Below are 57671 nucleotides of genomic sequence, written 5' to 3'. Positions count from 1 at the left end.
AGTGGTCAAGTTATTTTTGATGGTAAATCATTATTAAAAATGTCTCCTACACAAATTACTCAATATGGGATTGCAAGAACGTTTCAGAATATTCGTTTGTTTAAAGATATGAGTGTTTTAGATAATGTTAAAGTTGGATTACATCATTCTCAAAACTATTCTTTATTCAGTACGGTTTTACGATTGCCAAAATATTTTAAGGGTGAAGAGGCAATGGAAGAAATGGCACTCAGTTTATTACGTGTTTTTGATCTTGAACAATTTGCTCATGTTAAAGCTTCTAATTTGCCTTATGGGAAGCAGAGAAAACTGGAGATTGCAAGAGCTTTGGCAACTTCACCTAAACTCTTATTGCTAGATGAACCAGCTGCTGGTATGAATCCTACTGAAACTGCTGAACTTATGGAAACAATCAAAATTGTGAGGGAAAAGTTTTCTATAGCAATCTTATTAATTGAGCATGATATGAAATTGGTTATGGGTATCTGTGAAAAAATCGCTGTCTTGAACTTTGGGACAATATTGGCATTTGGAACACCAGAAGAGATTAAAAATAATCCAGATGTTGTTGCAGCATATTTGGGAAATGATGAATAGGAGGAAACAGTATGTTAAAAGTTGATCACTTAAATGTTTATTATGGAGTTATTCATGCAATTAAAAATGTTTCCTTTGAAGTGAATGAAGGTGAAATTGTTGCTTTAATTGGAGCAAATGGAGCAGGGAAAACATCTATTATGCATGCGATTAGTGGTTTGTTAAAAACGTCAGAGGGACAAATTTCTTTTTTGAGTGAAGATATTACAAAGATGCCTGCTCATAAGATTATTGCTCGTCAATTGGCACAAGTTCCTGAGGGGCGTCGTATCTTTTCACAATTAACAGTTCAGGACAATTTAGAGATGGGTGCATATTTAAGAACGGATAATAAAATTCAGGAGGATTTGGATAAAGTATATCAGAGGTTTCCGCGTTTAAAAGAACGTAAAGGACAATTGGCAGGCACTCTTTCTGGTGGAGAACAACAAATGCTGGCAATGGGAAGGGCTTTGATGTCTAAACCTAAACTTTTATTGTTGGATGAACCCTCAATGGGGTTGTCACCTATTCTTGTTAATGAAATTTTTAAGATTATTCAAGAGATTAATAAGGAGGATGGGGTTACAGTCCTTCTGGTGGAACAAAATGCGAATAAGGCTTTATCTATTGCAAATCGAGCATACGTGCTTGAGACAGGGAATATTACAATTTCAGGGGATGCCAAAGAGGTTGCTAATAATCCTAAGGTGAGAGAAGCATATTTGGGATAAACGAACTCAATTCTATAAGGATTGGGTTTTTTGTATAAAATAAAAAGAGATATCAAATTTGAATGAATTGATAGCTCTTTTGTTAAATAAACTTTTTAATGAATATCTAATCCATTATTGAGTTTGTGAAATTGCAAACGGTCAATGAGTGCTTTGAGAATAAAAGCCATATAAATTAAGGCTATTATGTTCATAGTATCATTAATAAAATGAAGTGAAATAAAGAATGGATGTATATAGAAAATAAAAAGATAGCTTAAACAACACCACATTATAAAATAAATCAGACAAACTCTTCCTTGGATATGAAAACGATGATGAGAATAATCCCAGCATTTTGTTTCAAAAACCTTTTCAATAAATAAACTTGCTAAATATTCAAGTATTGTCATCATGAAACCACCAACAAAAATAGTTAAGTAAATGGATGATTTCAAATAAGGAGCAAAATATATCAGTAGGCATGCACCAACGCCATACAGTGGAATAAAAGGACCTTTTAAAAGTCCAGATGAAATCCAATGTCTCTGAAATAATGAAACATATATTGATTCCATAAAATAACCTAATAAACAATAAAGTGAAAAATAGATGATCATAAAATTCTCCTTTTAGTTATCTATATGAAGTGTCCTAATAAATCATGTCTAAATAAGGCAAAAATTGTCTATAATATGTTTGAAAAAGAGCATTTTTAGATAAAAAAGTGTAAATTCCTAAAAAATTATAAAATAAATTAAGTTAAATTGTATTGATTTAATCGATATAATTTGAATTTCTTAAGAATTTCTTAAGAAAGTTGTGGACTTTTTGTGAACGTTGTTTTATAATTCTAAGTGGGTATATTATTGAAAGGAGGAAACGAATGGAAAGTAATATTAAGACGAATTTGTTAGAAAATTTGCAAGAACAAGTGCTTAAGCGTAAAGCCATGTTTATTCCTTTGTTGTGTGTTTCAACATTTGGATTGGTTGGTTATGCTGCTGTTGATAAAGAAGCTCCTGTTATTAATTCTAATAAAGTAGAGGTTCTTTATGGAACAAAACTTGATAAAAGTATGTTTGCTATTTCTGATAATCGTGAGACCCTAGATAATTTAGAAGTTAATATCGATGATAAGTCATATGATCCTTATCAATTGGGTATATATAATGTAGAAGTAACAGCTACTGACTTATTCTCTAATGCAACTACAAAGACTGTTCAAGTTGAGGTTGTTGATAAATCAGCTCCTGAATTGAAGCCAGTCGGTAAGAGTAATGGGTATGTTATTGATGTTGAAGTTAATGGAAGTAATGACATTACAAAATATGTCAATGCAACTGATAATGTTGATGGAGATGTCACACCATTTATTGAGGCAAGTCAAAAACTTGATGCTTCTAAATTAGGTTCACAAACTATCAAGCTTAGCGTGTCTGACAATGCTGGTAATACAACAAGTCAAACATATGAATTCTATGTTTCTGATACAACAGCACCTACTATTGAATACAAGAAAGGTGAATCAGTTACAGTAAATTACGGTTCTCAATTTGATTATACTGATTATATCAATATAACTGATAACTTTGATAAGAAGGTGACTTCTGTAAAAGTGGATGGAACTGTGAAGACAAAAGAAATCGGTTCTACGACATTAAATATCACAGCAATCGATTCAGCAGGAAATAAGTCTGAAGGAAAATTAAAAGTTGATGTTAAAGATATTAGTGCTCCAAATATTAGTTTATCTAAGTCTTCTGTAACAGTGACAAAAGGTAAGAGCTTCAATGCGAAGAAATATTTGAGAAGTGCTATTGATAACAAAGATGGAAATATGACTTCAAAGGTAAAAATTAGCGGATCTGTGAATACAGATAGAGCTGGTAAGTATTCAGTTAAATATACCGTCACTGATGCTGCTGGTAATACTGCAACTAAGACATTAAGTGTCAAAGTAGAAAATCCAATTCCAAGTAATGCTGGAGCTGCTGCAACTGCACTTAGCCGTGTGGGAAGTAGATATGTCACTGGTGGAAGTGGACCAAATGCATTTGACTGCTCTGGGTTAACTCAATGGGCTTATAAGAAGAATGGAATTTCACTTCCAAGAACTTCTGGTGCTCAATACAGTGCAACAAAGAGAGTGTCTAAATCTGATTTAAAAGCTGGAGATCTAGTGTTCTTCCGTGGAACAACTGGTGGTAGCGGAATTAGCCATGTCGGTATTTATATCGGTGGAGGACGTTTCGTTCATGCTGGAACATCTTCAACTGGTGTAAGAACAGATAGTTTAAATAGTTCTTATTGGTCTAGACATTGGGCTAGCGGTGGAAGAAAATAGTCAACTCATAAGGATAGAATTTATTTCTATCCTTTTTTCTGTTATAATGGAAATTAAGAAGGTGATATCTATGTATATTGGCAGTCAAAGTCTGATGAAAAAATATGATCAATGCTTGTTGGATAATGGGTATACAATTTTAGAATTGGTTGATAAAGCGAGTCAATGTTTGTTAAAACATATGAATGGGGAATATTTTAGTTTGTTGTGTGGTCCAGGAAATAATGGTGCTGATGGATTGTCTCTCGCTATTAAATTAAATAATCTAGGGAAAAAAGTGGATGTCTATATTTTTGAGGATCAAAATCACTTATCCCAAGCCAATCGATATTATTTGGATTTGTGTTATGAATATGGTATTCATGTTGTTTTGCTTAATGATGATATTTTAGATGAAGTCATGGACGAAATAAGTCATAGTGATATTATTGTTGATGCAATGTTTGGATTTGGACTTAATAGTTCTCCTAGAGGTTTATATCAAAGTGTTATAGAAGAAATTAATCAACTGTATGATCAAAACATTATAGCGATTGATATTCCAACTGGATTAGATTGTAATACGGGCACACCTTATCAAAGTGTCGTCTGTGCAACTCAAACAATTACTTTAAGTGCTATGAAGAATGGCTTTTTAAATCCTGATAGTATTTCTTTTACTGGAGAAGTCATTTTAGAAATATTGGATGTCAATGATGTTTTTGAAGAAGCAGGATTGTATCTATTGGCTGATGATAAGGTTGTTGCGCCAATGCTCAAGAGTCGTCGCTTTGATGGCCATAAAGGTGATTATGGACGAGTTATTTTGATTGCTGGTTGTCAGGATTATAAGGGAGCTTCTTTGTTAAGTGCAAAAAGTGCTGTCTATACAGGAAGTGGTGTGACTACGGTTATGACAACACAGGAAGTGATGGATTCTTTAACTGTTTATTGTCCAGAAGTCACAACACAATTAAGAGCACCTGTTTTAAGAAAAGAAGATTTTGAAAAATATAATGCTATTTTAATAGGCTGTGGGTTAGGACTTAGTATTGACAGTTATCGTTATGTTATTGATGTTTTTTCGCTTTCTCATCAGCCGCTGGTCATCGATGCAGATGCTTTGACGATTCTTTCATCGAATTTAGATTTATTAAAGAATCAGGAGCGAGATATTATTTTAACGCCACATATGGGTGAGTTTAAGCGTTTGTGTGATGTGGATAATAATGATGATATGTTGTTTGTTGCTAAAGAATTTGCTAGAAAACATCAAGTTGTTCTTGTCTTAAAAGGACCGTATACAATTGTTACTGATGGGCAAGAAGCTTATCGTGTTTTTGCTGGTAATAAGGCCATGGCAACAGGGGGTATGGGAGATGTCTTAGCGGGTATGATTACTAGTCTGTTAGGTCAAGGCTATGCAGCTTTGAATGCTGCTGTACTAGGTGTTTATATCCATGGTTATGCAGGTGATAGAATTGCTGAGAAACATTATACTGTTATTCCTTCGGTATTGATTGAACGGATTCCTCAATCAATGAATGAGATAAAAAAAAGTAATCTTGAAAAGATTACTTGCGTTGAATAAGTGTAATATTGCGGTGAGGACTTTTATCTCTACGATAGGAGAAGAAAAGGTCTTCATCTTTTATTGTACAATAAGGAGAAACTGTTATGTGTTCTTCTTTAACACCTAAATTCAATAATTGTTGTTTAATCAGTCCTTTGCTGTTGAGAAGATAGGCACCATCTTCTTTTTTTATATAGAATGATGATGTATCAAAAGACATCTGTTTAACCAAATCAATAATATCATCTTTGGCTTCAAAATTCTCTTGATTAATAGAAGGTCCAATATAAGCGTAAATATGTTTAGGTAAACATTTTTCTTCTTGAATGAGATGCTGGGTGACCTTTTTGACAATTTCCCCAACAGTTCCTTTCCAGCCTGAATGGATAGCAGCAACAATTCCCTGATCTCGACAATACAGCAAAACAGGACAACAATCAGCATGGAATGTCCATAGCCATAGATGTTTATCTCTGGTATACATAGCATCATAACCTATAAAAGCATCATCACGTGTATACATGCCTTTACCACCATCAAGATATGTCACTTCTTTAAAGTTCGTTGTATGTTGCTGAAATGTTGCAACCATATGATTTAAATCAGTATGTAATTGTTTTGCTAAGGTTTCTCTGTTTTTTAAAACTTTTTGATTGTTTTCGTTATGAAAACTCATATCCATGATGTTATGAAAGTCATCATAGGCACAAGTTGTATATGCTTCAATTTCATCAAAGCATTCCCATGGTATTAATTTCATAAAAACTCCTTTCATTTGCCCTTACACAATTTTAACTTCATCATACTATATGTTGAAGGAGGGAAAGAATATGTATAATCAATCTTGTGGTTGCCAAGGAATGAATACTCGTCCATGTGGATGTGGAAATACTGCTGGTCAAGGTTGTGGATGTCAAAACACATCTAAACCTAACTGTGGCTGCAATATGAACATGAATACTTGTGGTTGTGGTATGAACATGAATGCAATGAATGGATGTGGTATGGGTATGAACAACTGTGGATGTTCAATCAACGGTTGTCCAAGACCTCAACCATTAGTTGCTCCAAAAAGAGTCTGCGTTACAAATCAAGTCACTTGTGTTCCTCAACCAGTTATTTGTCCAATTGAATGCCGCCGCGTTAACCGCTGCCAGTATTACCCAGTATTTTATCCTCAATATGAACAAACATTTGTGAATGAATCATCTAATCAATCTTATTAATCTCATTAAGAAATGAATCGTCGGGATCAATATAAATGGTTGAATAATGATTTAATATCACTTGACCCGGTTTTGCTCCCTGCGGTTTCTTCAAGGTTTTAATCTGTGTATAATTGACTGGTACAGAAGAACTGTGTTTACCTTTCGAAAAGTAAGCAGCGATCTTGCTTGCCAGTCTTATTGTATATTCATTCAGTTCTTCACTATGCACAACAACATGGCTTCCAGGCATGTCTTTGACATGAAACCACATATCGTTTCTTGAAGCCATTTTAAAGGTAAGATAATCATTTTGAAGGTTATTCTTACCTACATATATTGTTATATTTTCTTTTGTTAAATAAGTTTCTATATGAAGCTTATTTTTCTTTCGATAAACTTGTTTTGTTTTCTTCTTTTTTAAATATCCAAGATTTTCTAATTCTTCTTTGATTTCTAATGCATCATAATAGGATGCATTTTCCATCAAGGTCATCAATGAATCAAAATAATCAATTTCTTCTTTTGTTAAATGAATTTGTTCATTTAAATGATGTAAAGAATTCTTTGCTTTTTGATATTTTGCATAATATCTATTGGCATTCGTTTTTCCATCATATCTCTCATCTAGAGTTATTGTCATTTTTGTATCATCATAGTAATTATCAACAGTAATTTCTTTTTGTCCTCTTTGGATAAGATGAAGATTCGCAAACAATAAATCACCCTTAATGCGATATTCATCACTGTTTTGAGAATCAAACAAGGTTTTTTCTAATTTATGAAGTTTAGATAGATTCTTTTGATATTCATTTTGAATATATTTTGCTAAATCTGAAGTTTGTTGTTTGATACGATCTTTTTGATCAATAAAATCATAATGTTTATCAAGACCATCAAATAATGGGTATTCATAATAAGGACATTGTAAATGTAATAAAGGAATCATATGAAAATATTCTTTATCCATTAATTTATGAATAAAAAGTGTGTTTGATTCTTTTAGCATCTTCATAATATCTTGAAACGATTCTCCTTGATCAATACGATAAAGCACTTCCCTTGAAAGTTCTGGAGAAAAGCCTTGATAAGTTCTTGTGAAATTATCAGTCTTTTCATAACTGCTTGTCAAAGGATTTTTTTTATCTAGCATAGGAGGAAACTGATAAGTTGCTCCAGGCTGAAGAATTCTTTGAGAATTCATTGAAGGAGAAACACGTTTTAAACAATCAATAATTTTATTGTTATCATGAGCAATAACAACATTAGAATGTTTACCCATAATTTCAATATAAATATGATATTTCACTGTATCTTTTAATTCATTTGTTCCAATAAAAGTCATATCAACGATACGATCAAGCTGAATTTGTTTCACAGACTCTAAATATGCACCTTCTAAATGCTTCCTTAATAACATTGTAAAAGCATTAGGAGATGGTGGAGTCGGAAAAGATAATGATGTCAGTTGTAATCTTGCATACATGGGATGTATGGACATCAATAGTTTCATATTTGAAGATTGAGAACGCATATGAAACAATAATTCATATTGAGATATCTGATATATTTTGTTGATTCTGCCTCTTTCTAGTTGTGATTGTAGATTTTCAACAACGCGAGACATCATAATTCCATCATAAGCCATATTTATCACCGTTATTTAGTATAACATATTTGAAAAAGAATTGACATGAAAGTTGTATTCATGTAACATTGTTTCATAAGGATGGTGGATGTAGTGAAAAAAGGGTTGTTAATTATACTGAGTGGACCTAGTGGGGTAGGAAAAGGGACAGTTCGTCAAGAGTTATTCAAAGATGAAAGTTTAAATTTGGCATATTCTATTTCTATGACAACAAGAAAACCGAGACCTGCTGAAACAGATGGTGTTGATTATTTCTTTGTGAGTGAGGAAGAATTTAAACAAAGAATTGAAAATAATGAACTGTTAGAGTATGCACAATTTGTTGGAAATTATTATGGAACACCAAAGTTCTATGTAGAAAAATTATTGGATGAGGGAAAAAATGTAGTTTTGGAAATTGAAGTACAAGGTGCATTGCAAGTTATGGCAAGATGTCCAGATGCTTTAACAATATTCTTGGTACCGCCATCATTTGAAGAATTGGAACGTCGTATTAGAGGTAGACGTACTGAGGCAGAAGATGTTGTGAGAGAACGTTTAGATAAAGCGAGTAAAGAAATCGCAACAAAAGATGAATATAAATACGTTGTTGAAAATGATGATGTTTTGGCTGCGAAAGAACATATTGCAAAAATTATCAAAGAAAATTCTTAAGAAAAGATACATAACACCTGAAAAGGTGTTTTATTATTTGTGTAAAAAATCGAATTATCATGAATTACAGTTGATTTTTTGTTAATAATACATTATAATTCATATAAGTTCCAATGAAGAAGATTAAATAGTGAAATCTTTTAGAGACATTGTGGTTGGTGAAAACAATGAGAGGAAACTATGGGACACTTTGGAGGAAGTTATGAAAATAACCGTCTGTCGCGTTAAGACAAGAGGGCATACAGGTTGTATGAACTAAGGTGGTACCGCGTGAATAAACGTCCTTAGATAAGGACGTTTTTATTTATTTTAAAGGAGGAAAAGAAAATGGCATACAGTGCACCAAGAGGAACGGTTGATATTTTATCTGATAACTCAGGTCAATGGCAACAATTAGAACAATTATTAAGAACAATTTGTGCGAATTATAATGTAAAGGAAATGAGAACACCAATCTTTGAACATACAGAATTGTTTACAAGAGCAGTTGGTGATACAACTGATGTTGTGACAAAAGAGATGTATACCTTTGAAGATAAAAAGGGGCGTTCAATGACCTTAAGGCCTGAAGGAACAGCTGGGATTGCAAGAAGTTATGTAGAAAATAAACTTTATGCATTACCTGAAAAATTACAAAAGTATTACTATATGGGACCAATGTTTAGGTATGAAAGACCACAAAGTGGAAGGCAAAGACAATTCCATCAATTCGGAGTTGAAATGATTGGGTTGGAATCACCATATGTAGATGTTGAAGCCATGGTGCTTGCAGTGACTGTTGTGGAGGCTTTAGGACTTCAAGATATTACTTTACATATCAATTCATTAGGTGATGAAGAGTCAAGAGATGCTTATCGTGAGGCCTTGAAAAAACATTTTGAACCTGTTATTAAAGATTTATGTTATGATTGCCAGCAAAGATATGAAAAGAACCCTTTACGTATCTTAGATTGTAAAGTCGATAGAGAGCATCCTTTTATGAATGATGCACCACATACAATAGATTATTTAAGTGAGAATGCGAAAGCTCATTTTGATAAAGTCTGTGAATTACTTGATGATTTAGAAATCGAATATGTTATTGATACAAATCTTGTTCGTGGTCTAGACTACTATTCACATACTGTATTCGAAGTTATTTCTGATGATCCAAAATTAGGAGCTGGAGCCACTGTCGGTGGTGGAGGAAGATATAATACTCTTATCAGTGAACTTGGCGGTCCTGACGTACCTGGTGTTGGTTTTGCATTTGGAATGGAAAGGTTGTTAATTGCTAATAGTGATGTAGATGCTGAAGAAGATGGCTTAGATGTTTATGTTATGCCACTTGGAAATGAAGCAAAAGATCTAGCAATGCAAATTGTTACAATGCTACGTGCCAATGGATTCACATGTGATATGGATCAATGTGATAGAGGGTTAAAAGGACAATTTAAGTCAGCAGATCGATTCCATGCACATTTTTCTATGATTATAGGTGAAGAAGAAGTGAAAAAAGAAGTTGTGAATATGAAATGCAATCATTCTAAGGAACAAAATGAAGTGCTTTTAGAAAATATTGTTGCGTTTATTGAAGCACATTATGAGGGAGGACATGATCATGAATAGAACACATAATAATGGTCAATTAAGAATGTCTCATGTTGGAGATAATGTTGAGTTAATTGGTTGGGTTGCTAAGAAAAGAAATTTAGGGGCTTTGGTTTTTATTGATTTAAGAGATCGTTATGGAGTGACTCAAATCATTTTTGATGAATCTTTTGAGGAAAGATTAAAAGAAGTTAAAAATGAATATATTTTACAAGTCAAGGGTAGTGTTATTGAAAGATCTTCAAAGAATCCAAAAATGGCAACAGGAGATATTGAAGTTCAAGCAAAAGACTTTCAGATTATCAATACTGCTAAGCTTACACCAATGATTGTAGCAGATGAAACTGATGCTTTAGAAGAAACAAGAATGCAATATCGTTATTTAGATTTAAGAAGACCAATGATGCAAGAAAATCTTATGACAAGACATAAGATTACACGCAGTATCAGAGAATATTTGGATAACTTGGATTTTATTGATATTGAAACACCATACTTAAATAGATCAACGCCTGAAGGGGCGAGAGATTTCTTGGTACCATCACGTGTTCATAAAGGTGAGTTTTATGCTTTGCCACAGTCACCGCAATTATTTAAGCAGTTATTAATGGTTTCGGGCTTTGAAAAGTATTATCAAATTGCTCGTTGTTTTAGAGATGAAGATTTACGTGCTGATCGTCAAATTGAATTTACGCAAGTAGATGTTGAAATGAGTTTTTTATCTACTGATCGTATTTTAGAAATTGGTGAAGGTATGATTGCAAAAGTCATGCATGATGTCAAAGGCATTGATATTGAATTACCACTGAGAAGATTAACTTGGCATGAAGCAATGGAAAAGTATGGCATTGATAAACCTGATACACGTTTTGGTTTAGAATTGGTAAACTTAAATCACATTGTAGCAGATGTTGACTTTGCAGTTTTTAAAAATGCATTAGAAGCACATGGCCATGTTAAAGGTATAAATGTCGTTGCACAGGCTCAAGAATTTTCACGTAAGAAGATTGATAACTTGACTGAAATTGCCAAAACATATAAGGCGAAAGGATTGGCTTGGTTAAAAGTAAGTGAAGCTGGTGTGCAAGGACCAATTGCTAAATTCTTTACAGAAGAACAAATGAATACATTATTAACGGCTATGAATGCAAAAGAAAATGATTTGTTATTATTTGTAGGAGACCCAAAATATGAAGTGGTTTGTGATTCATTGGCAGCTATTCGTAATTATTTAGGAAAAGAATTAAAATTATATGATCCTTCAACATTTGATTTCTTATGGGTTGTAGATTTTCCAATGTTTGAATATGATGATGAGACACAAAGATATTATGCCAAACATCATCCATTTACAAGACCGAAAGATGAAGATATTGATAAACTAGAAACTGATCCAGAAAACTGTTTGGCAGATGCTTATGATATTGTTCTCAATGGTTTTGAATTGGGTGGTGGTTCACAGAGAATTTATGAACAAAATCTTCAGGAAAGAGCTTTTAAAGCTTTAGGATTTACACAAGAACAAATTGATTCTCAATTTGGGTGGTTTGTTGAAGGATTACAATATGGGACACCTCCACATGGTGGATTTGCTTTAGGCTTAGATAGAGTCGCAATGTTGCTTTGTGGATGTGATTCACTTAGAGATGTAATAGCATTTCCTAAGAACACCAGTGCAACTTGTCCAATGTCAAAAGCACCTACACCAGTTGCTAAGGCTCAGTTAGATGAATTAGGAATAGGAGTCAATAAGAATGAATCAACAGAGAGTAAATAAAGTTTTAGAAGAAATGCAAACAAGAGGAATAGATCATTTGATTATAAGTGATCCTAGTTCAATTGATTATTTAATTGGATACAGTAATCATCCAGGTGAAAGAATGTTTGTTTTATTGTTGTCAATAGAAGGTAATCATGTCATTTTCTTAAATAATCTTTTCTATTTAGATCAAGAATTAGAAATGAATATTATCTGGTATGATGATACTCAAGATGGGCCAGCATTGGTTGCACAGTATTTGAAAGATGCAAATGTTGTAGGTGTTGATAAAAATTGGGAAGCAAGATTTTTAATGCGTGTTATGGAGTTGGCGAATGATGAATGCTGCTTTGAATTAGGATCTATTTGTGTTGATTATGTGAGAATGATTAAAGAGGAAGAGGAAAAAGCCTTGATGCGTGAATCAAGTCGTTTCAATGATTTGGCTATTGATCAAGTTATCCAACTTTGTGCTAAAGGGAATTTAACTGAAAAAGAAGTCTCTCAAGAAGTTGAAGGCATTTTTCAAAAGTTAGGATGCTCAGGAAATTCCTTTGCACCAATTGTTGCATATGGTGCCAATGGAGCTGATGGACACCATGAAGGTGATAATTCTTTGCTAAAACCTGGAGATAGTATTGTTATTGACATGGGTGGACAATATCATGGGTATTGTAGTGATATGACAAGAACTGTTTTCTATAAAGAAGTTTCTGATGAACAAAGGAAAGTTTATAATCTTGTACGCCAAGCTAATGAAGCTGCTGAAGCTATAATTAAACCAGGTGTCAGATTGTGTGATATTGACAAAGTTGCTAGAGATATTATTACAGAGGCTGGTTATGGTAAGAATTTTAATCATCGTTTAGGTCATTTTATTGGAAGAGATGTTCATGAATATGGTGATGTTTCAGCTGTTTTTGATATGCCTGTTGAAGCAGGTATGATTTTCTCAATCGAACCAGGTATCTATATTCAAGGAGATTTTGGAGTGCGAATTGAAGATCTTGTTTTGGTGACTGAAGATGGTTGTGAAGTTTTGAATTCATATTCTAAAGATTTGCTAATTATTGGTTAAATGTCTAAAAAACTGTTATGTATAAAAGAATGATATCTTTATTCATAACAGTTTTGTTATTTTTATGATTAAATGTCAGTTGGGAGAACTATAATAAGAATATAAACAAAAACACGGTTGCCCGTGTTTATGCTCTTGCATTTGAGTTATCTTCAAATTTGAAGTTGTCTTGCATTTCAAAACTATCATTTGCTTGTTGATTTTGGTTATACCCTTTGTTTTGATTTTGCTTTTGTTTGTTTTTTGCTTTCTTGTGACTCATATTCGTTTCTCCTTTATTTCTATTGACATTATTAGTATGTGAAATTTAAAAAAAATTATAAAAAATATAATGAGAAATGATACTTTTTACTTAAATTGTGCTAGAATAGTTGAGAGGTGATAAGGAATGTATTATTTTATTGGAATTAAAGGTTCAGGTATGGCTTCTTTAGCAACAATACTATACGATTTGGGTCATAAAGTTGCTGGAAGTGATATTGATAAATATATATTTATAGAGGATGAATTGAAAAAAAGAGATATTCCTATTTATTCTTTTAACAAAAATAATATTAAAGATGGGTATGATGTCATTATTGGAAATGCCTTTGATGAATCAAATGAAGAAGTCAAAGAAGCACTAGCAAATCCAAATGTAAAAACACATACCTATTATGATTTTTTAGCTCAATTATTAGATAAATATGTTTCAATTGGAATTGCTGGAACACATGGTAAAACAACAACGACTGGGATGGCTTACCATCTCTTTAAAGACTATAATAAGACTTCAGTTTTGATTGGTGATGGAACTGGTCATGCGGTGAAAGATAGTCATTATTTTATTGCAGAAACTTGCGAATATCAAGATCATTTTCTACATTATCAGCCAACATATGCAGTAATTAACAATATCGAAATGGATCATGTTGATTATTTTCAATCAATCGAGCAATATGTTCAGTCATTTGAGCAATTTGCTAATCAAGTGAAAGATACGGTTGTTGTCTGGGGTGATGACCCGCATTTGCCACACTTGAATTATACTAAAAGAGTTTTAAAATTTGGAATAAGTGATAAAAATGATGTGATTGCTAAAAATATTATTAATAATAATCATGGATTGTATTTTGATGTTTATATTCATGGCGATTTATTTGGTCATTTTGCACTTCCTTTCTATGGAATGCATATGTTGTATGATTCTTTAGCAGTCATTACATTAGGATATTTAGAAAATATGGATGCTGATTACATCCAAAAACGTTTATCTACATTTGATGGAGTGAAACGCCGTTATACAGTTCAGGAAGTTGGGAATAATGTATATGTGGATGATTATGCACATCATCCAACAGCAATCAAATATGTCATTGAGGCAACGCGTTCTCGATATCCTGGTAAAGAAATTGTTGCTATTTTCCAACCTGATCGTTTTTCTAGAGGGCTGCGATTTGCAAAAGAATTTGCTGAGTCAATGAATTTAGCGGATTATCCATTCCTCGTACATTTTCCAGAGAATGCTAAAAAAGAAGCTGGAATAGATATCGATATTCATGAGATTGGTCAATATCTTCCACGTGCAATTGTGATTCATGAAGATGAAGATGCTGTCAAATTATTGGCAGAACATGATGATGTGGTTTTCTTGTTTATGAGTAGCAAGGATATTTATAAGTTTGAAGATATGCTGATTGATTATAAATCAACACATTAGCAATGACTTCCTCATAATGGAAATTTATGGTATAATATACTAAAGTCAAAGAAAGGAGAATTTATGGAAAACGCACAATTAGTATCTATGTGTATTTTGATCTTGTCTGGGGCTTTTGCTTTAATAAGTTTAGGACTCTTGTTAATTAGGATGTCTGGTGCTGTGAAGGAAGCAACTGTTTTAATGACAATGGTAGAAACAACATTAACAAAAGTGAATCATATTTTAGATGATATCAATAATAAAATGGAGATGTTGAATGCGCCTGTTGAATTGTTTAGTGGCTTCTTTTCAAAAGGTGGTTTGAAGGCAACATTGCTTTCTGGATTAGGGTTATTAACTTCTATGTTTAGAAGAAAAAAATAATAAGAAAGGTGAAGAAAAGATGAAAATTGGTAAGTTTATTTTAGGTTTAGGAATTGGTGCTGCTGCTGGATTATTATTAGCACCAAAAAAAGGTAGTGAATTAAGAGAAGATATTAAGAGAGAATCTTTAAAGGCATATGATCAATTGAAAAATATGACTAAAGAAGATGTTGAAGCAATGCTTGGGCAAACAATTGAAACAGTTAAAAAATCTGTTGATGAATTTGATTTGGATGTATTTAAAGAAACAACAAAGGAAAAATTATCTGATTTGGAAACAAAATTAGAAGAATTTGCTAACAGAGTGAAAGAGACTGATCAATATATGCAGGTTAAAGAAAGTGTATATGATTTAAGTGATAAAGTGAATTCTAAAATTGATGAAGTGAAAACAAAGGTTTTAGATGCAACTTTAAGTGATGAAGATTTAGAAAAGTTAGAAAACGAAATCGATGATGTTGAAGATAAATTAGAAGAAATGATTGAAGAAATCAAAGATTAAACATGGGAAAGAATGTAACAATTTACGATGTTGCTAGAGAGGCTGGTGTCTCTCTGGCAACAGTTTCACGTGTAATTAATGGTTCTAATGTTGTGAAACCAGGTACACGTGATCGCGTTATGGACGCTATTCAACGTTTAGATTTCAAACCAAATCAAATTGCAAGAGGTCTTGCAACAAGTAAAACAACAACAATTGCGATTGTTTTTCCACAGTCATTATTTGCACATGTTAAAGATATGATTGGTGGTATAGGAGATACAAGCCGTCGCTTAGATTACAATGTAAGTATTTATACAACTGATGAAATTGGAGATGGTAATCCCATTGAAACAGTGATTGAAAAGGTTGTAAAATCACGAGCTGATGGAGTTATCCTATTTAATAATGAGGAAATTGAGCAGGAAATTGAATTGGTAAACAAATATAAAATTCCATCAGTTGTCATTGGAGCTTGTGTATCAAGTCAATATATGGGATCTATCTTTGTGGATTCTAAAAAAATTGCTTATGATATCGTCAATGAATATTTAAATAGAGGTCAAAGTGATATTGCTTTTGTTAGCCCAAAACAAAATCTGATTAAAACTGATGATATGATTTCTGGTATTGTTCAAGCTTACCAAGAACACAATCTAACTTTTGATACTGATAAACAAATTATTCATACATCTACGCATTATGAAAAAAGTTATCCGCAATTCTTAGAATATTTTAAAACTCATAAACATGATGTTGTCTTCACTGGATATGATAAAGAAGCTGTTGCAGTTGTCAATGCTGCCATTGATAATGGTATTCAAATTCCTGAAGATATGGAAGTCATTGGAATGATGAATACAAGTTATGCTTTAATTTGTCGACCAGCCTTAACTTCTATTCATGTGCCTGTCTATGATATGGGAGCTTTAGCAGTTCGTTTATTAACAAAAATTTTAAATGAAGAAGAAATTGATACAAAAGAGGTTCCAGTGCAACATTTAATGATGCCAAGAGGAACAACAAAATAAAAACTTCTATTGAATTAGAAGTTTTTTTGCGAGAGAAGGGGAAAAAGTGGAAAGAAGTAATTCTGAGACTCTGCATATGTTAAAAGAGAGGGGTCATCTGAGTCGTCGTTTGTTTTTTGAAGGGTTAATTGTTGGAGCATTAGCGGGCTTAATCGCAATTATTTATCGCTTATTATTAACCAATGCTGAAGATATCTATTTTACAATTGTTTCATTTGTTAAAGGAAATTTTATATTAACTATACTGTGGTTTATGGGATTGGTGATTTTAGGGCTTGTTATTGCGGCGTTTTTAAAGTATGAGCCATACATTTCAGGATCTGGTATTCCGCAAGTTGAAGCTGAAGTCCAGGGACAGATTGATCAATGCTGGTATAAGGTCTTATTTGCAAAAATAATTGCAGGGACATTGTGTATTGTTGGTGGTCTTTCATTAGGCCGTGAAGGCCCTAGTATTCAATTAGGTGCTATGATTGGGAAGGCAGTTTCAAAATTCTTTAAACGGATCAAAACAGAAGAACGTTTTTTGTTAACTTGTGGCGCTGCTGCAGGATTATCTGCAGCATTTAATGCACCACTTGCTGGAATTATGTTTGCTTTAGAAGAGGTTCATAAAAATTTTTCAACAAGTGCACTTGTTTCAGTTATGTGTGCTTCATTAACAGGTGATTTTCTAAGCCGTCAAATTTTTGGATTATCACCATCACTGCATTTTACTTTAGAAATATCCTTGCCTCTTAATCAATATGCATGGTTACTGGTTCTAGGAGTTGTCACTGGATTACTAGGAGTATTTTATAATAAAATGACAATAGCATCATTAAAGTTATATGATCGTATTCCTGTTTTAAAATCATATCAGAAAATAATTATTCCTTTATTCGTTTCTGGAGTATTGGGGTTATGGCTGCCACAAGTTATTGGTGGTGGACATGTTTTGGTTAACTATCTCAATAGTGAACAATTGGTTTTAAGTACTCTGGTTGTTTTGTTAATTGTTAAGTTTGTATTTTCTCTTTTGAGTTTTGGTTCTGGTGCTCCAGGAGGAATATTCTTTCCTTTATTAATACTGGGAAGTCTTATTGGGGCTATATTTGGTCAAATAGCTATGATATTTGGAATTGCAGATGTCTATTTTGTTAATTTTGTTATTTTTGCAATGGCAGGTTTTTTTGCTGGAATTGTAAGAGCACCAATTACTGGTATTGTTTTGATTGCTGAAATGTGTGGAACTTTAAAGCTCCTGCTACCAATTGCTATTGTATCATTTATTGCTTATATTGTAGCGAACAGTCTTGGAAACGAACCTATATATGAAAGTTTGTTACATCGTTTGACAAAAAATAAAAATTCTGTTCAATCTATTGAAAATAAGGAACTTGTTTCATTTGTAGTGAGTTTGGGAAGTATAGCTGTCAATCAAACAGTTGCTTCGTTGACATTACCTCCAAGATGTTTGTTGGTTTCTATAATGCGTGGGAAAAATGAAATCATTCCTCATGGTGATACACAGTTCTATGTTGGTGATCAGGTTGTTATGATTGTCGATCGATATAGAATAGATGAAGCTAAAGAAAAATTAGCAGAAATATTTACTTTTTCATGATGAAATGCTTTTCTTTATTGACTTCATTTGTAAAATCGCATATTATATGAATAAGCGTTGAAAGAGACAAGTAGTTATATTGATTTGGTATAGAGAACTTGTGGTTGGTGAAAACAAGACAATAAATATAATGAATACACTCTGGAGCATCTAAGTGCAAAGCTTAGACGGTGGCAACATCGTTATCAATTGAGAGAGTATGCTGATGCATAAATAAAGGTGGTACCGCGAGAATTCGTCCTTTGGGAGGAATTCTCTTTTTTATTTGAAGGAGGATATTATGAAAATTTATGATGAATTGGTATGGCGAGGACTTATTAAGGATGTGAGTTCTCCAGAAGTGGAGGAAAAGTTAAATAATGGTGGAATGACTTTTTATATTGGAACTGATCCTACTGGTGATAGTCTACACATTGGTCATTTTTCATCTTTTTTAATAAGTAAAAGATTGAAAGATGCAGGGCACAATCCTATTTTACTGGTTGGTGGTGCAACTGGTTTGATTGGAGATCCTAAACCTGATACAGAGAGGCCCATGATTACTAGAGAACAAGTTCAACATAATTTTGATTGTTTGAAAAAGCAGGCACAAGATTTGTTTGGTTTTGAAGTTGTTAATAATTATGATTGGTCTAAAGATTTAAACTTTATTGATTTTCTAAGAGATTATGGTAAATATTTTAATGTGAATTACATGTTAAATAAAGATATTGTCAAAAGAAGATTGGATTTAGGAATTACTTATACAGAATTTTCTTATATGATAATGCAGGCTATGGATTTTTATTGGTTATATGAAAATAAAGATTGCCATATGCAGGTCGCAGGACAGGATCAGTGGGGAAATATTACTGCTGGAATTGAATTGATCAGAAAAAAATCAGGAAAAGAAGCATATGGTTTTACAATGCCTTTATTAACAAAGTCTGATGGAACTAAGTTTGGGAAAACCAATGGTCATGCAATCTGGTTAGATAGAGAAAAGACATCTCCATATGAAATGTATCAGTTCTTTATTAACTCAGAAGATGAAAAAGTTATTGATTACTTAAAGTTTTTGACATTCTTATCAAAAGAAGAGATTGAGGAATTAGAGGAGAAAAATAAAACGCAACCTCATTTAAGAGAAGCTCATAAAGCGTTAGCTAAAGAAGTGATTACTTTTGTCCACGATGAGGCTGCATATGAAGAAGCCTTAGAAATTAGTCAGATGTTGTTCTCTGGAAAAATTCAAACATTAACACTTGCACAGGTTCAATCATGCTTTAATGGTGTTCCTAGCATTGAAATGGAAGAGGATACAAAAATTTTAAATGCTTTGGTTCAAGTTGGTGCTGCATCATCAAACCGCGAAGCACGTCAGTTTGTTACAGGTGGTTCTGTACTTATTAATGGTGAAAAGGTGACAGATGTAGAGTTTGTTATTAAGAAGGAGAATGCTTTTGGGAAAGAAGCAACTGTTATAAGACGTGGTAAGAAAAATTACTATGTTATTAATCATAAATAGGAGAAGTATATGAAGAAAATATTGACATTGGTTTTATGTTTGGGTTTTTTATTTGGATGTGGATCTGAGAATTCGTCAAAGAATAATACCAATTCACCAAAAGCAAAAAATGGTGATATTGTGAAGATTGATTATGTTGGTAAGTTGGATGGTACAGCATTTCAAGGTGGAACTGCAAATGGAGCTTTATTAGAATTAGGATCAGGAACTTTTATTGATGGTTTTGAAGAACAATTGGTTGATATGGCTGTAGACAGTTCTAAATCAATTAAAGTGACATTTCCAGCGAACTATGGTTCAAGTGAGTTGGCTGGAAAAGAAACGACATTTGATATTGATCTTCATGCTATTTATCAGCCTGCTGATGACGCTGCAAGTCAAAATAGTGATATTGTAAAAATTGATTATGTTGGTAAGTTAAACGGAACAGCATTTCAAGGTGGAACTGCAAATGGAGCCTTACTCGAATTAGGATCAGGAACTTATATTGAAGGTTTTGAAGAACAGTTAGTAGGTATGAAAACTGGTGAATCAAAAACGATAAAAGTGACGTTTCCAGCCAATTATGGTTCAAGTGAATTAGCTGGCAAAGAAGTGACATTTGATGTTGCTATCAATCATATTTTTAGAGTTGTGAAATAAATGGGTATTTTTACCCATTTGTTTTTATTTTATGGTATACTATGAATTGGTGATAGAATGAATGGAATATTATTAATACATAAACCTTCAGGCATGACAAGCCATGATGTTGTGAATAGAATAAGAAGGATTTTACATACAAAGAAAGTGGGGCATTGTGGGACATTAGATCCAGATGCAACAGGTGTGCTGGTTTTATGCATTGGCAAAGCAACAAAAGCTTTGCAGTTTTTAATGAGCGAAGAAAAGGAATACATAACAACACTTTCTTTAGGAACTGCAACGGATACATATGATGCAAGTGGCACTGTTATTGAAAGTCGGGAATATGATGGTGTTGAAAATGTTGTAGAAGTTTTACAATCTTTTGTTGGAAATCAAAAGCAAATACCTCCTATTTATTCGGCTATTAAAGTGAAGGGCAAAAAACTTTATGAATATGCACGTAATCACGAAGAGGTTAAAATTGAACCAAGAGATATTATCATACATGAAATCGAATTGCTTCAACAAGATGAAAATGAAATCACTTTGAGAGTACGTTGTTCTAAAGGAACATATATTCGTTCTTTGTGTGTGGATATAGCTAAAAAATTAGGTTATCCTGGTCATATGTCAAAATTAATAAGAAGTCAATCTGGACATTTTCGCTTAGAAGACTGCTCAACTTTAGAGGATATTGAAGCAGGGCATTTTCATATGCTATCTATAGAAGATGCATTTGAACATTTTGATAAATATGTTATTGAGGATGAGAATATTGTTATTCATGGGAAAATGATTAAAAGTGATATTGATCATCAAGTTGTTATTGTGAATAAGCAGGGCAAGGTATTGGCTGTATATGGACCTAATGGTCAGGGATATTTAAAAAGTATAAGAGGGTTGTTTTGATGGAAATAGTTTATTTGGATGGACAAAAAGTGAATATAGTGGAACCTATTTGTAGTGCTATTGGTTTTTTTGATGGTTTGCATATTGGACATATGGCTTTGGTGAATGAAGTCAAAAGAGTGAGTGAGCAAAAAGGATATAAAAAAGCTTTGATGACTTTTGATCATTACCCACTTTATGTATTAGGAAAAATCAAAGAAGAAAAATATTTAACATCAATGAATGATCGTATTTCACTTTTAGAGAAAGAGGGATTAGATTATTTATTTATCGTAAAATTTACTAAAGAAGTGGCGGCTTTAAGTCCTGAAGATTTTATCAATCAATATCTCATTGACCTTCATGTAAAGCATATTGTTTGTGGGTTTGATTTCCGTTTTGGAAAATACAATGCTGGAAATACTATGACTTTACAAGCTTGTCAGCAATTTAATGTCAGCGTGATACCAGAAGTTCTTTATAAAGGTGAGAAGATTTCTTCAACTCGTATTCGTCATGTTTTAGAACAAGGTAATATTGAAGAAATGAATGAATTATTAGGCAGAAAATATTGTGTATCAGGTGAAGTTATCAAAGGGCGCAGAATTGGACATGCAATAGGGTTCCCAACTGCAAATGTAGATTATCAATCATATTTTTTACCATGTCATGGTGTTTATATAGTCAAGGTGTATGTTCATGGACAAGGATATATGGGAATGTGTAACATTGGATATAACCCAACATTTACTGCTTTGGATAAACCATCTTTAGAAGTTAATATTTTGGATTTTGATGGTGATATTTATCATCAATATATGATTGTAGAATTTTATTGTTTAATTCGTAAAGAAAAGCCATTTGCCTCAAAGGAAGAATTAATTGCACAATTATATGAAGATAAGCAAAAAGTGAGAGAGTATTTTAAACCACAAGACAAATGTCCTATGGTTTGAAATACTTTTTATTATTCTGTTTTTTTAATAAAATATCCCTCTCTTAATCCAGTATAAGCTATTGTTAAGTCTTGGATTGATAAATTCTGGATCAATTCTTTTAAAATAATAAGTCCAGGAATAAGCGTATGTATACGATCTGGTTTTATCCTTAAGATAATTTGAGTTGTCTTTCTTGAGTTTTGAGTTAATTGATTTATGAGATAATCTATTTCCTCTTTTGTTAATGTATCTTGTATATTGTTTTTCTTTAATACAGTGCGAGCTACAAGTATACAAGCTCTCAAGGTTCCACCTATTCCAATAGCGTGTTTTGAATAATGCGAGACATCTATATCTTTTAACTCTTTTTTAACATGATCATGAATTTGATTTAATTCTTTTGTTGTAGGAACAATCCCCTTTACATGTTCTTTATAAAGGCTTAAAGAACCAAGTGGAAAAGATTGATTTTGGATAATACCATTTTGATTAAAGTGAACAACCTCACTGCTTCCTCCACCAATATCAATCAAAACACCAGCTTTAAAATCAATGGATTGTTTCATTCCATAATAATCAAAGAGACCTTCTTCTTGACATGAAAGAATATCTATTTGAATATTAAGTTCTTGTGATAGATGATTTATAATATCCTTTTGATTGAGAATACTTCTTAAGGCTTCTGTTGCAAAATAATATGATTTTTGAACCTTTAAATTTTCAAGCAATATCTTGAATTCGCATAAAGTTTCAGTAAGACATTTTAATCCGTCAGGCATAAGTTGATTATCTTCTATATAATGAACTAATCCTACCGTCTTTTTTTGTGTGATAATCTGTTTGTATTGATTGTTCATAAGTTGATAAATAACTAATCTTACAGTATTAGAACCAATATCTATAATTGCTTTTTTCATAATGTACCTCCAGTATTTGTAGTATATCAACTAGATATAAAGTTGAAGTCTATTTCTTGTAAAATTTGTGTTAAAAATACTCATAGATCATTTGAGAACAACTGATATATCATTGTTTTATTCATAATAAATACAATATCTATTTCTTCATATCATAGAAGTTTTTTATGAATGAAGTTAATGAAAGAAAATATCTCATAGTATTATAAATATTTTGTAAAGTAACTTTGCACTGGCATCACTTTTAATTTTGGCAGGAATATATAGTTTCTCTTCTTCTATTTTGATGTTATGTTTCATTTGGAAGGAAATAATGTCATTGCTTGAAGAACTATCTATTAATATAACTTTTTAAAGTTGTAAGAAAAGTTTATCAATGATATACTAAAAATCATGAGGAGGAATATTATGGAATTAGTGATAGAGCACCTTCAAAAACATTTTGAAGGGAAGTTGGTCTTAAGGGATATTCATTTTCGTTTTGAACAAGGGAAAATATATGGGCTTTTAGGAAGAAATGGTGCTGGGAAAACAACATTATTTAATTGTATAAATCAAGATATTGAAATTGATGGGGGAAGATTTTATATTGAAGATGAAGGAAGAAGACCAGTGACGATGAGTGATATTGGTTATGTTCTATCGACTCCAACTGTTCCTGAATTCTTGACCGCTCGAGAATTTTTGAAATTCTTTATTGAAATTAATCAAAAGGATATTCATCATTTGAAAAGTATTGATGAGTATTTTGATATTGTTAATATTATTGAAGAGGATAGGGATCGTTTATTGAAAGATTTTTCTCATGGGATGAAGAATAAAATGCAGATGTTAGTTCAATTGATTGCTGAACCAGATATTTTATTATTAGATGAACCATTAACATCTTTAGATGTTGTTGTGGCTGATGAAATGAAGAAGCTTTTAAAAGGGATTAAACAAAATCATATTCTTATTTTTTCAACACATATTATGGAATTGGCAGTTGATTTGTGTGATGAAATCGTTATTTTAAATAATGGCAAGCTATCTTTGATAACACAAGAGGATTTAGATGATGCTGCATTCCAGGAAAAGATTATTCGTGTTTTAAAGGATGGAGATCATGTTTAAGACATTTAGGATTTCTTATCGTTTAAAAGGTACATATCGAGTGAATACCATTATTTATGCTTTGAAACATATTCCGGTTGTGAAACATCTCCTTCCAAATTCCTTATATAAACATTATGGGTTAAAAGTGTTTGCTAATATTGTTAGTGTGCTTTGGGAAATGGTTTCTATCTTTTTAGGAAAAATACTTTATTTTACTCTTATGTTTATGCTGCCATTAGAATGGTTTGGGCATATGAATACATCATCATTTTTACAATTATTATTTTTCTTGAGCATCATTGGAGCCTTTTTAAATACAGGTATATTTGAACCAACCAAGGATAAATATTACGCTGTGATTCTCATGAAAATGGATGGTAGACAATTTGTTTTATCACAATATTTATATACACTCTTAAGACATTGTGCTGGATTACTTCCCTGTCTTTTTTATCTTTCTATAGAGTTACAATATCCCATCTGGTTTGTTGGTGTTTTGACAGTTGCTATTGTTGGTTTAAAACTTATTGTTGCTGTTTATCGGTTAAATGATTTCAAAAAGAATCATAGAGTTCGTACTGAAAATAATAATTCTCCATGTGTTATTGCTTTTTGTATTATATGTTTATTATTGGGGTATGGATTGATATTTTTAAATATTGTTATGCCTATAAGTATACTCATGGGGGTATTCATCGCAAGTGCATGTTTGAGTATATGGGGAATGATTTATATCTTTAAATATCCATGTTATCATACTTTTAGTTATCAATTATTAAAAGGAGTGAGCACACTCATCAATATGAATACCCAAGATCTTGTTAATGATTCTTATCGTAAGATGATGACGATGGATACACAGATAATGAGTCATAAAACAGGGTTTGAATACTTTAATGAACTCTTTATGAAAAGACATAAAAAAATATTATGGCGTGCTGCAAAACGTCAGGCTTATATTGTTTTGGCTGCAACTGTTTTATTGATTGTCGTTATGCTTCATGCAGATATATCTTTAAAAGTTAATATATATAAAGTTCTGACAACCTATTTACCATATTTTGTATTTTTTATGTATTTAATGAATACAACGAAGAGTGTGACACAAGCCATGTTTATTAATTGTGATCATTCTATGCTGACTTATACATTTTATCGTATTCCTAAAAATATATTGAAACTCTTTCAAATTCGCTTAAGAGAGATGATTAAGATTAATCTATTACCAACGGTTATATTAGGTGGTGGTTATGGGATTGCCTTAATCATAGGTGGTGGATTTCATCAATTGCCATATGCACTGATTGCGTTTGTATCGCTTATTTCTATGAGCGTTTTCTTTTCAACACATTATTTAATTTTATATTACCTTTTACAGCCCTATAATGCATATACAGAAATGAAAAATCCAGTTTATTCAATTATTGTTTCGTTAACATATGTTATTTGTTTTGCATTTACAAAATTATCATTACCGATTTTTTCATTTGGAATCATTTGTATTGTTTTTTGTGTTTGTTATTGTATTATTGCATGTATTCTTGTTTATAAAAAAGCAGGGGACACATTTAAAATTCATCATTAAAGATTTCTTGTCAAGAATAGGCTTGTTTTATATAAATGAAATTTTATATTTTGTAGATATAAAAATTGAGATGAAGAAAATAATCAATTCATATTTATTGACATAAATATTTAGGATTTTTCATCTTTAGATAAGTGATGATAGATTTCATCACTTATCTTTGTTATAATGAAAAAATGAGGAGTGATATGATATGAATTTAGATGAATTATTAAACCCTAGACAGAAAGAAGCAGCTACATATTTGGATTCACATTTGCGTATAATTGCAGGTGCTGGAAGTGGAAAGACAAGAGTGTTGACATATCGTATTGCTTATTTGATTGAAGAAGTTGGTATTGAACCACGTCATATTTTAGCAATTACATTTACGAATAAAGCAGCAAATGAAATGAAAGAGCGTGTTATTGGTTTATTAGGTGATTATGCTGGGGGAAGTCTGTTATGTACTATTCACTCATTATGTGTACGTATTTTAAGACAAAATATTAGAGCATTAAATTATCCAAATAACTTTATTATTATGGATGAAGAGGATCAAAAGTCTTTATTAAAGAAAATATTCAAAGAGCGTCAAATAGATTCTAAAACAATTAGCTTGAAAAGTTGCATTCATTATATTTCTGCATATAAGATTGCAGGTGTTTCACCTGAAAGAGCGATGTCTTTTGCGGGAGACTATATTGGTGAACAAAAAAAGGCGATTGCTTATGATGATTATGAAAAATATAAAGAAGAGCATTTCATGTTGGATTTTGATGATCTTTTACTGAAGACGGTAGAGCTTTTTGAAAACTTTCCTGAGATTTTAGAAAGATGGCAGAGACGTTTTCAATATATTCATGTTGATGAGTTCCAGGATGTCAGCGAAGTTGATTACAAACTCATCAAATATTTATCAGGACAAGCAGTACTATGTGTGGTTGGTGATCCAGATCAAACAATTTATTCATTTAGGGGGTCTGATATTCATTTTATTATGAATTTTGATAAAGATTTCCCTGATACCAAAACAGTTATTCTTGATCAAAATTATCGATCAACCAAAACAATTTTAGATATTTCTAACAATCTTATTAGAAAAAATAAAAATAGAATGGAAAAAGAATTATTCACTGAATTAGATGATGGACCTAAGGTTTTACATTATTCAGGGGTTGATGAAGAAGCAGAAGCAAACTTTGTATGTGATACCATTGAAGAAATTATTCATAAAGAAGAAGGTGTTAACTATCATGATTTTGCGATTCTCTATCGTGCGAACTACCTATCACGTTCTTTTGAACAAAAATTAATTCAAAGACAAATTGATTATAGAATATTTGGTGGATTAAAATTCTTCAATCGTAAGGAGATCAAAGATGCTTTAAGTTATATTCGTTTGATGGTTAATCAAGATGATCTTTCTTTTGAAAGAATTGTCAATGTGCCTTCTCGTGGCGTTGGTGCAAAGACATTAGAAAGAATTCAAAATGTTGCAATAGAATATGGTATTTCTAATTATGAAGCTTTAACAACTTTTTCAGATGAGATAGGTTTGTCTGGGAAAGCCAAGAAGCAATTGATTGAATTTGTGAAATGTATTGAGAATGCAAAAGCATCTAGTCTCTCTTTGCCAGATGTCTTTGAAAAGTTATTGGGGGATGTTGGTTATTTTGAAATGTTAAGAAATGATCAAGATGATAATCGTATTCAAAACCTTATGGAATTAAAAGCATCTATTGCAAATTATATGAATACGCATCCTGATACACCAACATTTGAAAGTTATTTACAGGATATTGCTTTATATACTTCTCAAGATGATGTTTTTGATGACGAATATGTATCACTAATGAGTATACATATGGCAAAAGGATTAGAATTTAATTATGTCTTTGTCGTTGGATTATCACAAGATGTATTCCCAAGTTTTAGAAGTGTTTCTGAAAGTGGTGATGATGGCATGGAGGAAGAACGTCGTTTGGCTTATGTCGCTTTTACACGTGCTAAAAAACGTCTTTATTTAACTGATAGCCAAGGTTTTAATTTTATTACAAATTCTCCTAAGATGGCATCTCAATTTATTGATGAAATTGGCAGTGATAAGGTTGAACATGCAGGGAATCCTTCGAAGTTTAAACCTAAAGAATATTTACATTTAGGACCTACTGTTGAAGAAATGATAGGAGATAATGAGGTAGATGAATGGAAACAGGGAGATTTTGTAGAACATGAAGCTTTTGGTAAAGGTGTTATCGTTAAAGTTAATGGGAATACATTAGATATAGCATTCTCTGTTCCTTATGGAATCAAAACATTAATGGCCCATCATAAGGCATTGAAGAAGTTATCGAATTAGTTGAGCAAGATGAAGATAAGTTTAACTACACTTATTTTCATCTTTTTATGTAAAAATACAAATTTTTTAAAAGATAAGTTGAGAAGTGTATTCATATTTATAATTTCTTAAGAAATAGGGAACAATATTGTGATATTCTATAGAAATCAAAGAAATATTGAGAATCATATTTTTTTGATGTTTATGGTTTTATTCAATAGGTATTTTTGTTATAATGAGCAAGTGAAATGGAGTGTACTGAGATGACTTTTGAAAGATTGATAGAAATTAAAAAATTACTTAATGAATATAATTATCAGTATTATGTTTTGGATAATCCTTCAGTAAGTGATCAGGAGTATGATCGCTTAATGCAAGAACTACAAGCAATTGAAAATCAACATCCAGAATGGCTAACTGCTGATTCTCCAAGTCAACGTGTTGGAGGACAGGTTTTAGATAGTTTTACAAAGATTACTCATGAAAGAATGATGTTATCACTTGGTAATATCTTTAATGAAGATGAATTGATGGCATTTGATGAACGAGTTCGTGAGACGTATCCAAATGTTGAATATGTTTGTGAATTAAAAATAGATGGTTTGGCTGTCTCACTTGTTTATGCTGATGGACGTCTAGATTATGCAGCTACACGTGGAGATGGAACTGTTGGAGAAGATATTACACATAATGTCAAAACAATCAAGTCAATTCCTTTAACGATTGATTATGATGGTGATTTTGAAGTGCGTGGCGAAATATTTATGCCTAAAAAATCATTTAATGAATTGAATGAAGAAAGAGCGAAAGCAGGAGAGGCATTATTTGCCAATCCTCGTAATGCAGCAGCTGGAAGCGTTCGTCAACTTGATTCAACAATAGCTGCTAAGCGAAAGCTAGATGCTTTTCTATATATGGTTCCAACTGCAACAGAAGTGGGGTGTACAACCCATAAAGAAGCTTTAGATTATATTAAAGAATTAGGTTTTAAAACAAATCCTATGACACATGTTTCTTCTGATATTCAAGATGTCTGGGCATTTATCCAAGAGATGACAGAAAAACGTGATACTTTGCCTTATGAAATTGATGGAATTGTTATAAAGGTCAATAATCTTGAAGAACAAGTTCGTTTGGGATATACAGCTAAAGTTCCAAAATGGGCAATTGCATACAAGTTTCCTGCAGAGGAAGTTGTTACAAAACTCAAAGATATTATTTTTACGATTGGTAGAACGGGACAAATTACACCTAATGCTATATTAGAACCAGTTCGTGTTGCAGGAAGTACAGTTCAACGTGCCACTTTACATAATGAAGATAATGTCAAAAACAAAGATATTCGTATAGGTGATTATGTTGTTGTGAGAAAAGCAGGAGATGTTATCCCTGAAGTTGTTCGTTCTTTAAAAGAACGTCGTGATGGAAGTGAAGAGAAATTCAAAATGATTGAATACTGTCCTCATTGTGGAAGTCGATTGGTTAGAAAAGATAATGAAGCTGCTTATTATTGTTTAAACGATCAATGTGATTTTAAAAAGATTGAACGTATTATTCACTTTGCTTCAAGAGATGCAATGAATATTGAAGGATTAGGCGAAAAGATTATTGAGCAATTTTATAATTTAGGCTTTGTAAAAAATATTGAAGATATTTATGATTTATATAAACATGAACAAGAGATCATGGATATTGAAGGTTTTGGAAAGAAATCTATGGATAATTTGGTTGCGGCTATTGAAAAAAGTAAAGAAAATTCAATGGAAAAATTATTGTTTGGTCTTGGTATCAAAGGGATTGGAGCTAAGATGGCTGATAATTTATCTAAGGAATTTAAAAGTATTGATGCAATGCTTGAGGCGAGCACAGCAAAATTGTTATCCATCAAAGATGTAGGTGAAACGATTGTACAATCAATTAATCATTTTAGAAATGACCCAGCCAGTCTTGAACTTCTTATGAATTTAAAGGCTTTAGGATTAAATATGAACTATTTGAAAGAAACAACTTTGTTACAGGAAAGTATATTTAATGGTCAAACAGTTTGCATTACTGGAACACTTGAATTGATGACTCGTAAAGAGATGAAGGATTATTTAGCAAGGCTTGGAGCTAATGTTACAGGAAGTGTCTCTAAAAATACTGATTTCTTAATTTGTGGACGTGATGCAGGAAGCAAATTAGAAAAAGCCAATCAACTAGGTGTTACAGTCTTAACTGAGGAAGAATTTAGAAAGGAGGTTAATCTATGAAAAAATTAATTCTCGCATGTATGGCATTAACGTTACTGGTTGGATGTCATCGTGCTAAAGAATCTGTTCAGGAACAAACCAATACAGATACTGCAACGATGGATTCCTTTGACGATTCATATTACAAGATTATTAAAACTGAGAGTGGTGACAGTGAACTTAGAGAAGGTTTTTATCTTGATTATGGAGCAACAAGTGATTTTAAGACAATTGGAAGAGGGCTACAGATTCTCTCTTCTGATTATTTCTCTACATCAAATCACTATATGAGTGAAGGACAATATTTGAAATTATCATTGAAAAATGAACTGGTTAAAAGAAAGAGTGATTATTCTTTGCAACCTGCATCAGGGACAACAATTGGTGGTATCAAAGATCCCATTATGCTCCAAAATGTTCAGGAACAGGATTATTTTGTTAAAGATGGAAAAGGATATACACTCAAAGGAATTTCATTTTCATTAATCATAGAACCGCGAAATAGTGATAATAGTGTTTTGGCAGAGCCCATGAGTAATAGTGATATTGAAAGTTATGGGAGAGAATGTATTCAGAAATTTTATAATGTCATTAGACAAGCAGATGAGTTTAAAAAAGTTAAAGATTTACCTATTCTGATTACAGTGTATAAAGCGACTAACACTGCAACGAGTAGCGTTGATGGAAATTATATTTTAAAAAGTTATTGTCAAAAAGACGTTGGCGAAATTAATAAAGTGAACCATGAAAATGTATTATTTACAAGTGAGCGTGCTGAGCAACTAGATAAAACAACATTTGCTGATTTTGAAACCATTAAAAGAACTGTTAAAAACGCTGCAACTGAGGCTGTTGGTTTTGTAGGAGAAGCACGATACATGAATAATGAAATTCAATCTATGGTTATTAATGCCAATTTAAATATAAAATCATCTACAGAGTTAATGTATTTGACTTCTATTATTGCTGATGCAATAGATACAAAATTCACTTATGATTTTCAGATATCCGTCTTAGTGAATTCACAAGATCAATTACAGGCAGTTATTGTAAAAGATAAAGGGCAAAGCAGTAAGAGTACGTACTTGTATTAGGAGGAATATGTATGAATGATACAGAGAAAATGTTAAAAGAATTAGGACGTAAAACAATGTTTAATGTGAGTGATGCAGAAATGCCAGCACTCCTAGAAGAGTATAATGTTTTTATGAGCCATGTTCAGGCTCTTGAAGCTATTGATACTGAGGGGATTGAACCGCTTGCTTTTCCTTATGAAATTGAAACAACATTCTTAAGAGAAGATGTAGCTGATCATATTATAAGTAGAGAAGATGCTTTAAAAAATGCACATGATGTGCAAGAAAATCAAATCAAAGTACCAAAGGTGGTGGGATAAATGATTCAATATAGTATAGAAGAACTTCATCATTTATTCTCTTCTGGAGAATTGGATGCAAAAGCATATTATGATGAATTATTTAAAGAAATTGATATTCAACAAAATAGATTGAATGCTTTTGTAACAATAACAAAGACGAAAGCATATCAAGATTTAGAACAAGCTGATTTTAAAGAGTTACTAAGTGGTATCCCTTATGTTTTGAAGGATAATTATAATACAAAAGGAATTCAGACAACTGCATCTAGTCGTATGTTAGAAAATTATGTACCTATTTATAATGCTCATGTTGTTGATTTATTAAGTCAAGAAGGTGTTTGTTTAGTTGGGAAAGCGAGTATGGATGAACTGGCAATGGGTGGAACCAACAAGTCAGCATTAACAGGACCAGTCTATAATCCATGGGATTCATCACGCATCGCGGGTGGATCTTCAGGTGGAAGTGCAGCTCTTGTAGGAAGTGGTGTTGTTCCTTTTGCTTTAGGAAGTGATACTGGTGATTCCATTCGTAAACCAGCTGGATTCTGTGGAATTGTCGGTTTTAAACCAACGTGGGGACGTATTTCACGTTATGGTGTTATTCCATATGCTTCAAGTTTAGATACTGTAGGTGCATTTACACGAAATGTGAGAGATATGGCAATTGTGATTGAAGCATTGGCTGGACGAGATGATCGTGATATGACTTCAAGTCAAAAAGAAGTCCCTTGTTATATTAAGAATTTAACTGATGACATTCGTGGAATGAAAATTGCAGTTCTTAAATCAGTGAGTGATGAAATTAGAAATGTTGAAATTAAAACCAATTTTGAGAAGGTTATTCAAACATATAAAGATTTGGGAGCTATTGTTGAAGAAGTTACAATGCCTGTGGAATTGATGAGAACATTGCTTCCTACATATACAATTATCTCTAATTCAGAAGCAACAAGTAATCATTCTTGCTTAGATGGTATTAAATATGGTAATAGACAAGATGGTGAATCAACAGATGATATTATGATCAATTCACGTACACATGGATTTGGTGATCATATCAAGCGTCGCTTTATTCTTGGAAACCTTGCTTTAGCAACTGAAAATCAAGAGAGAATGTTTAGAAAAGCGCAAAGAGTCAGAAGATTAATTGTTGCAGAGTTAAACAAGATATACAACAATTATGATATTATTTTAACACCAAATGGTGGTAGTGTTGCACCAAAAGTAGATGAAGCAACTGATGATCGATTGAGTGATGAATATCTGATTTTGGAGAACCATTTATCATTAGGAAATTTTGCTGGTTTACCAAGTTTGTCGTTACCAAGTGGCTTTGTTGATCATATGCCTATTGCGATAAATGTTATGGGACGTGTCTTTGAAGAACAAACCGTTTTCAATTGTGCTTATGCGTTAGAAAATGCGTTAGGATTAAAGAATCAATTTTCGAGGGAGGGGTAAACATGAATTTTGAACAAGTTATTGGGTTGGAAGTTCACTGTGAGTTACAAACAAATTCAAAGATGTTTTCAGCTGCTCCTGTGACATTTGGTGAAGAACCAAATACAAAAGTGAATGAAGTTGATATGGGGATGACAGGAACAATGCCAGTTTTAAATAAACGTGGTGTTGAATTTGCTATTCGTGTTTGTCATGCATTACACATGGAGATTGATGAATTATTATGCTTTGATCGTAAAAATTATTATTATTCAGATTTACCAAAAGGTTTTCAAATTACACAAGATAAAAGGCCAATTGGTAGAAATGGATATTTGGATATAGAGGTTGATGGTGTCGTAACACGTGTTGAAATTGAAAGATTGCATATGGAAGAAGACACAGCTAAGCAATTCCATTTTGATGATTATTCATTAATAGATTATAACCGTGCGGGTATTCCATTAATTGAAATTGTTACAAGACCAAATATTCGCAATGGTGCTCAAGCAGCTGCTTATTTAGAAAAATTGAGACAAGTATTCCTTTATACAGATGTCTCTGATGCAAAGATGGAAGAGGGGTCTATGCGTTGTGATGTGAATATTTCTCTTCGCCCATATGGTAGTGAAAAATTTGGGATTCGTACTGAAATTAAAAACTTAAATTCGATTTCTAATGTTCAAAAAGCAATTGAATTTGAAGCATTGAGACAAGAAAAAGTTTTAATTCAGGGTGGTGAAGTGCTGCAGGAAACACGTCGTTTTGATGAAGATAGCAGAGAAACAGTTATGATGCGTGCTAAAGGGGATGCTGTTGATTATAAATATTATACAGAACCTAATATTTTACCAATTCGTCTCGATCATCAATGGGTTATGCAAATTAAAGACAACCTGCCTATGATGGCAGATGAGAGAGAGAAAGTTTATATTAACCAATATGGATTACCTAAGACAGATGCACATATTCTTGTTTCAAATAAAGCAATTTCTGATTTTTATGAAGCAGCAATTCAAACTTGCCAGGAATATAAACTTGTATGTAATTGGTTGTTAGGTGAAGTTCAAGCATATTTAAATAAGGAAAATTTAGCAATTAGTGAAACAAAACTAACACCTCAATACTTAGGGAAAATGATTACTTTTATTCAAGATGGAACGATTTCTTCTAAACAAGCAAAAAAAGTTTTTGAATGTTTAATGGCTGAAGGAAAAGATCCAGAGATTATTATTGAAGAAAAAGGAATGAAACAAATATCAGATCCTGAACAGTTAAAAATAATCATAAATGAAATCTTAGATAATAATGCGCAATCTATTCAGGATTTTGCAGCTGGAAAAGATCGTGCTGTTGGATTTTTGGTTGGACAGATTATGAAGAATACAGGTGGACAGGCGAATCCAAAAATTGCTAATCAAATATTGATTCAATTACTCAAAGAAAGAACGAAATAATGACCTATACATTTCATTCGATTTTTGGTACAATAAGAAAAGGTAGGTGAGATTATGGCTAGAAAATTTCAATTTGATGATGAAGATGATGATCAAAAAGATTATCAAGAGACTTCTCATATTGATGAGTTAGAGAATATGAAAGCTACACAAAATGATGAAAGTGTAACTGATACATATGAATATACTGATGAGTATAGTAGTGAAGAAGAGGATATTCAACCTATGGCAAAGAAAAAGAAGAAATTTGTTTGGAAATGGTGGCACTATGTTTTGATTGTCTTTGGTGTGCTTTTTATAGCATTTTCTATTTATATTTTCTTAGAATCTCGTAATAATGGTCCAGTTTATGGGGATCGTTGTCAAGGTATTGTTGAGATTTCTAATGATTTAAGAAAAGCAGCTATTGATACTGCTAAGAATGAACATTCTGAAATTCAAGATATAACTTTGGAAATAACTTGTAAGCAATTAAAAGTGGATATTGTATATAAGCCAGGAATGAAGACAAAAGATGCTCAAAAGATAGCTGAAAATGTTGTGCAAACATTAGATAAGCTTGTTGGAAAACCAAAAGAAGATGGAAAAACGTATAGTACTTTATTTGGAAAAATTGATAATGTATCTCAATATGAAGTGAATTTGTACTTAACTTCTCAAGATAGTAAAGATTTCCCTATCTTTGGAACAAAACATGTACAAAATGATGAATTCTCTTATACCCTTGCATCAGTTAAAGATAAAGAGAGTAAGGAAAAAGCAGAGAGCACTTTAAAGGATACAAATGAATAAACGGGCTATGCTCGTTTTTTTTGGAGGACAAAATGCAAAAGAATGAATATTTAGAAGCTAAATGTATAGATTATTCTCACGATGGTCAGGGAATTGTTAAAGTTGATGGATTTCCTGTTTTTGTCAAGAATATGTTAATTGATGAAGTTGGTAAAATTAAGATTATTAAAGTTTTGAAGAATTATGCAATTGGACGATTAATAGAAGTTTATCAGCAAAGTCCTTATCGAGTTGAACCTAGGTGTCCTTTGTTTAAACAATGTGGAGGATGCCATCTTCAACATCTTTCTATGGCTGGTCAGCAAAACTTTAAGACAAAAAGAGTAAAGGATACATTACAAAGGATTGGACATTGTCATGTAGAGGTTTTGCCTTGTTTAATGATGGAAAAACCATGGTATTATAGGAATAAAGTTCAGGTACCAGTTGGACTACACGGCAATACAATTGTGACTGGGTTTTATAAACAGCATAGTAATGACATTGTTCCAATGGAAATATGTTATATTCAAAATAATGAATCAAATCGTTTGGTCAATCGTGTAAGAAATCTTTTACAGGAAGCTCAGGAAAATCCTTATGACAAGATGTCACATCAAGGAAATATTAGGCATATTCTTGTTAAATATGGTTTGACATCACAACAGCTTATGTTGGTTCTTATTACATATCAAGATTCAATTAAAAATATAAATACTATTGTAAAAACATTAAAAAATGAGTTTCCAGATCTCAAGACAATCATTCAAAATATAAATAAAAAACATGACAATGTTATTTTAGGTGATAAAGTGAAGGTAATAGATGGTCCAGGGTATATAGAAGATGAACTTCTGGGAAATATATATCGTATTTCTGTTAAATCGTTCTATCAAGTTAATCCAAAACAAGTTGAACATCTCTATCAAAAAGCTATTGAGTTTGCTGATTTAAAACCTACAGATGAAGTTATTGATGCGTATTGTGGGATTGGCACAATTTCTTTATCTATGGCTAAGTATGTTAAAAAGGTATATGGTGTTGAAATTGTAGAACAAGCAATTATTGATGCAAAAGAAAATGCTCAAAGAAATCATGTTTCAAATGTTGAATTTACATGTCAAGATGCTGGTGAATTTATGGTTGAATTTGCAAAACAACAAAAACATATTGATGTTGTCATGGTTGATCCACCAAGAAAAGGGTGTTCTCAAGTCTTTTTAGATCAATTGGTGACTTTGTCGCCAGATAAGATTATATATGTTTCTTGTGATGTGGCTACACAGGCTCGAGACATTGCATATCTTCAAGAACATAATTATCAAGTAGATATATGTCAACCTGTAGATATGTTTCCGCAAACTCATAATATTGAAAATATAATTCGTTTATCAAAGAAAACTTTGATTTAAACTGGAAACAGTATTATATTTTTGTGATATAGGTGATAATGAGAGTGGTTTTACGTTTTAGTTTCATAGATATGAAAAAAGAGAGATAATGATTTGAAGTTTGCTGCTGTTATTTTTTCTGAAAATATTGTTTTGGTAATGAAATGATAATTTGTGGAGTGCAATTGACATAAGATGTTTATGAGATAGGAGGTAAAGACATGTACGAGAGATTATTAAATAAGGACAAACGACCTACTCATGATGAATTGGCTTCATACTGTGGTAAGAATGCAGAATTATTCACTTCTCTTCATACTTTTTTGTCAGGAGAATTGGATACAATTTCAGAAATACGTTTTCCATATGGAAAAGAGTATGGTTGGAGTATTTGTCATCGTAAGGGTAAGAAATTCATTTGTGATATTTTTGCAGAAAATGGTTCATTTACTGTTATGGTTCGCTGCTCTACACAGCAATATGAGAGTATTTATGATAATGTTCAGGATTATATGAAGAATTACATTGATCATAAATATCCTTGTGGTGATGGTGGGTGGATACAATATCGTGTAATAAATTCTGAGCATTTAGATGATATTAAAAAGTTATTAATTGTGAAATGCAGATTAAAATCAAAGACAAAAAAGAAATAATTAGAAATTGAAGGATAAACATGAGAAGTTTACTAAAAATAACTTATTGATGTGAATTAGTAATCGTACATGTCAGGTAAGAATAAAGAGTTTTTGAATACAATAAAGGCTAGACAAATATGTTTAAAATTAAATATATAAGGTGGTAAAAATGATGAACAGTGATTCCTTTTTCCTTATTAGATTTGTGTTAATAAAGATGTGATGAAACGTGATGCTCATTTTCCAAGAATGTTTGGAAATGAGATGTATGCATATTAGACATATTAAATTTGAAATGTTTTCTTATTTATATACATATGTTTTTTAATCAGTATAGATTTGCCAATTGTATTCTATATTCGAACTATTTTCTATTTGTTAGGATTAATACTTTATGCAATCTCTATCATTTGTTTTGGCATCCCTTCTAAGGATGAGTTTATTGTAATGGTATTTATCGTTTGTCTCGCAATCCTATGTATATATCATATTCTGGATGTCTTATAGGGTGTCCTTTGTTGACACAGTCAATTATCTTCACATTGGATTCAGATGGTGTTTAGGAGAATTTGTTACAACATAAAAACAGTGTACAGAAACTGTAAGAAGATATATTTACTTTCTAGTGTGATTTCTAGAAATATTTGTTTTTTTATATAAATGATATGATATATTAAAAATATTCAATAAAGAAAGATGAGGAAGAAGAAATGATTAGTGGTATTGCAGGTTTTGCTTATGATTGTAAAGATGCTGATGCATTATCAGATTTTTATGTAAAGTTACTTGGCTGGGAAAAAATTCTTTCAGGGAATGGCTGGGCAGGGTTACGCTCTCCTCAAGGTTGGATTTTTGCGTTTCAGGAAATTGAAGAATATGTAGCACCAGTATGGCCATGGCAGAAAGATAAACAACAGCAAATGGCACATATCGATTTTTTGGTTGACGATTTAGAAAAAGGTGTTTTACATGCTTTAGAATGTGGGGCAACGAAATCTGAAATTCAATATTTTGATACTTCGACAGTTATGTTTGATCCAGAAGGTCATCCATTTTGTTTAAGTACAGTCAAACAATAAAATCCTACACTTATTTTAAAATATATGATTTGTTAGAAATGACACTATTGAAAAGATAGTGTCTTTTGTAATTTTTGAAAGTATTTCTTAACTCGATTGTTATAAAATGGATGAACGATATGAATTGTTTGTTGTATGATGATAAATAAGATATAATATATAAAAGATATGAAGGGAGTAATGGACAGTGGGATTGGTTTATCAAATTTGTAGGGGAATAACATTGGGAATTATTATAGGATTTGTTGCAGGTGGTTTTAAGATTGCCTTTCCAAACAAAGAGTATTCTCAAAGGAAAGTTGGATTGGTAACAAAGATGATCGATTAATTAGCAAATATTTTAAAATATATTACTTTTTTAGTGCTCTCTTTAGGATTGGTTTGGTGTTGTTATTTTTTAGTTTTAGGAATTGTGGTTCCAGCACAAGTTGATTATGCAAATGATATGGCAGAACTTATTGTATCTGTTCTCACTGTTATTTCAATTATATTTGCCTTTGTTGAATTCTCTAGAAGAAAATAATTGCATAGGAATTATTAATGTATGTATGAAAGCAGTAAGAATAAGTAATCTCATCACTTTTGATTGCAATGATAAAAATATTTATTTAAATAAATATTAATCGTGATTGTTTTTCTATAATTTCATATCTATGTATGTTAAAATGAATGTATTAATATGAAAGGTGAAGAGGGATGTTAATTGAAGATTTTATTGTTGTGTTTAAATGCTTTTGAAATGATGGAAGTGAGTCCGTTTATTGATGTATTTGGCTGGGCACGTAATGATTTTGGATATGATATCAAAGTCATAACCTGTGGGTATAAAAAAATGTAACAAGTACTTTTGGTGTATCTATAGAAGTTGATATGTTGCTCAAAGATGTTGATGTTAACGAATATGATGCATTAGCTATACCTGGTGGCTTTGAAGAATATGGGTTTTATGATGAGGCTTATAAAGATGAAACATTACAACTTATTCGTTCTTTTGACCAGGTGCATAAACCAATCGCATCAGTATGTGTAGCAGCTTTGCCAATTGCCAAAAGCGGCATTTTAAAGGGCAGAACAGCAACTACTTATCATTTAAGAGGTGGCTATAGACGTGATGAATTAGCTTCTTTGGGAGTTATATTAGGTGATGAGTGGATGGTTGTGGATGATAATATTATAACATCTTCTTGTCCGAAAACAGCAGCAGATGTTGCATTTGAATTACTGACAATGTTAACATCTTATCAAGAAGCACAACAAGTAAGAGAAGCTATGGGGTATAAATAAGTAATCATCGAGATATGGGAGAGTAAATATGAAATTAAATTAATAACGATTATGGTAGGAGATATAGAGAAGGCGATAGAGTTTTATCAAAAATGAGTTGGTTTAAAATTAGTCAATCATCTGCATTTAGAAATGGGACAAATTGTATTTTTATCAAATGGAAAGAATGAAACAATGTTAGAATTGATTCAATTTAAAGATGCAGAGAAAGTGTCAATGAGTGGTATTGTCATGAGTTATTCAACAGATGAAAAATTTGACGCACTTAGAGAGAGGGCTTTGCATTTAGGATATTCACCAACTAAAATTATTTGCCATTCCACTAAGTCTGATTATTTTAGATTATTAGATTCAGACGGAATAACTGTTGAGTTTTCTATATAAATAAGTGATAAGGAGAAACATAATATGAAATTTCCATTTTCAGATGAACCAAACACTGCAACGATTGTATGTTGTCATGTCTTAGAGAAAAATGAACCTATTTTATTTGCTTCACATGATGAAGATGATGGGATGTGGCAGTTTTTATGTGGTCATACACATGAAACTGATGAAGCTAGGATTATATCACTTCTGGCAGCATTTGAAATAGATCCTTCAATTGGAGAATTAAAAGATATGCCTTATGGTTATTATGCAACAAGAGAAAGTATTGAGGATCATTGGATAGTCAATAAAACACATTCAAATGAAGGTGATTTGAATGAGTGAAATGAAGCATTTGAAAAAAGAAGATCTTTCTTTAGAACATAAAGAAGGAACTTCAGACTATGAATACTATAAAAGAAGTTTCTTACCTAGAGGTTATGCTGAGCAATGTATTGTCAATATCTATGAAATACCTCCTCAAAAATCTGCATACCCATATCATTATCATCATAAAAATGAAGAAGTTTTTTATATTATCAAAGGTCAAGGTATTTTAAAGACACCTGATGGAACAAGAGAAGTTTCGACAGGTGATCTGTTATATTTTCCAGCCAATGAAAAAGGTGCTCATCAATTAATTAACACATCTTTAACAGAAATGCTGATATATATTGATTTTGATACTTATCATGACATAGATATTGCTATTTATCCGGAATCAAAAAAAATTGGTGTTTGGGGTAAAGATATAAATAGACTTTATAAGTTGAATGATTATGTTGATTATTATGATGATGAAATATAAAAGAAGAAATTGAATAAAAAAAGAAACTGTTATCTTGGATATCAGTTTTTTTGATTAAACACAAACAATAAATGAATTAATATATTAAATATATTAATAATTATATTAAATATATTAATAATTACATTGACATATATAAAATTATGTATTATATTTCTGATAAGAAGTGAGAGGAAGTGTGAATGTGAAAAAGGTCATTAGTCGATGCCCGGTCTGCAATCATGAATTGACAGTTGTCAGGTTAAAATGTGATTCGTGTGAGACGGTCATAGAAAATAATTTTAGATTGAGTAAATTTGATTATCTTTCTGATGAGGAATTGTATTTTACTGAAACCTTTATTTGGTGTAGAGGAAATATTAAAGAGGTAGAAAAAGAACTTGGAATTTCTTATCCGACAGTTCGTTCAAAATTAGATGCAATTATCAAGAAACTTGGATATGAATCAAAGAATAATGAGCAGTCCTCTGCCAAGAAAGAAGAAATTTTAAAAGCTTTAGAGAATGGTGAAATTACTGCTGAAGAAGCCATTGCACAGTTAAAATAAAAAAGGAGAATGATAGTATGGATGAAAAATTAAGGATTTTGAAAATGGTTGAAGAAGGAACTATGACAGCAGAGCAAGCGGTAGACCTGATGTCAGCCATGGAATTGGATGTCAGTGTACAATCAGTTGCAAAAAATACGTATGATAAGAAGATGTTTCGTGTTATTGTTGATAGTGAAACTGGAGATAAGGTGAATGTTCAGTTTCCTGTAGGAGCAATTAAAAAGTTATTAAAGGCAACTGGTAAATTACCTATACCTGATGATTGTATGAAAGATATGGATCTTTCTAATATTATGGAAGCAGTATCTGAATGTTTAGATGAAGAAATTGAAGGTGATTTTGTCAACGTTGAAGGAGCAGACGGAACAGTTGTAAGAGTTTTTGTTGATAAATAGAGGCTAATCATGAAAGTTAAAATCAGAACAAGTGATATTCGAATTTCTATGCCTATACCGATTAGAATGATTGGTTTTGTAGTGAAACTTATTCCTGATATAGTGTTTGATGATATCAAACACTATATACCTGAACCATATAATGTTTTGGTTACAAAAGACGTTATAAGTGTATTGCTCAATGAATGTATTGATATATTAAAAGAAAATAAGGGTTTGGAGATGCTGCATGTTGAGGCAGTTGATGGAACATTTATATCCATTAGATTATAAAAATGAGGTTGTTATTGTAAGATAACAATCTTTTTACATTTTATTTTCATTTGATTTATAGTAAGATGTGAGAAATGAAAGGGTGAAATACATATACTAAAGATGAAATATCAAGGCTTTCACTATTATTTTATCAAGTATAGATAATTGTGAAAGGATATGGTCAAAATTCTAAATAGGATTTATCACAATGTACGCTTTTAAAAAAAGATTAAATGCATTGTATATTTCTAAATCATGAGTGCTGAATGATGAAAATAGCTGAATCTTTATGATTGAATGGAATAGATAAAAGAAAAGGGGAGATATTATAAAACATATGTTTATAATAGTCTCCCTTTTAAATAGATATAGATTCATTAATTTCTTTTTTTGTTGAATTTTTATGGATGCTTTCTGAATTTGCAGCAACTGCTTTTTCATAGTAGTTACACTTATACTCGATATGATCCATAATATCCTGCAAATCTGCCATTTGTTGTTTAACAATTTCACGACGCTGATAAAACATTTCCAATCGCTCGTTAAGAGTGCAATCACCTTCTAAACACCATTGACTAAATATTTTAATGTCTTTAATGGGCATACCTGTTTCTTTTAAACATTCGATTGTTTTTAACATATTGACATCATCTTGTGAAAATTTGCGGATTCCTGATTGACGTTCTACAAACGGTAATAATCCTTCTTTGTCATAATATCGAATTGTAGAAGGTGTGAGATTAAACATTTTGGCAACTTCACCAATTGTATAGTACATGACTTTATACCTCCTATGCTTTCCTTTAGAATAGCACTTATAAAAATATTTATCAATAGGTATTGACTTAAAGTTAAGTTTAAGTGATAGACTACAACTCATAGGAGGATGATATATATGTATTTAGAAACTATAAATAACTCTAAAGATTTGAAATATTTATCTTTAGAACAATTGAATATTTTATCAGCAGAAGTCAGAAAGGCTTTGCTTCATAAATTGAGTCAACATGGAGGGCATTCGGGTCCAAATTTAGGAATGGTTGAGATGACAATTGCTTTGCATTATGTTTTTGATTCCCCCAAAGATAAAATTGTATTTGATGTTTCTCATCAAAGTTATGTTCATAAAATGTTAACTGGTCGAAAGGATGCATTTTTAAATAAAGCGCAATATGATGATGTATCTGGATTTACAAATCCGTTAGAAAGTGAACATGATTTTTTTAATATAGGACATACATCAACTTCTATTTCTTTGGCTTGTGGATTAGCAAAAGCAAGAGATCTCAAAGGTGATCATGAAAATATTATTGCAGTTATTGGTGATGGCTCATTAAGTGGAGGAGAAGCTTATGAAGGGTTGAACAATGTCGTTGAACAAGGGAGTAATATGATAGTTGTTATTAATGATAATGAAATGTCTATTGCTGAGAATTATGGTGGATATTATAGGAATTTACAAGAATTGAGAAGAAGCAAGGGAAAGAGTGAAAACAATTTATTTAAGGCATTAGGATTTGATTATTATTATGTTGAGGATGGACACAATGTAGAGGCAATGGTTAACATTTTTCGTCAAGTGAAAGATAGTCATTATCCAGTTGTTATTCATGTACATACAATCAAGGGAAAAGGGTATCATTATGCTGAAAAGAATAAAGAAAAATTTCATGCTGGTGGACCTTTTGATATTGAAACAGGAGAATATTTATCTAATGAAACTAAAGAAAATTATAATGATCTCACTGGCAAATATCTCCTCAAAAAAATGAAAGATGATTCAAGAGTTGTGGCAATTACATCAGCAACACCAGTTGCAATTGGAATGAATGAAAATAACAGAAAGATTGCTGGTCAGCAATTTGTTGATGTTGGTATTGCTGAAGAGCATGCTGTTGCTTTCGCTTCAGGAATTGCTAAAAATGGAGGAAAGCCAGTATATGGTGTTTTTAGTACATTTATTCAAAGAACATATGATCAAATTTCTCAAGATTTATGTATTAACAACAATCCAGCAGTTCTGCTTGTTTTCTGGGGATCGGTTTTTGGTATGAATGATGAAACACATATAGGTTTCTTTGATATTCCATTATTATCTAACATTCCAAATTTAACTTATTTAGCTCCCACAAATAAAGAAGAATACTTTGCAATGTTAGATTATGCTATTGAACAAAATGACCATTCTATTGCCATTAAGGTTCCTCATATGGAAGTCATTTCAAAAGGAGTTGCTGATACAACCAATTATAAAATTTTGAGATCTAAAGTTGTTAAAAAAGGTCAAGATATTGCTATTATTGCTGTTGGAGATTTCTTTTTCATTGGTGAACAGGTGATAGATCTTTTAAAACAGCATGATATTTATGGAACATTGATTAATCCTGTTTTTATTCACGGATTAGATATTGACTTATTAGATGAATTAAAGATGAGTCATTCTCTTGTTATAACATTAGAGGATGGAATTATTGAGGGTGGATATGGACAAAAAGTAGCTTCATACTACGGTCCAACAAATATGAAAGTTAAAAATTATGGTTTAAAAAAGAAGTTTTATGATCGTTATGATCCATATGAATTATTGCTTGAAAATCGATTAGATGCAAATCTGATTGTTGAGGATATTCTTACATTGATAAAATAATTGCTTGTTCTGAGAATAGGTACAAATTATATAACTGTGAAGTGATCTTCTTTCATAAGATAGAATAGGTATCTAAAAAGATATCAAACTTATAAAAGGAGAATGATGAAAGAAAAATGGATTCTTATCAAAATTGTCAATGTCATACATCAACAGATTTTGGACCATATCCTTTTGCAACGAATGTCATAAGGGCAGCTGAATATAACAGTTATTATCGTACAACAATTTGGACAGGTCAGAATTTACAAATGACTTTAATGTGTATTCCTCTGTGTGATGATATAGGAATTGAAAGACATGAGGATACTGATCAATTTATTCGTGTTGAAGAAGGATATGCTTTAGCACAAATGGGAGATTCAAAGGATTGTTTAAATGAACAATGGGAGTTATGTGTTGGTGATGCGGTTTTTGTTCCAGCTGGAATATGGCATAATATTATAAACATTGGGAATTGCCCACTTAAATTATCAACTGTTTATGCTCCTCCCCATCACCCTCATGGAACCATTCATCAGACAAAAATGGAAGCTATGGAGGATTAAATAATTTCAAATAAAGTGATAGGATTTTTTGAAATTTGAAAGATTGTACAGTGAGATACTTTGAAAAACTTTGTATATAAAAAAACTCTTTGAAGAGATGAAAACTGATTCATTTATTCCCTTCTCAGAGTTTTTTTGTAGTAGATAATAGAATAGTTAAGAGTATGAGGAGATAATTCTATTCATTTCTGTTTTTATGTTTATTGCGTAAATTTTGAATTGTTTGTAAACGAGCAGCAACTTTAGCTTCGCTGCCTTGCATTGTAGGATGATAATAATGATGGTCAGCAATCTTGTCTGGAAGACATGTCATAGATGTAATTTTATCTTCATAATCATGAGCATATTGATATCCTTCACCATAATGAAGCTCTTTCATTAATTTTGTTGGAGCGTTGCGAATTTGTAAAGGAACAGGTTCACCTAAAGTGTCTAAAGCATCTTTTTTTGCAGATTCATAAGCCATATATAATGCATTTGACTTTACAGATAATGAAAGATATGTAACAACATGTGTAAGATGCACATTGCATTCAGGAACGCCAAGAAAATGACACGCCTGATAACCAGCAATAGCAATTTCTAGGGCACGACTATCTGCCATCCCAATATCTTCACTTGCAAATCTTACCAAACGTCTTGCAATATATAAAGGATCTTCGCCTGCCTCTAACATTCTGGCTAACCAATATATAGCAGCATCAACATCGCTATTACGCATAGACTTATGTAGTGCTGAAATGATATTGTAATGTTCTTCGCCTTTTTTATCATAGAGAAAGGATTTGCGGTTGGTACATTCTTCAATGATTTTTTGAGAAATGACGATTTTATTTTCTTGTTGTTCTCCATTCAAAACAGCCATTTCTAAAGTGTTTAATGCCATTCTAGCATCACCATTAGAAAAAGATGCAATCATGTATAAACCATTTTCTTCAATTTCAATGTTTTCATTACCGAATCCCTGTTCACTCGATAAGGCATGCTTTAATAAATCTAAGATATCTTCAATTTCAAGACCATGTAAAACAAAGACTTTACATCGCGATAATAGGGCAGAGTTGATTTCAAAAGAAGGATTTTCTGTGGTTGCGCCTATGAGAATAATGCTTCCACGTTCAACATAAGGAAGAAAGGCATCTTGTTGCGCTTTGTTGAAACGATGAATTTCATCTACGAAAACAATTGTTCTTATGCCCATCATTTGTTTTTCTTGTGCTTGTTTCATAACTGCCTTGATATCTTTAATGCCACTTGTGACGGCACTAAAGTCAATGAATTCAGATTGCGTACAATTGGCAATGATTCTTGCTAATGTCGTTTTTCCCACTCCGGGTGGACCCCAAAAAATCATAGAGGAAATTTGGTCGTGCTCTATTAACTGCCATAATATTTTTCCTTGTCCAATAAGATGTTTTTGTCCCACATAATCTGATAATGTTTGTGGTCTCAAACGACTGGCTAAAGGTTCTTGGCTTTGATTTTGAAAAAGCGATGTTTGTTCCATATAATCACCTATACTTTCTGTTTCTATTTTATCATTTTCAAAAAATTAGTAAAGTTGATTAAGTGATGTTTTAGGATGTTTATGCTATACTTATTTTATAATTCAATAAAAGAGGAGCAAAAAAGTGAAATCAAGAATCAAGAAAATATGTATTGTCATTGCAGGTGGAATTGTTGTCTTGGTAACAGTCTTTCTTATATACGTTAATGATTATTATCATGCTGAGGCTTTACCAGCAAGTTATATACAAAATACACAGGAAATGTCTTATCAAGACAATATAAGCAGTTATATTTTCCAACCAAAGGGCGAGAATAAAGGTGGCATTATTTTTTATGCTGGAGCAAAAGTGGATGAGTTGGCATATACAAATTTAATGCAAAAGTTTTCACAGCAAGGATATATGTGCGCTTTAGTCAAAATGCCATTTCGATTGGCTATATTTGATAGCAATGCTGCAGATAAGATTATTGCAGCTTTTCCAAATATTAAGAATTGGTATATGATGGGGCATTCTTTAGGTGGAGCAATGGCAGCAAATTATGCTTTTAATCATGAAAATAATTTGAAAGGCTTGGTTTTATTAGGGGCTTATTCTACTCAAGATTTATCGGAAACATCTTTGCAGGTCTTGAGTTTTTATGGGACTGAGGATCAAGTTTTAAATATGGGTAAATATCAAAATTATTTTCCAAATCTTCCACAAAATACAATAGAATTTACTATTGAAGGGGGTAATCATGCTTATTATGGGAATTATGGTGAACAATCTGGAGATGGAGTTGCAACAATAACAGCTCAAGCACAACAGGAACAAGTTGTTCAGTTATTTTGTCAAACTTTTATTAATAAAGAGGAGTTGGTTGAGTGAAACAATTACAAGTTATAAAAATGGCATTGGCGTTCTTTTTGGCAATGACTATTGCACAATGTTTTGGATTGCAATACACAGCAAGTGCTGGAATTGTAGGTTTGTTAACAATTCAAAATACACGTAAAGAGACATTTCAAATCTGTTTAAAAAGAGTTTTATCTTTTTTTCTGGCATTCATATGTGCCTATGTTGTTTTTTTGATTTTTGGTTATAGTGCAATGAGTTTTGCGATTTTTCTATTCATATTTATTGGTCTTTCTTTTTTAGGACATTTAGAGGATGGAATTGCTATGAATGCTGTTATTGCAACACATTATTTAATTGAAGAATCTATGAATTTGTTTTGGATTCAAAACGAATTTGGAATTTTTATGATTGGACTACTTATAGGTGTTTTGATTAATCTATATATGCCTTCTCAAAGGACAAAGATTGAACAATCATTATTTGAATTAGATCAAAACATAAAGGAATTGTTAGTCAGAATGTCAACTTGTTTATTAAAGGAGCAAAAACAAGGAAGTTTATTTGATGAATTTGAAAATGTTCTTGAATTGGTTGAAAGGATGACGAAACAAACTTACGCTGAAGTGAATAATCGATTGTTAAATGATACAAAATATGAACTTCAATATTTATTAATGAGGAAAGAACAAATTAATGTCCTTAAAGATATATATGATTTCATTGTTCGTATTGATTTTGTGGGGAATCAAGCTTTAGATATGTCTGATTTTATAAATAAGATGTCTTTTGAATATCATGAGAATAATGATGTTGAAGGCTTAAAAGAGGAGTTATCTATTTTAAAAAAACATTATCAACACGATGAATTACCACAAACACGTGAAGAATTTGAAAATCGAGCTATGTTATATACAATATTATGCTATCTTGAAAAATTTTTAGATTTAAAATCTAACTTTTGTGGAAAGGGAGCCTATTGTATGCATTCTGTTTCTTAAAGAGAATATGATTAATTGAAAGAGCGCTTATCATAAATGTACAGAATATATTCATTCATTTTACAAATCAAAGTTATCCAAAAACCATATTGATTACTCGTAATAAAATTTATCAATTGGCAAAGTCATAGCCATCCTTATTGATATATTAGATTTCAATTTGCATGTGAAACCATATGTCTAAAGAAATTCAAAAGATATATGATAAATTTATGAAAACAATCATTTATACTTATGTTTATTCTGATTATCAAGGCGGTATGAGATATTTTAAAGATGCACTCTAGAAAACTCACATGTGCTCGATCATAAGTCTATGCAAAAAAATCTTGGAATCAAAAATTGGTATTAAACCAAGTAAAACAAATGATATCAACCAATAAAAGAGACTACATCATGACATGTGCTAAAAAGTTATAAATAATAATACTTGAAAAATACAGACACACTTGTGTGTTTTTTTAATTTGGATAGATATTTTTTTACGGTTTTTTTAATTTTGTTCATGTATAGTTAATATCTGAGTCCTATACTAATGACAATCGTATAAAAAAAGTGGTATGATAGATAAGTCATAAAGAAAGAGGACGAGAGATGTTTGGATATGTTGTCATTAATAAACCAGAATTAAAGTTTAAAGAGTTTGATATCTATCATTCTTTTTATTGTGGATTATGTCAAACATTAAAAGAGAAATATGGTTATAAAGGGCAGGTATCTTTAAACTATGATTTAACATTTGTAGCCTTGTTGCTGAATGGTTTATATGAACCAGAAACAAAACAAGAAATGTCTCATTGCTTATTGCATCCTATTCATAAATATTTGAAAAGTTTTAATGAATGTATTGATTATGCGGCACAAATGACAATCGTTTTAACTTATTATAAGTGTGAGGATGATTGGTTGGATGAGAAGCGTGTTTCAAGGAATATTTATAAGAAATGGATTGAGAAATGTTATTTAAAAATAAAAGATGAATATCCAGATAAGATTGAGAAAATTGAGAATTGTCTGAGACAAATTCATCAATATGAAAATCAGAAGATGCATAATTTAGATGAAATATCTCAATACTTTGGTCAGGTTATGGGTGAGATTTGTGCTTATAAGGATGATGAATGGCGTGATGATTTATATGAATTGGGATTTTATCTAGGGAAATTCATTTATTTTATGGATGCTTATGATGATATTGAAGATGACATAAAAAAGAAACGATATAACCCTTTCTTGGATGATTATAAAAGAGATGATTTTGATGATTATTGTTATTCTATTTTAGAAATGATGATTTCAAAATCAGCTGAAGTGTTTGAATGTTTACCGATTATAGAAAATGCACCATTAATGAGAAATATCTTATATAGTGGTGTTTGGCTGAAATATGAAATAAAAAGGAACAAAAAAGCGGAGGATAAGAAGTAATGGATCCATATCAAGTGTTAGGTGTATCATCAAGTGCTAGTGATGACGAAGTCAAAAAAGCATATCGTGAGTTAAGTAAAAAATATCACCCAGATGCTAATATTAATAGTGTTCATCAGGCTGAATACACTGAAAAATTTAAACAGGTTCAAAATGCGTATAAAACTATTATGGATGGTCGTAAACGAGGGTTTACAAATCAAAATTATGGTGGAACACAAGCGAATGGTCAATCTGGCCAGTCAACTTATCAGTATAATGGAAATGAACAGGCTGCCTTTAATGATGCAGCAGCCTATATTAATGCTAGACGTTTTCAGGATGCTTTAAATGTTTTGGAGCAATTGAGAACGCGTAATGCAATGTGGTTTTATTATAGTGCTGTTGCCATGAATGGTATTGGTAATAATATTACAGCTTTAGAATATGCACAAACAGCGGCGCAAATGGAACCTGGAAACTTACAATATTTATTCTTGGTTCAACAATTACAATCAAGTCAAGGACAATATCGTACAGGTCAACAGACATATGGTTCACCATATGCTGGTATGGCAAACTGCTGTTATAGTATTTTAATGTTTCAATTATGTTCAGCTTGCTGCTGTAGATAAAGAAAAGGAGATTCATATATGGGTAAAATTATTGGTATTGATTTAGGAACAACAAATAGTTGTATGGCGTTTATCGAAAATGGTAAAACAACAATTATTCCAAACAGTGAAGGAATGAAAACAACACCAAGTGTTGTGGCTTTTACAAAGGATGGAAAACGTTTGGTAGGTGAAAATGCGAAACGTCAAGCTGTGACAAATCCACAACAGACGATTTCTTCAATTAAAAGAGAAATTGGGACAAGATATACAAAAAGAATTGATCAAAAAGATTATACTCCACAGGAAATCTCTGCTATGATCTTACAAAAGTTGAAAATGGATGCTGAGTCTTATTTAAATGAAGATGTTACGCAAGCAGTTATTACAGTTCCTGCTTATTTTAATGATGCTCAAAGACAAGCTACAAAAGATGCTGGGCGTATTGCAGGATTGGAAGTTTTAAGAATTATCAATGAACCTACTGCTGCTGCTTTGGCTTATGGTCTAGAGAATAGTTATGGTCAAAAAATTATGGTTTTTGATTTAGGTGGAGGAACATTTGATGTTTCTATTATCGAAATTGGAAATGGCGTTATTGAAGTTTTATCAACATCTGGTGATAATCATTTGGGTGGTGATGATTTTAATCAATGTTTGGCACAATATATTCATAAAGAATTTCAAAAAAGAGAAGGCATTGACTTATCGCACGATATGGTTGCTATGCAACGTATTGAAGAAGCAGCCGAAAAAGCAAAGATCGAATTATCAACAATGACTTCTGCTACAATTTCTTTACCATTTATTACAACAACGGCACAAGGACCTAAAAATATCGATATGACAATTTCTCGATCACAATTCAATCAATTAACACAACAACTTGTTGAACGTACAATCTTGCCAATGCAGAATGCACTAAATGATGCAAGGTTATTACCTGCTGAATTAGATAAAATCATTTTGGTTGGTGGTTCATCAAGAATACCAGCTGTTCAAGATAAGATTAAAGAAGTGACTGGAATCACACCAAGTCAGTCATTAAATCCTGATGAATGTGTTGCTATGGGGGCTGGCATTCAAGGTGGAAAATTATCTGGCGATGTTTCAGCAATGGGAAGTTATGATGTGTTATTATTAGATGTTATGCCGTTAACATTGTCGATTGAGACTGTTGGTGGTGTTGCAACACCACTCATTGATAGAAATACAACAATTCCAACAAGTCATAGCCAAGTGTTTACAACTTCATCAAATTTCCAAACACAAGTAGAAATTAATGTTTTACAAGGTGAACGACCATTAGCAAGAGATAATAAAAGTTTAGGAAAGTTTAAATTGAAGAAAATCAAACGTGCAATGAGGGGAGTCCCACAAATTGAAGTGACTTTTGAGATTGATGCAAATGGTATTGTGAATGTCACTGCTAAAGATTTAGCTAGTGGAAATATGCAAAGTATGACAATTGAAAATGATACACATATGTCTGACGATGATATTGAAAGGGCAATTCATGAAGCAGAACAATTTGCACAACAAGATGCTATTCTTAAAGAAAGATTAATTTTTAAGAATGAAGTTGAAACTCTTATTATGCAAGTTGATTCAGGGTTATCTCAACATGGTAAAGAATTAGATAAGACTGTTAAATCACAGATCAAGGATGAATTATCACAATTTAAGAAAATGACAAAGAAAGTTGATTTTGAGACTTGTAGTGATATTGAATATGAATCTATAAGAACTGCTAAAATGAATTTAGAAAATGTAGCTGCTGTACTTTTATCGATGCAGTCATAATGGTTAGGGAATCTATAAAAAAATAGATTCTCTTTTTTGTAAGAATGGAATTCAACTATACTTTACTTGGTATAAATTGTATAATAAAGAAAGAACAAGGGAAAAGTATAGAGGTAAATTTATGAAACAGAAGCAGACTATGGGTATATATACATGTATTTGGATAGTGGCAATTGTCATTTTAATTGTTTCATTATTCCAAAATCTTGGATATGCAAAAGTCATTAATTATAGTGGAATTGTTAGAGGGGCTACACAAAAACTTGTCAAAGAAGAATTGCAGTGTGATAAGGATGATACTTTAATTGTCTATTTGGATAATTTATTAGATGAACTACAAACTGGTCATGGTGAACATGGTCTCATGAAATTAGAGGATAAAGTTTATCAGCAGGAACTTAATGAAATGAATGTAATGTGGCAAGAAATAAAATTAGAAATTCAAAATGTTCGTCATGGTCAGTCATCAAAAAAACTCTATCAATTAAGCCAGGAATATTTTCAAAAAGCTGATCATATGGTTGCTACTGCTCAAAATATATCTGATCAGAGCTTAGCACAATCAATTGTTATGTTTTTTCTTTATTTACTCATGACAGGTGGAATTTTCTTATTTTGGTATCGGCATAAACAAAAGCAAATTCAGAAAGTTATGTATATTGATAAATTAACAGGTATTTATAATCTGCTTTCTTTTGAAATAGAAGTACAAAAACAAATTGAAAATCAAAAGGAGTTTTCCTATGTTCTGATTTGTTTTGATATAGATGATTTTAAGTTTTATAATACTATATATGGTTATGCGTTTGGTGATAAAATGTTGCAGTCCATTGCAAAAGGATTACAATTATTTATTAATCATAATGGAATTTGTGCTCGAAGTAATAGTGATTGTTTTTATGCATTGGTTTCTTATCATGATGGCATTGCTGAAGATTTGAGGGATTATTTGAAAGTTGTGATGAAAGAAGATTTAGAATTGGATATTATTGATGATCTAACAATGAGTTTTGGTATGTATATGGTTACTCAAAATGAAGTTGCTCAAGATATTCTAGACTATGCTTTATTGGCTCATAAGAATGCGAAAGCTATTGGTAAGAATTGCATGATTTGGTATGATCAAAATTTATTAGATAGATTGAATCAGGATAATCTTATTTTAAAGCAAATGCATCGTGCTTTGGCACAACATCAATTTCAGATGTATTTACAACCTCAATTTGAAGTCTCAACATTAAAAATTATAGGGGCAGAAGCCTTGGTCCGTTGGAAAATGGATAATGGCACATTCTTATATCCGGATGATTTTATATCACTATTTGAAAAAGACGGGTATATATATGAGTTGGATTTTGAAATTTTAGAACAAGCCTGTCGTTTTATTAAAACATATAATGTTGCATCTGATTTTTCGATTTCTGTTAATTTTTCAAGAGTGACAATTCATCATAAGCAATTTTATCAACGTTTACATGATGTATTGGAAAAATATAAAACTCCTATTGGAAATATTGAAATTGAGATAACTGAAAGTGCATTTCACGATTTATCAAACGGAAGTCGAGCAATTTTGTTGAAATTAAGGGAAGAAGGCTTTACAATAGCAATGGATGATTTTGGGTCAGGTTATTCATCCCTTAACTTGTTAGATTCAATATCAGTTGATGTTTTAAAGATTGATAAGTTCTTTTTGGTAGAGCGTAGTCAAAAAAGAGAAATGATTATTGGCTTAATTGTTGATATAGCTAAGACGTTAGATATGAAAGTTATTTGTGAGGGTGTGGAAACTGAAGATGATATTGACTTATTGAGAAAATTAAACTGTCCTTTAGGACAAGGATATTACATTTCTAAACCAATATTAGCTCAGCAGTTTGCTGAACAATTTTTAAATCATGAGAGAGAGATTCATGGATAATATCTTTCTCTCTTTATGTACATAGGAGGAGTGTTTTATGAAAGTGAGATTAGCACAGTTGGAAGATTTATCAAAGATTATAGCAATTGAAAAAATTTGTTTTCCTATTGCTGAAGCAGCAACTGAAAAGCAATTTCATGAACGTTTTGAATCATTTGGAGATTGTTTTTTAGTGGCTGAAGATCATGGAGTTGTGGTTGGATTTATTAATGGGTGTGCAACTTCTCAACCTTATTTGCCAGATGAACTTTATTATGATGCTTCATTACATATTTCTCGAGGTGCCTATCAAACTGTTTTTGGATTAGATGTGCTGCCTGAATATAGGCAACAGGGAGTGGCTCGTAAATTATTGAATGCATTGATTGATTTGGCACAAGATAGGGGACAAAAAGGTGTTGTTTTAACTTGTAAAGACCATTTAATTGGATACTATCAATCATTTGGCTTTGTTCATCAAGGGGTGTCGACTTCACAGCATGGTGGGGCGATTTGGAATGATATGTTACTTGAGTTTGAGAGAATGAATAAATAGTTCTCTTTTTTTAGGGCAGAAAATAAGAGGAGATAGAAAGGAATTTATGATAAAATGATAAATGGTGATAAAAATGAAGTGGAATGATCGCTTTCACGAAGTTATTGAGTATATTGAGATATGTCTTCAACAGTACCATGAAGATATTAGTGTAAAAGATATAGAAAGCATTATGGATTGTTCTTATGATTTGTTTCAGAAAATGTTTAGTTACCAATGCGGTCTTGGTTTTTCTGAATATATCCGAAATCGTAAAATGACATTAGCTGGATATGATTTAAAGAGCACAGATTTGAAAGTGATCGAAATCAGTTACAAATATGGATATGAATCACCAACATCCTTTACAAAAGCTTTTCAGACATTTCATGGTGTTTCACCATCGATTGCAAGAAAGAATGAAGTTATGTTAAAAACGTATCCTAAGATGAAATTGAATTTGAAGAAATCTTATCCTTGGTTTCTTGAACGTAAAGAGAAGATGCGAATTATTGGAAAAAGCATTGAATTGGTAAAGGAAGATTTGAATAACGAACAACTCATTCCAGCTTTTTGGAGTCAATGTTTTCAGGATGGAACATTTGCTCAACTGGTAGAAATGGATGAGTCTAGTCGCAAAGGATGTTTTGGTTTGTTTTGTAATCATCAAGATAAGACAAAGATAAAATATATGCTTGGGGTTATTTCTTCTTGTCAGAATGATCATTATGAGACATATACGCTTCCACATGCAACATGGGCGGTTTTTGAATGTTGTGGAAGAATGCCACAAGCTATTCAAGATGGATGGAGATATCTGGAACAAGAATGGTTTGCTGAGTATCCATTTCAACATGCTGGTTATCCAGAAATGGAATGGCATAGTCAGGGTAATGGTTTTAGTGATAATTATTTAAGTGAAATATGGATACCTATTATTGAGGAGGAAAATGAAAATGGTTCATTTGGTTTATTGTGATAATGTAGGGAAAGAAGGCGAAAAGGTCTTAGATAAAATTTTAAATGGAACAAAAACTATGGTCATTCGTGGAGCTGCTGGACGTAAAATTCCCCATAGTCGTGTTTTTGAAAATGAAACGTTATATTTTATGCAAAAGGGAACAGCTCTTATTACAGCAAAAGCAATCGTTACAAAGGTTCAAAATTATGTAAAACTTTCTGATGAAGAGATTGACACTATTTTAGCAGATAATCAGAGTCAATTGAATTTGTCTGAAAAACAAAAAAAGAGATGGCATAAAAAATGTCTATGCTTAGTAAGCTTTGCACATGTTGAAGCAATTGCCCCCTTAGCGTTTGATCATCAGGGAAATATGGATGATTGGCTTATTATTGATAAGATTGAAGATGTTGTTGTTGGAACAAGCATTCCTTATAATTATGAAAAATCAAAATTAGCAAAGTAGCATTCGCTACTTTTTTATATACTTTTTTCATTATTTCATTATAATAAGAATAAAAAGTGAGGTTATGTTATGAAATTATGTTTTAAAAATATGGATAAAAAAGATTTAGATAAGGCTGCAAAACTTTTTCAAGTGGCTTTTCAGCAAGCACCGTGGAATGAGAATTGGACCTATCAGCAGTCTTTTGAAAGATTGTCAGAGATTATGAGTACACATTCATCAATAGGGTATGTTATATATGATAATGAATTATTAATAGGTATGTTATTGGGACGTGTTCTACCATATTTAGATGATTATGAGTTAATTATTGAAGAAGTATGTATTGCTCAGGGATATCAAGGACAAAATTTGGGTAGTCGTTTATTAGATTATACTAAACAGCAATGTTTACAAAAGAATATTACGCATATATCCTTGAATACGATAAGAGGTTTTTTAAGTGATGTTTTCTATCAAAAAAATGGTTTTTATGAGAAAACAGATATTGTTTGTATGGGGTGTCAATTAGAGGGGGAATAACAATGGAAATTGTCAATTTACAAATCCAAATTTTTTTATTGTTAGCAGTAGGTTATATCCTCGCAAAGAAGAATTTTTTGAGTAAAGAGACAAGAACACAAATGACAAATATTGTTTTAATGGTTATGTTACCTTGTTCAATAGTTATGTCTTTTCAAATTGATTTAACAGATAAAGTCATTCAATCAACGATTTCAGTTTTATTCATTTCTATTTGTATTCAGTTCTTTTATGGGTTTTTAAATAAAATTCTCTACAATCGTTATAGCCAGGATAAGAAGATTTGTTTGCAATATGGAACAATGGTTTCAAATGCTGGATTTATGGGGATGCCTATAGCTCAAGGTGTGTTTGGAGATATTGGCTTACTGTATGCATCGGTATTCTTAATTCCACAAAGAATTTTTATGTGGTCTTCTGGCCTTTCTTTATTTACGACTGTTGATCGTAAAAATTTATGGAAGCAAGTTATGACACATCCCTGTATTATTGCTATTTATTTTGGAGTTGGTGTTATGATTATGAAATATTTTGGTTTAGAAATGCCTATGCCATTGCAGATAACTCTTTCAAGTATTGGAAGCTGTAGTACAGCTATGAGTATGTTTGTTATTGGAGGAATTCTTTCTGATGTTGATCGTCAACAACTTTTTGATAAAGAGATATGTTTATATAGTTTTTATCGCTTGATTCT

The 57671-nt window shown here is 31.7% G+C and carries 59 protein-coding genes and 2 other annotated features (2 of these 61 only partly in view); of the genes, 52 read left to right on the top strand and 7 right to left on the bottom strand.

The annotated features are described in order from the left end of the window. Together GQF29_RS17595 and GQF29_RS17590 are read left to right on the top strand one after the other, a co-directional pair. A protein-coding gene (locus GQF29_RS17595; RefSeq protein ID WP_054689165.1) for an ABC transporter ATP-binding protein crosses the window boundary here: on the top strand, positions 1-597 show its 3' portion. 168 nt of this gene lie to the left of the window's left edge; only the last 597 of its 765 coding nucleotides appear in the window; the start codon falls outside the window, past its left edge; its stop codon occupies positions 595-597. A gap of 11 nt (positions 598-608) precedes the next feature. Next, the gene (locus GQF29_RS17590) at positions 609-1310 is read left to right on the top strand and encodes an ABC transporter ATP-binding protein (protein WP_008789503.1); all 702 of its coding nucleotides are present in this window, start codon (positions 609-611) and stop codon (positions 1308-1310) included. Between the two features lie 95 nt (positions 1311-1405). Here GQF29_RS17590 and GQF29_RS17585 read toward each other — a convergent pair whose 3' ends face one another. Continuing rightward, the gene (locus tag GQF29_RS17585) at positions 1406-1909 is read right to left on the bottom strand and encodes a putative ABC transporter permease (RefSeq protein WP_008789504.1); all 504 of its coding nucleotides are present in this window, start codon (positions 1907-1909) and stop codon (positions 1406-1408) included. A gap of 266 nt (positions 1910-2175) precedes the next feature. On the opposite strand from GQF29_RS17585, the gene GQF29_RS17580 reads away from it, so the two are divergent. Both GQF29_RS17580 and GQF29_RS17575 read left to right on the top strand, forming a co-directional pair. After that, positions 2176-3636 (top strand): C40 family peptidase, encoded by a 1461-nt coding sequence (locus tag GQF29_RS17580; protein ID WP_008789505.1) that lies wholly within the window; start codon positions 2176-2178, stop codon positions 3634-3636. 70 nt (positions 3637-3706) lie between these two features. Further along, positions 3707-5206 carry an NAD(P)H-hydrate dehydratase gene (locus tag GQF29_RS17575; RefSeq protein WP_117598767.1) on the top strand — a complete coding sequence of 500 codons (1500 nt, stop codon included), beginning with the start codon at positions 3707-3709 and terminating at the stop codon, positions 5204-5206. Here the strand turns inward: GQF29_RS17575 and pgeF are convergent. Then, positions 5190-5948, bottom strand: coding sequence for a peptidoglycan editing factor PgeF (gene pgeF, locus GQF29_RS17570; RefSeq protein ID WP_008789507.1), 759 nt, complete (start codon positions 5946-5948; stop codon positions 5190-5192). The two genes, GQF29_RS17575 and pgeF, sit on opposite strands and share 17 nt — an antisense overlap. Before the next feature lie 70 nt (positions 5949-6018). Between pgeF and GQF29_RS17565 the strand changes: the two genes are divergently transcribed. After that, on the top strand, positions 6019-6414 hold the full coding sequence (locus GQF29_RS17565; protein WP_008789508.1) for a hypothetical protein: 396 nt from the start codon (positions 6019-6021) through the stop codon (positions 6412-6414). Here the strand turns inward: GQF29_RS17565 and GQF29_RS17560 are convergent. Next, positions 6398-8041, bottom strand: coding sequence for an Rqc2 family fibronectin-binding protein (locus tag GQF29_RS17560; RefSeq protein WP_008789509.1), 1644 nt, complete (start codon positions 8039-8041; stop codon positions 6398-6400). The genes GQF29_RS17565 and GQF29_RS17560 overlap by 17 nt on opposite strands. A 93-nt stretch (positions 8042-8134) precedes the next feature. Between GQF29_RS17560 and gmk the strand changes: the two genes are divergently transcribed. The 4 genes from gmk to GQF29_RS17540 all read left to right on the top strand — a co-directional run bounded on the left by gmk (position 8135) and on the right by GQF29_RS17540 (position 13122). Further along, positions 8135-8695, top strand: a complete 561-nt coding sequence (gene gmk, locus GQF29_RS17555; protein WP_017143714.1) for a guanylate kinase — start codon at positions 8135-8137, stop codon at positions 8693-8695. Positions 8696-8799: 104 nt separating this feature from the next. After that, positions 8800-8984: a binding site (T-box leader), on the top strand. Between the two features lie 38 nt (positions 8985-9022). Continuing rightward, the gene (gene hisS / locus GQF29_RS17550) at positions 9023-10303 is read left to right on the top strand and encodes a histidine--tRNA ligase (RefSeq protein WP_008789511.1); all 1281 of its coding nucleotides are present in this window, start codon (positions 9023-9025) and stop codon (positions 10301-10303) included. Next, positions 10296-12062 (top strand): aspartate--tRNA ligase, encoded by a 1767-nt coding sequence (gene aspS, locus GQF29_RS17545; RefSeq protein WP_008789512.1) that lies wholly within the window; start codon positions 10296-10298, stop codon positions 12060-12062. The genes hisS and aspS overlap by 8 nt, the downstream gene beginning before the upstream one ends. Next, positions 12040-13122, top strand: a complete 1083-nt coding sequence (locus tag GQF29_RS17540; RefSeq protein ID WP_008789513.1) for a M24 family metallopeptidase — start codon at positions 12040-12042, stop codon at positions 13120-13122. The genes aspS and GQF29_RS17540 overlap by 23 nt, the downstream gene beginning before the upstream one ends. A 127-nt stretch (positions 13123-13249) precedes the next feature. Here GQF29_RS17540 and GQF29_RS18930 read toward each other — a convergent pair whose 3' ends face one another. Further along, on the bottom strand, positions 13250-13384 hold the full coding sequence (locus tag GQF29_RS18930; RefSeq protein ID WP_017143715.1) for a hypothetical protein: 135 nt from the start codon (positions 13382-13384) through the stop codon (positions 13250-13252). Positions 13385-13510: 126 nt separating this feature from the next. Between GQF29_RS18930 and GQF29_RS17535 the strand changes: the two genes are divergently transcribed. The 9 genes from GQF29_RS17535 (at position 13511) to GQF29_RS17495 (ending at position 22283) form a co-directional block, all read left to right on the top strand. After that, complete coding sequence (locus GQF29_RS17535; protein ID WP_008789514.1) at positions 13511-14821, top strand: UDP-N-acetylmuramate--L-alanine ligase; 1311 nt, start codon at positions 13511-13513, stop codon at positions 14819-14821. Between the two features lie 63 nt (positions 14822-14884). After that, complete coding sequence (locus GQF29_RS17530; RefSeq protein ID WP_008789515.1) at positions 14885-15187, top strand: DUF948 domain-containing protein; 303 nt, start codon at positions 14885-14887, stop codon at positions 15185-15187. Between the two features lie 19 nt (positions 15188-15206). Beyond that, the gene (locus GQF29_RS17525) at positions 15207-15689 is read left to right on the top strand and encodes a YtxH domain-containing protein (RefSeq protein ID WP_008789516.1); all 483 of its coding nucleotides are present in this window, start codon (positions 15207-15209) and stop codon (positions 15687-15689) included. Between the two features lie 2 nt (positions 15690-15691). Then, positions 15692-16699 carry a LacI family DNA-binding transcriptional regulator gene (locus GQF29_RS17520; protein WP_008789517.1) on the top strand — a complete coding sequence of 336 codons (1008 nt, stop codon included), beginning with the start codon at positions 15692-15694 and terminating at the stop codon, positions 16697-16699. 46 nt (positions 16700-16745) lie between these two features. Continuing rightward, a complete protein-coding gene (locus tag GQF29_RS17515) occupies positions 16746-18305 on the top strand; it encodes a ClC family H(+)/Cl(-) exchange transporter (protein WP_008789518.1) in 1560 nt (519 codons plus the stop codon). 48 nt (positions 18306-18353) lie between these two features. Continuing rightward, positions 18354-18551, top strand: a binding site (T-box leader). A gap of 34 nt (positions 18552-18585) precedes the next feature. Next, the gene (gene tyrS, locus GQF29_RS17510) at positions 18586-19812 is read left to right on the top strand and encodes a tyrosine--tRNA ligase (RefSeq protein ID WP_008789519.1); all 1227 of its coding nucleotides are present in this window, start codon (positions 18586-18588) and stop codon (positions 19810-19812) included. A gap of 9 nt (positions 19813-19821) precedes the next feature. Next, the gene (locus GQF29_RS17505; RefSeq protein WP_008789520.1) at positions 19822-20454 is read left to right on the top strand and encodes an FKBP-type peptidyl-prolyl cis-trans isomerase; all 633 of its coding nucleotides are present in this window, start codon (positions 19822-19824) and stop codon (positions 20452-20454) included. Positions 20455-20511: 57 nt separating this feature from the next. After that, positions 20512-21348 (top strand): tRNA pseudouridine(55) synthase TruB, encoded by an 837-nt coding sequence (truB, locus tag GQF29_RS17500; protein ID WP_008789521.1) that lies wholly within the window; start codon positions 20512-20514, stop codon positions 21346-21348. Further along, complete coding sequence (locus GQF29_RS17495) at positions 21348-22283, top strand: bifunctional riboflavin kinase/FAD synthetase (protein ID WP_008789522.1); 936 nt, start codon at positions 21348-21350, stop codon at positions 22281-22283. Before truB ends, GQF29_RS17495 begins: the two co-directional genes overlap by 1 nt. 11 nt (positions 22284-22294) lie before the next feature. Here the strand turns inward: GQF29_RS17495 and GQF29_RS17490 are convergent, their stop codons facing one another. After that, positions 22295-23182: a Ppx/GppA phosphatase family protein gene (locus GQF29_RS17490; protein ID WP_117598768.1), complete on the bottom strand. Its 888-nt coding sequence runs from the start codon at positions 23180-23182 to the stop codon at positions 22295-22297. Between the two features lie 408 nt (positions 23183-23590). On the opposite strand from GQF29_RS17490, the gene GQF29_RS17485 reads away from it, so the two are divergent. The 21 genes from GQF29_RS17485 to GQF29_RS17385 all read left to right on the top strand — a co-directional run bounded on the left by GQF29_RS17485 (position 23591) and on the right by GQF29_RS17385 (position 42246). Beyond that, complete coding sequence (locus GQF29_RS17485; protein WP_008789524.1) at positions 23591-24295, top strand: ABC transporter ATP-binding protein; 705 nt, start codon at positions 23591-23593, stop codon at positions 24293-24295. Continuing rightward, positions 24288-25862: a hypothetical protein gene (locus GQF29_RS17480; protein WP_008789525.1), complete on the top strand. Its 1575-nt coding sequence runs from the start codon at positions 24288-24290 to the stop codon at positions 25860-25862. The genes GQF29_RS17485 and GQF29_RS17480 overlap by 8 nt, the downstream gene beginning before the upstream one ends. Before the next feature lie 193 nt (positions 25863-26055). Then, on the top strand, positions 26056-28203 hold the full coding sequence (locus tag GQF29_RS17475; RefSeq protein ID WP_008789526.1) for an ATP-dependent helicase: 2148 nt from the start codon (positions 26056-26058) through the stop codon (positions 28201-28203). Between the two features lie 242 nt (positions 28204-28445). Further along, positions 28446-30434 carry an NAD-dependent DNA ligase LigA gene (gene ligA, locus GQF29_RS17470; RefSeq protein WP_008789527.1) on the top strand — a complete coding sequence of 663 codons (1989 nt, stop codon included), beginning with the start codon at positions 28446-28448 and terminating at the stop codon, positions 30432-30434. Further along, complete coding sequence (locus tag GQF29_RS17465; RefSeq protein ID WP_008789528.1) at positions 30431-31507, top strand: CamS family sex pheromone protein; 1077 nt, start codon at positions 30431-30433, stop codon at positions 31505-31507. The genes ligA and GQF29_RS17465 overlap by 4 nt, the downstream gene beginning before the upstream one ends. Before the next feature lie 11 nt (positions 31508-31518). Beyond that, positions 31519-31809 (top strand): Asp-tRNA(Asn)/Glu-tRNA(Gln) amidotransferase subunit GatC, encoded by a 291-nt coding sequence (gene gatC / locus GQF29_RS17460; protein ID WP_008789529.1) that lies wholly within the window; start codon positions 31519-31521, stop codon positions 31807-31809. After that, positions 31810-33252, top strand: a complete 1443-nt coding sequence (gene gatA / locus GQF29_RS17455) for an Asp-tRNA(Asn)/Glu-tRNA(Gln) amidotransferase subunit GatA (RefSeq protein ID WP_008789530.1) — start codon at positions 31810-31812, stop codon at positions 33250-33252. Between the two features lie 2 nt (positions 33253-33254). After that, positions 33255-34688: an Asp-tRNA(Asn)/Glu-tRNA(Gln) amidotransferase subunit GatB gene (gene gatB / locus GQF29_RS17450; RefSeq protein WP_008789531.1), complete on the top strand. Its 1434-nt coding sequence runs from the start codon at positions 33255-33257 to the stop codon at positions 34686-34688. A gap of 54 nt (positions 34689-34742) precedes the next feature. After that, positions 34743-35480 (top strand): hypothetical protein, encoded by a 738-nt coding sequence (locus GQF29_RS17445; protein WP_008789532.1) that lies wholly within the window; start codon positions 34743-34745, stop codon positions 35478-35480. Between the two features lie 32 nt (positions 35481-35512). Next, the gene (gene rlmD, locus GQF29_RS17440) at positions 35513-36871 is read left to right on the top strand and encodes a 23S rRNA (uracil(1939)-C(5))-methyltransferase RlmD (RefSeq protein ID WP_117598769.1); all 1359 of its coding nucleotides are present in this window, start codon (positions 35513-35515) and stop codon (positions 36869-36871) included. A gap of 200 nt (positions 36872-37071) precedes the next feature. Then, positions 37072-37506: a DUF3788 family protein gene (locus tag GQF29_RS17435; RefSeq protein ID WP_117598770.1), complete on the top strand. Its 435-nt coding sequence runs from the start codon at positions 37072-37074 to the stop codon at positions 37504-37506. A gap of 434 nt (positions 37507-37940) precedes the next feature. Next, positions 37941-38051 (top strand): hypothetical protein, encoded by a 111-nt coding sequence (locus GQF29_RS19080; protein ID WP_367400814.1) that lies wholly within the window; start codon positions 37941-37943, stop codon positions 38049-38051. Positions 38052-38198: 147 nt separating this feature from the next. Continuing rightward, on the top strand, positions 38199-38567 hold the full coding sequence (locus GQF29_RS17425) for a VOC family protein (protein ID WP_008789535.1): 369 nt from the start codon (positions 38199-38201) through the stop codon (positions 38565-38567). Positions 38568-39270: 703 nt separating this feature from the next. Beyond that, entirely contained in the window at positions 39271-39405 is a 135-nt protein-coding gene (locus GQF29_RS18925) for a type 1 glutamine amidotransferase family protein (protein ID WP_272898065.1), read from the top strand. A 32-nt stretch (positions 39406-39437) separates the two neighbouring features. Then, a complete protein-coding gene (locus tag GQF29_RS17415; RefSeq protein WP_202086408.1) occupies positions 39438-39851 on the top strand; it encodes a DJ-1/PfpI family protein in 414 nt (137 codons plus the stop codon). Positions 39852-39983: 132 nt separating this feature from the next. Next, complete coding sequence (locus tag GQF29_RS17410) at positions 39984-40235, top strand: VOC family protein (protein ID WP_054689151.1); 252 nt, start codon at positions 39984-39986, stop codon at positions 40233-40235. Between the two features lie 24 nt (positions 40236-40259). Then, positions 40260-40565 carry a hypothetical protein gene (locus GQF29_RS17405; protein WP_054325121.1) on the top strand — a complete coding sequence of 102 codons (306 nt, stop codon included), beginning with the start codon at positions 40260-40262 and terminating at the stop codon, positions 40563-40565. Beyond that, a complete protein-coding gene (locus GQF29_RS17400; protein WP_008789540.1) occupies positions 40558-41028 on the top strand; it encodes a cupin domain-containing protein in 471 nt (156 codons plus the stop codon). The genes GQF29_RS17405 and GQF29_RS17400 overlap by 8 nt, the downstream gene beginning before the upstream one ends. Before the next feature lie 184 nt (positions 41029-41212). Further along, positions 41213-41575 (top strand): DUF2089 domain-containing protein, encoded by a 363-nt coding sequence (locus tag GQF29_RS17395; RefSeq protein WP_054325122.1) that lies wholly within the window; start codon positions 41213-41215, stop codon positions 41573-41575. Between the two features lie 17 nt (positions 41576-41592). After that, positions 41593-41973, top strand: a complete 381-nt coding sequence (locus tag GQF29_RS17390; RefSeq protein WP_054325123.1) for an SHOCT-like domain-containing protein — start codon at positions 41593-41595, stop codon at positions 41971-41973. A gap of 9 nt (positions 41974-41982) precedes the next feature. Further along, positions 41983-42246, top strand: coding sequence for a hypothetical protein (locus tag GQF29_RS17385; protein WP_054688550.1), 264 nt, complete (start codon positions 41983-41985; stop codon positions 42244-42246). Between the two features lie 340 nt (positions 42247-42586). Here GQF29_RS17385 and GQF29_RS17380 read toward each other — a convergent pair whose 3' ends face one another. Then, positions 42587-43006, bottom strand: a complete 420-nt coding sequence (locus GQF29_RS17380) for a MerR family transcriptional regulator (RefSeq protein ID WP_008789544.1) — start codon at positions 43004-43006, stop codon at positions 42587-42589. 117 nt (positions 43007-43123) lie between these two features. Between GQF29_RS17380 and GQF29_RS17375 the strand changes: the two genes are divergently transcribed. Both GQF29_RS17375 and GQF29_RS17370 read left to right on the top strand, forming a co-directional pair. After that, on the top strand, positions 43124-44875 hold the full coding sequence (locus tag GQF29_RS17375) for a 1-deoxy-D-xylulose-5-phosphate synthase (RefSeq protein WP_008789545.1): 1752 nt from the start codon (positions 43124-43126) through the stop codon (positions 44873-44875). A 116-nt stretch (positions 44876-44991) separates the two neighbouring features. Beyond that, positions 44992-45423, top strand: coding sequence for a cupin domain-containing protein (locus GQF29_RS17370; protein ID WP_054325124.1), 432 nt, complete (start codon positions 44992-44994; stop codon positions 45421-45423). 178 nt (positions 45424-45601) lie between these two features. On the opposite strand, the gene GQF29_RS17365 is transcribed toward GQF29_RS17370, so the two are convergent. Further along, positions 45602-46930 carry a replication-associated recombination protein A gene (locus GQF29_RS17365; protein WP_117598774.1) on the bottom strand — a complete coding sequence of 443 codons (1329 nt, stop codon included), beginning with the start codon at positions 46928-46930 and terminating at the stop codon, positions 45602-45604. A gap of 124 nt (positions 46931-47054) precedes the next feature. On the opposite strand from GQF29_RS17365, the gene GQF29_RS17360 reads away from it, so the two are divergent. From GQF29_RS17360 to GQF29_RS17310, 11 genes are all read left to right on the top strand, one after another. After that, positions 47055-47801: an alpha/beta fold hydrolase gene (locus GQF29_RS17360; protein WP_008789548.1), complete on the top strand. Its 747-nt coding sequence runs from the start codon at positions 47055-47057 to the stop codon at positions 47799-47801. Next, positions 47798-48769 carry an aromatic acid exporter family protein gene (locus GQF29_RS17355; RefSeq protein ID WP_008789549.1) on the top strand — a complete coding sequence of 324 codons (972 nt, stop codon included), beginning with the start codon at positions 47798-47800 and terminating at the stop codon, positions 48767-48769. The genes GQF29_RS17360 and GQF29_RS17355 overlap by 4 nt, the downstream gene beginning before the upstream one ends. Positions 48770-49363: 594 nt before the next feature. After that, on the top strand, positions 49364-50197 hold the full coding sequence (locus tag GQF29_RS17350) for a DUF5685 family protein (protein WP_008789550.1): 834 nt from the start codon (positions 49364-49366) through the stop codon (positions 50195-50197). Continuing rightward, on the top strand, positions 50197-50811 hold the full coding sequence (locus tag GQF29_RS17345) for a J domain-containing protein (protein ID WP_008789551.1): 615 nt from the start codon (positions 50197-50199) through the stop codon (positions 50809-50811). The genes GQF29_RS17350 and GQF29_RS17345 overlap by 1 nt, the downstream gene beginning before the upstream one ends. Before the next feature lie 18 nt (positions 50812-50829). After that, on the top strand, positions 50830-52593 hold the full coding sequence (gene dnaK / locus GQF29_RS17340; protein ID WP_008789552.1) for a molecular chaperone DnaK: 1764 nt from the start codon (positions 50830-50832) through the stop codon (positions 52591-52593). 121 nt (positions 52594-52714) lie between these two features. Beyond that, the gene (locus tag GQF29_RS17335) at positions 52715-54514 is read left to right on the top strand and encodes a bifunctional diguanylate cyclase/phosphodiesterase (RefSeq protein ID WP_008789553.1); all 1800 of its coding nucleotides are present in this window, start codon (positions 52715-52717) and stop codon (positions 54512-54514) included. 37 nt (positions 54515-54551) lie between these two features. Further along, complete coding sequence (locus GQF29_RS17330) at positions 54552-55049, top strand: GNAT family N-acetyltransferase (protein WP_008789554.1); 498 nt, start codon at positions 54552-54554, stop codon at positions 55047-55049. A gap of 73 nt (positions 55050-55122) precedes the next feature. Continuing rightward, on the top strand, positions 55123-56007 hold the full coding sequence (locus GQF29_RS17325; RefSeq protein ID WP_008789555.1) for an AraC family transcriptional regulator: 885 nt from the start codon (positions 55123-55125) through the stop codon (positions 56005-56007). After that, the gene (locus GQF29_RS17320; RefSeq protein ID WP_008789556.1) at positions 55985-56455 is read left to right on the top strand and encodes a hypothetical protein; all 471 of its coding nucleotides are present in this window, start codon (positions 55985-55987) and stop codon (positions 56453-56455) included. The genes GQF29_RS17325 and GQF29_RS17320 overlap by 23 nt, the downstream gene beginning before the upstream one ends. A gap of 69 nt (positions 56456-56524) precedes the next feature. Further along, the gene (locus GQF29_RS17315) at positions 56525-56977 is read left to right on the top strand and encodes a GNAT family N-acetyltransferase (RefSeq protein ID WP_008789557.1); all 453 of its coding nucleotides are present in this window, start codon (positions 56525-56527) and stop codon (positions 56975-56977) included. A 2-nt stretch (positions 56978-56979) separates the two neighbouring features. Beyond that, positions 56980-57671 carry the 5' portion of an AEC family transporter gene (locus tag GQF29_RS17310; RefSeq protein ID WP_008789558.1) on the top strand. Its footprint extends 223 nt past the window's final position, so 692 of the gene's 915 nt are visible here — the first part of the coding sequence; it begins with the start codon at positions 56980-56982; its stop codon lies off the right edge, out of view.

This window comes from Coprobacillus cateniformis (assembly GCF_009767585.1).
GTDB lineage: Bacteria > Bacillota_I > Bacilli_A > Erysipelotrichales > Coprobacillaceae > Coprobacillus > Coprobacillus cateniformis.
Note: the sequence above shows the minus strand (reverse complement) of the source record. Positions and strands in the feature narration are given on the sequence as shown.

Bases quoted from the DNA above. Each gene is read 5' to 3' on its own strand.
- GQF29_RS17590 (WP_008789503.1), top strand. From the start codon at position 609: ATGTTAAAAGTTGATCACTTAAATGTTTATTATGGAGTTATTCATGCA.
- GQF29_RS17585 (WP_008789504.1), bottom strand. From the start codon at position 1,909: ATGATCATCTATTTTTCACTTTATTGTTTATTAGGTTATTTTATGGAA.
- GQF29_RS17580 (WP_008789505.1), top strand. From the start codon at position 2,176: ATGGAAAGTAATATTAAGACGAATTTGTTAGAAAATTTGCAAGAACAA.
- GQF29_RS17575 (WP_117598767.1), top strand. From the start codon at position 3,707: ATGTATATTGGCAGTCAAAGTCTGATGAAAAAATATGATCAATGCTTG.
- pgeF (WP_008789507.1), bottom strand. From the start codon at position 5,948: ATGAAATTAATACCATGGGAATGCTTTGATGAAATTGAAGCATATACA.
- GQF29_RS17565 (WP_008789508.1), top strand. From the start codon at position 6,019: ATGTATAATCAATCTTGTGGTTGCCAAGGAATGAATACTCGTCCATGT.
- GQF29_RS17560 (WP_008789509.1), bottom strand. From the start codon at position 8,041: ATGGCTTATGATGGAATTATGATGTCTCGCGTTGTTGAAAATCTACAA.
- hisS (WP_008789511.1), top strand. From the start codon at position 9,023: ATGGCATACAGTGCACCAAGAGGAACGGTTGATATTTTATCTGATAAC.
- aspS (WP_008789512.1), top strand. From the start codon at position 10,296: ATGAATAGAACACATAATAATGGTCAATTAAGAATGTCTCATGTTGGA.
- GQF29_RS17540 (WP_008789513.1), top strand. From the start codon at position 12,040: ATGAATCAACAGAGAGTAAATAAAGTTTTAGAAGAAATGCAAACAAGA.
- GQF29_RS18930 (WP_017143715.1), bottom strand. From the start codon at position 13,384: ATGAGTCACAAGAAAGCAAAAAACAAACAAAAGCAAAATCAAAACAAA.
- GQF29_RS17535 (WP_008789514.1), top strand. From the start codon at position 13,511: ATGTATTATTTTATTGGAATTAAAGGTTCAGGTATGGCTTCTTTAGCA.
- GQF29_RS17530 (WP_008789515.1), top strand. From the start codon at position 14,885: ATGGAAAACGCACAATTAGTATCTATGTGTATTTTGATCTTGTCTGGG.
- GQF29_RS17525 (WP_008789516.1), top strand. From the start codon at position 15,207: ATGAAAATTGGTAAGTTTATTTTAGGTTTAGGAATTGGTGCTGCTGCT.
- GQF29_RS17520 (WP_008789517.1), top strand. From the start codon at position 15,692: ATGGGAAAGAATGTAACAATTTACGATGTTGCTAGAGAGGCTGGTGTC.
- tyrS (WP_008789519.1), top strand. From the start codon at position 18,586: ATGAAAATTTATGATGAATTGGTATGGCGAGGACTTATTAAGGATGTG.
- GQF29_RS17505 (WP_008789520.1), top strand. From the start codon at position 19,822: ATGAAGAAAATATTGACATTGGTTTTATGTTTGGGTTTTTTATTTGGA.
- truB (WP_008789521.1), top strand. From the start codon at position 20,512: ATGAATGGAATATTATTAATACATAAACCTTCAGGCATGACAAGCCAT.
- GQF29_RS17495 (WP_008789522.1), top strand. From the start codon at position 21,348: ATGGAAATAGTTTATTTGGATGGACAAAAAGTGAATATAGTGGAACCT.
- GQF29_RS17490 (WP_117598768.1), bottom strand. From the start codon at position 23,182: ATGAAAAAAGCAATTATAGATATTGGTTCTAATACTGTAAGATTAGTT.
- GQF29_RS17485 (WP_008789524.1), top strand. From the start codon at position 23,591: ATGGAATTAGTGATAGAGCACCTTCAAAAACATTTTGAAGGGAAGTTG.
- GQF29_RS17480 (WP_008789525.1), top strand. From the start codon at position 24,288: ATGTTTAAGACATTTAGGATTTCTTATCGTTTAAAAGGTACATATCGA.
- GQF29_RS17475 (WP_008789526.1), top strand. From the start codon at position 26,056: ATGAATTTAGATGAATTATTAAACCCTAGACAGAAAGAAGCAGCTACA.
- ligA (WP_008789527.1), top strand. From the start codon at position 28,446: ATGACTTTTGAAAGATTGATAGAAATTAAAAAATTACTTAATGAATAT.
- GQF29_RS17465 (WP_008789528.1), top strand. From the start codon at position 30,431: ATGAAAAAATTAATTCTCGCATGTATGGCATTAACGTTACTGGTTGGA.
- gatC (WP_008789529.1), top strand. From the start codon at position 31,519: ATGAATGATACAGAGAAAATGTTAAAAGAATTAGGACGTAAAACAATG.
- gatA (WP_008789530.1), top strand. From the start codon at position 31,810: ATGATTCAATATAGTATAGAAGAACTTCATCATTTATTCTCTTCTGGA.
- gatB (WP_008789531.1), top strand. From the start codon at position 33,255: ATGAATTTTGAACAAGTTATTGGGTTGGAAGTTCACTGTGAGTTACAA.
- GQF29_RS17445 (WP_008789532.1), top strand. From the start codon at position 34,743: ATGGCTAGAAAATTTCAATTTGATGATGAAGATGATGATCAAAAAGAT.
- rlmD (WP_117598769.1), top strand. From the start codon at position 35,513: ATGCAAAAGAATGAATATTTAGAAGCTAAATGTATAGATTATTCTCAC.
- GQF29_RS17435 (WP_117598770.1), top strand. From the start codon at position 37,072: ATGTACGAGAGATTATTAAATAAGGACAAACGACCTACTCATGATGAA.
- GQF29_RS17425 (WP_008789535.1), top strand. From the start codon at position 38,199: ATGATTAGTGGTATTGCAGGTTTTGCTTATGATTGTAAAGATGCTGAT.
- GQF29_RS17415 (WP_202086408.1), top strand. From the start codon at position 39,438: ATGTTGCTCAAAGATGTTGATGTTAACGAATATGATGCATTAGCTATA.
- GQF29_RS17410 (WP_054689151.1), top strand. From the start codon at position 39,984: ATGGGACAAATTGTATTTTTATCAAATGGAAAGAATGAAACAATGTTA.
- GQF29_RS17405 (WP_054325121.1), top strand. From the start codon at position 40,260: ATGAAATTTCCATTTTCAGATGAACCAAACACTGCAACGATTGTATGT.
- GQF29_RS17400 (WP_008789540.1), top strand. From the start codon at position 40,558: ATGAGTGAAATGAAGCATTTGAAAAAAGAAGATCTTTCTTTAGAACAT.
- GQF29_RS17390 (WP_054325123.1), top strand. From the start codon at position 41,593: ATGGATGAAAAATTAAGGATTTTGAAAATGGTTGAAGAAGGAACTATG.
- GQF29_RS17385 (WP_054688550.1), top strand. From the start codon at position 41,983: ATGAAAGTTAAAATCAGAACAAGTGATATTCGAATTTCTATGCCTATA.
- GQF29_RS17380 (WP_008789544.1), bottom strand. From the start codon at position 43,006: ATGTACTATACAATTGGTGAAGTTGCCAAAATGTTTAATCTCACACCT.
- GQF29_RS17375 (WP_008789545.1), top strand. From the start codon at position 43,124: ATGTATTTAGAAACTATAAATAACTCTAAAGATTTGAAATATTTATCT.
- GQF29_RS17370 (WP_054325124.1), top strand. From the start codon at position 44,992: ATGGATTCTTATCAAAATTGTCAATGTCATACATCAACAGATTTTGGA.
- GQF29_RS17365 (WP_117598774.1), bottom strand. From the start codon at position 46,930: ATGGAACAAACATCGCTTTTTCAAAATCAAAGCCAAGAACCTTTAGCC.
- GQF29_RS17350 (WP_008789550.1), top strand. From the start codon at position 49,364: ATGTTTGGATATGTTGTCATTAATAAACCAGAATTAAAGTTTAAAGAG.
- GQF29_RS17345 (WP_008789551.1), top strand. From the start codon at position 50,197: ATGGATCCATATCAAGTGTTAGGTGTATCATCAAGTGCTAGTGATGAC.
- dnaK (WP_008789552.1), top strand. From the start codon at position 50,830: ATGGGTAAAATTATTGGTATTGATTTAGGAACAACAAATAGTTGTATG.
- GQF29_RS17335 (WP_008789553.1), top strand. From the start codon at position 52,715: ATGAAACAGAAGCAGACTATGGGTATATATACATGTATTTGGATAGTG.
- GQF29_RS17330 (WP_008789554.1), top strand. From the start codon at position 54,552: ATGAAAGTGAGATTAGCACAGTTGGAAGATTTATCAAAGATTATAGCA.
- GQF29_RS17325 (WP_008789555.1), top strand. From the start codon at position 55,123: ATGAAGTGGAATGATCGCTTTCACGAAGTTATTGAGTATATTGAGATA.
- GQF29_RS17320 (WP_008789556.1), top strand. From the start codon at position 55,985: ATGGTTCATTTGGTTTATTGTGATAATGTAGGGAAAGAAGGCGAAAAG.
- GQF29_RS17315 (WP_008789557.1), top strand. From the start codon at position 56,525: ATGAAATTATGTTTTAAAAATATGGATAAAAAAGATTTAGATAAGGCT.